Origin of the sequence: Pantoea sp. B9002, from assembly GCF_013385945.1 — a bacterium.
Lineage (GTDB): Bacteria > Pseudomonadota > Gammaproteobacteria > Enterobacterales > Enterobacteriaceae > Pantoea.
Window position 1 is genome coordinate 1 of sequence record NZ_JACAPA010000004.1, and the last position, 56904, is coordinate 56904.

Genomic DNA, 56904 nt, shown 5'->3' on the forward strand with positions numbered 1-56904 from the left:
ATTACAGCCAGCTCAGACCTCATCAATATAATGGTGGTTTGACGCCGAATGAATCAGAACGATTGTTCTGGAAAAACTCTAAAGCTGTGGCCAGTTTTTGTTGACCGCTACACACCGACATATATGCATTAATTGGCAAAGAAGCGCACAACTAATCGTTTTGGTTATATCGGAGAATGCGGTTTACTGTCAGCCTCAATCATTTGTGGAGAAGCTGACAATGAAACACCTCTTGCAGCAGTGGTTTAACCAACTGATCAATGGCGCGACTGGACCCGCAGAAGAGCGCGAATTCGATCTCAGTAATCATATCGACCTGCTGATTCCCATCAGCCAGCTGTACGGTGTTGAGTTCCATCCTTCGGTGTATCGCTACTATGAGAGATGAGTGCCTGCACCATGTGATCCGCTACAGCTACTGGAATGAGCTGTGCGCTGTTGAATAAAGAACCCGCTCTAGGCCAGCGGGTTTTTTTATGCCTGAAATTTGACCCTTCGTTCAAAAAAACTCATCAGATTTTCCCACTCTCTATCAATTGTCTTGATTCCGTAATTTTCTCGTAAAGAAATGTATTCCTAACTCGCGGCGTGCGTGTAAGATAGAAAAGTAAATGATAACCATTGGCGTTATCATTTAGGTGTCACGTCAGCTCAACCCCTTGCCGCCAGAAGGCTTCTGCGCCAGGCCATCCGCTGATGTGACGTGTGCGTCAATAATTACAAGAAACTCACTCCCTTAAAAAATGGATAAAAATCGCAACCTGCCGTTTGGCAGCTTCAATTCGTTGACCCTGTTCACCGGGCTTTGCATTGGTATTTCTCCTGCTGCCGCATTAGCTGCAGATAATTCCAACAAAAAATCTGATGATACCTTAGTGGTTGAAGCGCATACGCCATCGCTGTATGCCCCCAACGCATCTGCCGATCCGAAATTCAATCGTCCGCTGGTGGATACCACCCGCACCATGACGGTGATTCCGGATCAGGTGATTAAAGATCAAGGCGTGACCAATCTTACCGACGCGCTGAAAAACGTGCCGGGCGTGGGCGCGTTCTATGCGGGGGAAAACGGCAGTTCTTCAACCGGTGATGCGGTGTATATGCGCGGCATCGACACCTCCAACAGCATTTACGTTGATGGTATTCGCGATATTGGCAGCGTGACGCGCGATACCTTCAACACTCAGCAGGTTGAAGTGATTAAAGGGCCATCGGGCACCGATTACGGTCGCAGCGCGCCGTCGGGTTCGATCAATATGATCAGCAAACAACCGCGCCTCGATACCGGGCTCGACGCGTCAGTCAGCGTTGGCAGCGCGTGGATGCGTCGCGGTACGCTGGATTACAACCAGGCGATCAACGATAACGCCGCGTTCCGCCTCAATCTGATGGGCGAGAAAACTCACGATGCGGCGCGTGATAACGTGCAAAACGAGCGTTATGGCGTAGCGCCATCGCTGGCGTTGGGTCTGGATACTTCAACGCGCTTGTACCTCAACTATCTGCATGTGCATCAAAACAATACGCCCGATGGCGGCATTCCAACCATTGGCCTGCCGGGCTATTCGGCGCCAAATGCGGCGACGTCGGCACTGAATAATTCTGGCAAAGTCGCGACCAGTAATTATTACGGCACCGATTCTGACTTTGATAAATCGACCACCGACAGCGCCACCATTCGCTTCGAGCACGATATCAATGACAGCACCACCATCCGCAACACCACGCGTTGGTCACGCGTGAAGCAGGAATATCTGCTGACGGCGGTGATGGGCGGCGCCAGCAATATCACTACGCCAAACCCGAACGATGTGAATAGCTGGAGCTGGTCGCGCCTGGCCAACACCAAAGACACCAGCAACCGCATTCTCTCCAACCAGACCAACATCACCTCGAAGTTTTACACCGGTTCGGTTGGGCACGATGTCAGCGCGGGCGTGGAGTTTACGCGCGAAAATCAAACCAACTACGGCGTCAACGCGATCACGCCGCCTTCGGTCAATATCTACCATCCTATCAGCAGCATTTCGGTGGGTGGATTGGACAGGAATGGCGCCAATGCTAACGGACAAACCGATACCGCAGGCATTTACGCCTTTGATACGCTCGCGATTACCAAAAGTTTTGAGCTGAACGGCGGCATTCGTCTCGATAACTATCACACCGAGTATGACAGCGCGACCGCCTGTGGCGGCACCGGACGCGGTGCGTTGACGTGCCCAGCGGGCGTGCCACGCAATACGCCGGTTACCACCGTGGATACCGCGAAATCGGGTAATCTGGTCAACTGGAAAGCCGGTGCACTGTATCGTCTGACCGAGCAGGGCAATGTGTATGTTAACTATGCCATTTCTCAGCAACCGCCGGGCGGCAGCAGCTTTGCACTGGCCGCGGGCGGCACCGGTAACAGCGCCAACCGCACTGACTTTAAACCGCAGAAAGCCAAGTCCAGCGAAGTGGGCACCAAATGGCAGGTGCTGGATAAACGTCTGTTACTGAATGCAGCGCTGTTCCGTACCGATATTGAAAATGAAGTCACCGCTAACGACGACGGCACTTATTCGCAGGCCGGTAAAAAACGTGTGGAAGGTTATGAGCTCTCAGCCACTGGCAACATCACGCCAGATTGGGAAGTGATCGCCGGCTATACCATGCAGCATGCGTCAGTGACCGAAGGCGATAGCGTATCGCAGGATGGATCTTCTGCGCTGGCTTATACGCCTAAGCACGCCTTTACGTTGTGGACCAACTATCAGGCAACCGATGCGATTTCTGTCGGTGCCGGTGCGCGTTATGTGGGAAGTCTGCGTCGCGGCAGCGATGGTGCGGTTGGTACGCCGGATCACACCGAAGGTTATTGGGTGGCCGATGCCAAGTTGGGCTACAAGGTGAACAACAACCTCGATCTGCAGCTCAACGTGTACAACCTGTTCGATACCAACTATGTTGCCTCAATCAACAAGAGCGGTTATCGCTACCATCCGGGCGAACCACGTACTTTCCTGCTGACGGCAAACGTGCACTTCTAAGTTAACGTCGTGGGGCGTGCGCGCCCCACAATTTTTGAGAGAACAACGCGATGATGTATCACATTCCTGCTGTACTGACGCCGGAAGAGGTAGCGAGTTTTAGCACGCTGCTGCAACAGGCCGCATGGATCGACGGAAGGGCGACGGTCGGCAGCCAGGGCGCGACGGTGAAAAACAATCAGCAGATCGATACCCGCACGCCGCTGTACGATCAGCTGCAAACCGCGGTGATGCAGGCGCTGAACAACAACCCGCTGTTCTTTTCCGCTGCGTTGCCACGATCGATTTCCACGCCGCTGTTTAACCGTTATGAGCAGGGCGAAACCTACGGTTTTCATGTCGATGGCGCGGTGCGCCATAACGGCGCGGCGGGCTGGATGCGAACCGATCTCTCCGCCACGCTGTTTCTCAGCGAACCTGAAAGCTACGAAGGTGGCGAGTTGGTGATTGAAGACACGTATGGTCAGCACAAGGTGAAGCTGCCTGCGGGTCATCTGGTGCTGTATCCGTCGAGCAGCCTGCACTGCGTCACGCCGGTCACGCAGGGCGCACGCGTCGCGTCATTCCTGTGGATTCAATCGATGGTGCGCGACGATAAACAGCGCGCCATGCTGTTTGAGCTGGATCGCAACATCCAAAGCCTGAAAGCGCGTCACGGTGATAGCCCAGAGCTGTTGTCGCTGCTGAACATGTATCACAACCTGCTGCGCGGCTGGACGGAAGTGTAAAAGCAAAAAGCCCGCTTAGTTTCCTAAGCGGGCTTCTCTAAATATGGCTCCTCTGACTGGACTCGAACCAGTGACATACGGATTAACAGTCCGCCGTTCTACCGACTGAACTACAGAGGAATCGTTTGAACGAGGCGAATATTAATGGCGCCCCTTTCAGGTGTCAACAGCTTAAAACACATTTGTATTCAACTGGCTAGCATTAGTACAAAGCGATCGTGATTTAAGCAGGTTCTGCTGTCAGCATCGCCAGTCGCGCCAGTGGATCCTGACGATAAAACTGCTGCAGATGGCGATACATCACCGGGAAGCGGTTAGCCAGTAAATCCGGTGCGCTGAAGAAATACTCCGACAGCACCGCGAAACATTCTGCCGCATCGCTGGCAGCGTAAGGATCGATGGTCGCCGCCTGTTCGCCGACTAATTCGACCTCCGCTTCAATCTCCGCCATTGCCTGCAGCAGATCTTTCTCCCAGCTGGCGACATCGCGCAGCGCCATCACTGGAATGCCGCTGGTATAGCCGCTGCCGCGCGCATCGAGTTTATGCGCCACTTCGTGGATCACCAGGTTAAAGCCGGAGAGATCGAGCGAATCCTGAATATCCAGCGCATTCAGCACCACCGGACCTTGCGTCCAACTCTGTCCAGCGTGCACCGCCGGCGCGTGATGCACCAGGCCGTTGTCATCTTCCCAACGATCGTCGACGTTGAAAGGTTCGGGATAGATTAGCACTTCATGGAAGCCATCGAGCCATTCGAGGCCGAGCTTCAACACCGGTAAACAGAACAGCAGCGCCAGACGGGTCAGCAGCAGTTCGTCGAGTTGCAGGCCTTGCAGCGGCGAGATTTTTTTCTGCTGCAGGAAGCGTTGCGCCAGCGTAACCAGCGCGGTTTTTTCATCAGGATCGAGCAGTGAAAAGATCGGCTGCGCCAGCGCCTGTTGCCAGGGAAGCGCCAGCACTGAAGTCTCTATTTGCGCATGCCACGGCCATTTGAACATTGCGTCACTCACTCTTCAGACGAAAACAGTATCCTGGCGCGGCAAAGGAGAAATTACCAGCGCATAATCAAAGCCGGATATTCAACCAGTTAGTGGGGGATTTGTCTGTGATTGGCGTGGCAAAGCGGGAAAGTCATGATGAGGAAATAAAAAAGGTCGTCATGAATGACGACCCTACGTTTGCATGCTTCGCTGCGTTTATCTCTATCGTTCAACCCGCTGGAACGCGATCACCCAAACCCACGGGTTCACTTCCCAGCTGGTGGCGCCGTACTGTTTCTGCCACGCTTTGCGGTACGCTTCTTTTGGCGATTCAGAATTCATATTCATGGTGAAGAAGTTATTGAGGAAGTGCGAATCGGTCTGCACGCCTTCCGCCATTATGTCATCTTCACTGATGTCCTGAATCTTCTCGGCACGTACCGAGGTAATTTGCAGGTCGATGCGACTCGCCCAGCGCGGCATATGAATCGCGGTCTGCCAGCCAAACTGCTCGGCATTCTGCAAATTCTCATCCAGCTGTCCCAGCTCGTTGCTGTCAGCGCGGTATTGGCAATAAGCCGCATTGCGGAACGGCAGAGGATCGCGTTCGTAATCCGCCAGCATCGCTTCCGGCACAATTGGGCCGCGCCAGGTTTCACGTACCCACAAACCATCGCCCGCCTGACCAAATGGGCAGTGCGAACTGACATCGGTCATCGACATCAATTTATAGCCGTGCAGATGATTAGCGCTGACGTCAAATGCGTGTACGCCTTCATGATGATCCTGACCCGGACCAAAGGCTTGAGTTTTCATAATGCGCCGGGTCTGCGTTTGCTGGCCAACCAGCAGGGCGCGTACCCGCTGTTCGGAAAAAAGAATCGGCCGTTCTTTCATTGCATACCTCTTATTGTGTCACAAACCCGGAAACTGCGAAGAATCCCCCAACATCCGTAGATGTGAGAGCTAGCATAATGGGTTTGAATCAGTTTGCTTAATAATTTGTCGCCTTAGTATCAGGCTATTCTGGCAATTTTAGATTTAAAAAATGGTTCATAAGCAAAATGTGTGCTGAAAAGGACTTCGCAAGGGATCCGAAGCCAGAAATTTTCCAGATACAGTACGTTATAAAGGCCAGAATGGGAACCTTTTCAGATTATACCCTGTTGATCTGCCCGTCAGAAGCCGCATAAATCAGCACATATAACTGGAATTTACGCCCAAAGCGAAATTTGCTGATGACGCTAATATATTAATCCCGTTGAACAGAGTTATTTAACTAAAACGCGCTAAGGAAATACCGAAATCGTAATGGCTGCTGTGCAAGCAGCGTTAACAGCGCTATAACAAGATCGGGATCTCATTTTTACGCTTTGCACATCCTGGACGGATGTAAAAAAAGTGTCATGACCAGGCCGCTATGATGTCCGCAGGAACTTAGATAACAGCAATAACAGGAGAAGCACGATGTCACTTACTCACTGGCAACAACGCTACGAGAACTGGCTGCAGCTCAACTGGCTGCACGACGACAAAGCCCACGATATCGCGCACCTGCGCCGCGTCTGGATGAGTGCCAAGCGCATCATGCAGCACAGCGACGCCGATCCTATGGTCGTGATGACCGCCTGCTATTTTCACGATGTGGTCAACCTGCCGAAAAACCATCCCGAACGTCATTTAGCCTCTACTTATGCCGCGGAAGAGACGCGCCGCATACTGCAGCAGGATTTTCCTGACTTCCCGTTCGAACTGCTGGATGCCGTCGCGCACGCGGTGCAGGCTCACAGCTTTAGTGCGCGTATCGCGCCGCAAACGCTGGAAGCGAAAATCGTGCAGGACGCCGATCGTCTCGAATCATTAGGCGCTATCGGCTTGGCGCGCGTTTTCTACACGGCGGGTGCGTTAGGTCGTCCGCTGTTTGATAGCGAAGATCCGTTAGGAAAGGATCGCGAACTGGATGACGTGAAGTGGACGTTGGATCACTTCCAGAAAAAGCTGCTGGGCTTACCGCAAACCATGCAAACCGAAGCTGGACGCCTGCTGGCGGAACATAACGCCGATTTCCTCGTGCACTATATGGGCAAACTTTGCGCCGAGCTGCAGGGCAATCTGACCTCTATCGATGAATCGGTGTTAAGGGATTTCAGCCCTATACACTCGTAATATTAAATTTTTATGACAGTCTGTTAACTTTCACCTGCTTCCGCTACGTTGTTGTAAATCAAAAGGGAGTATGAAAATGACCGAGACCGTTAACTTAACCATTAAAATTGACCCGGCACTGAAAGAGCACATCAAACAGTTAGCCGCAGATAACCAAATCTCTATGAGTCAGGAGATCGTTAATCGCCTGCAGGCCAGTTTAGATGCGGGTACGCAACCGGCCATTGATAGTCTGGACACGCAAGAAGCAGTGGAAGATCAGCTCTCTACCGCGGAGTTAAAGCAGATTCGTGCGCTGCTGAAGAAAAGTAAGAAGAAGAAATAAGCAGAAAACCCGTCAAGGACGGGTTTTTTTATGCCTGCAGATTAAATACGGAACTGCTGCGCGCGCTGCGCCAGGCGGTCAGATAACTCGCGCAATTGCACGGCCGATTGCACCTGATGGGCGTTCAGCGCTTCGTTTTGCTGCAGCTGTCCGCTCATCTCCACCACTTCCAGCGCAATCTTTTTCACCCGATGACTCTGCGCGGCACTGTTTTGCTGCAGCTCGTTCAGCTGCGTCACCACGCCAGACACCGCGCCGCTGATCTGCGCGAACAGCACTTCCAGCGCTTTCACCTTATCGAAGCCATCATGCACGTGCTGCTGCGTATGCTGAATCAATCCGTCGATCTGGCGCGTCGAGGCACCGCTTTGCTGCGAGAGCAAGCCCATCTCTTTGGCGACCACCGAGAAGCTGCGGCCGTAAGCGCCCGCATGTGCCGACTCAATCGCAGCGTTCAGCGATAACAAGCGCGTCTGCATCGACAAGTCATCCAGCATGCCTACAATGCCAGCAATATCATCGGATGCGGTGACAATTTGCTGCATCTGGGTTTCCATCTTATCGACTTCCAGCGCGCAGTTACGCATTAACGCATCGGCAGATTGCGCTTCCTGCGTCGCCTGCTGCGAGAACTGGGCACCGATCTCCACCTCTTCAGAGACGCGATCTAAGCGCTGCGACAGATGATGGAAGCTGGCATTTTGCTTCTGGTGTTGCTGCATCACTTTCTCATTATGCTGCTGCATATCTTCTGCGCCGGCGGCCACGCTGACCGCCACCGTTTTGATGTCGCGCACAATCTGCTGCAAGCCGCGCCGCATAGTCTCAATCGACTGGAACAGCTGACGCGTTTCCAGCGACTGACGACGCGGAGGGTTTTGCGCATCGACCAGATCACCGGTGGCGATCTGTTCCAGCTGCGCGTTCGCGCGACGCAGCGGCAACAACACGCCGCGCATTAGCAGGCTGGACGCCAGCACTAACAGCGCCATCAGCACCGCGCTGACAATCAGCGACATATTGCGGCTCTGCTTCAACGTGCTGAGCGTGTTCTGGTTCACGCTGCTGAGCTGATGATTGGCCTGCTCGATTTCACTGAACCAGGCATCATTAAACTGCTGCTGAAACGCCTGCATCGGTACCATAAAAAAGGCGTTGATGTCGTTGGCCGCTAATCCTTTCAGCTGCTCCTGCAAGCCTTCCGCCAGCATGGCAAAACCTTGCGCCAGCGGGCTATCCGCATTGGCGTGGTAGGCGGCGAACTGCTGCTGCGCCTGCTTTAACGAGTCATCCGCCGCCGCAGCCAGACTTTTCCAGCTATCCACCGAGCCACTTTGTTGATCCTGCATCAGATAAATACCGGCGCGATGGCTGTTATCACTGGCGGTGAGCAGTTCGATGCGCGCTTTATCCAGCAGAGCCAGACGTTCGCGCAGTTGATTCGCCTGCTGCAACGAGGTTTGCGTCTGGTTAACGTGGGTATTCAGCAGCAGCACGCCGGCAAACTGCAGCAAGCAGAACAGCACAATGAACAGCAAAAACTGGCTACGCAAACTGGTGAGCCACAGCGGAATACGCAGGGAGAACCGCGCGCGCAGCCGCAGCGGCAGGGAGATAACAGACAGGAGTGACATCACACGCCTCCAAAAAATAAAACAGGAGTATTGGCAGCACGCGTGACAGTTTGGTGACAGCGGGCGCGATTAGGCGGAAAACAGCATAAAGCGCGGCCCTAAATAAAATTGTGGTCCTGAATCGCTACGCCTTTTGCGCGGCGTACTGTTCAATCAGCGGCAATAACAGTTGCGCCACCGCAGCAAATACCGGCACCACCACCGAGTTGCCGAACTGCTTGTAGGCTTGCGTATCGGACACCGGAATGCGCAGCCTGGCTTCTCCCGGCGCTTCAAAACCCATCAGGCGGGCACATTCTCGCGGGGTTAAACGACGCGGACGGCGCGCCATATTTCCGGCTTGCTGGAAATCCGCTTCGCCTTGCGCATGATCCCAGCCGCGATCGATGAGGATTTCCGAACCATCTTTGTAATAGCGCGCCGATAAAGTGCGCACACAAATGTTCAGATTACGCGGATCGTTAAGGCCAAAGCCGAAGCCATTGCCTTTGGCTTTATGCTTTTTCGCGTATTGATACAGATAGTTCCACAGCGTTGGCGACAGCGTGTATTTCGCTTCCGGCTCGGGTTCCAGCAGGCTGTGAAGCGACGGCACTTTTTGTGGATAGAGCGCGGGCAGGGCGCGCAACGTAAAGCCATTGCTGAGCCCGCTATCACGGCGAATGCCCACCAGTACAATGCGCTCACGATGCTGCGGCAGGAAATGGCGCGCATCGATAATTTTCGCATCCGGCAAACCGCTGTCGTTGGCATCGGCCACGTCATAGCCGAGTTCATCCAGCGTGGCCATAATGATGGCAAAGGTGCGGCCTTTGTCATGGCTCTTGAGGTTTTTCACGTTCTCCAGCACGAAGAACGGCGGCTTCTTGGCGGCGAGAATGCGCGCGACATCGAAGAACAGCGTGCCTTGCGCTTCGCACTCAAAACCGTGCGCGCGGCCTAGCGCATTCTTCTTGCTCACGCCCGCCAGCGAGAACGGCTGACAAGGAAAACCGGCCAGCAGCACCTGATGATCGGGAATGGTGCGATCGATATGCTGATAAATTTCCTGCTCATCGCTGATGCCAGCAGGCTGCGTTACCAGACGAATATCACTGTTGAAGTGGTGCAACTGCGGATCGCTATACAGATTGGCTTTATAAGTGCGCACCGCTTCTTTATTCCATTCGCTGGTGAAAACGCACTGGCCGCCAATCTGCTCGAAGCCACGGCGAATGCCGCCGATACCGGCAAACAGATCGACAAACTGGAATTTGGCGTCGTCATAATGCGCCGGACGCTGCGGCAGCAAGGCCTGCAGGCTGGCCACTTCGCGGCTGGAGAGCGCCGGCGCGGAGCTTTTGCCGGCGCGAATGCGGTTCAAACGTGGCACGCTCCAGTCGCGGCCACCGGCTTCGGTTAAGGTGATAACCACATCACGTGCGGCATAGATATCGAGCACCTGCAGTAACAGCGACGTCGCGTCATCCTGATTGGCGGTTAACGGGGAGGGCGAGACGGGGTCGATAGCGAGCATGCGTTTTTCCTTAACAGTGAAGCGGCTATGCTAACACTCATCACGCAACGAGGAAATTGGCGTGCGGTGTGCTTTCGCTTTTGGCCTAAACCGCTAAAGTTGAAGAAGCGCTAATACAAGGAGACGCCATGGCAGACGTTCACTCGCAAGCCATTCGCAGCAAAAACATGCGCGCCATTCGCAATCAGGATACCGCGATTGAACAGCGTATTGCGTTGATTCTTAAGGATCGCGGCTTCACCTATCGCGTGCAGGACAAAGCGCTACCGGGCCGCCCGGATTTTGTTCTGCCCGCCGAGAAAGCGATTATCTTTGTTCACGGCTGCTTCTGGCATCGTCATCACTGCTACTTATTTAAGATGCCGGCCACGCGCACCGAATTCTGGAGTGGCAAAATTAACAGTAACGTTGAGCGCGACCGGCGTTACGTCGAGCAACTGCGCGAAGGAGGTTGGAAAGTACTGATTGTTTGGGAGTGCGCGCTGCGCGGCAAACTGCAGCTGGAGGACAGCGCGCTGATTGAACGTTTAGAAGAGTGGCTGCTGGCTGCAACCGACAGCAGCGAAATCGACCATCAGGGCTTGCATCACTATCGCGTTGAATAGTGCGAGATTGTTGCTTTTAGCCGCCATAACAGTTTAGATCTCCCTTTTCTCTGGGACGCGGAATTGAGCCATGAGCAGCATCAAACTTACCGTTAAGCGCCTGTATCAACTCCGCGATGAGCGGATGGTGACAACCCAAGCCACGGCGCGCATTTATCTTGGCGACCGGCTGGTGGCCACCGAAGAGATCAGCGGCATGACGGAAAGTCCGGTGAGCAAGTATTTGCACGCCGGGGATCTGACGGGGCCGTTACGCGTCGAATGGGACTGTGCGGGCATCGCCGATATGTCAGTGACGGCAATTGAGCGTTGTCCCTGTTGTCAGGATCACGAACCGGAATAATAAGGAATACCACTTTGGCAGGAACCAGTTTACTCACGCTTCTGGATGATATTGCAACACTGCTCGACGATATCTCGGTCATGGGCAAAGTTGCGGCAAAGAAGACCGCAGGCGTATTGGGTGACGATCTGTCGCTGAATGCGCAACAGGTTAGCGGTGTCAAAGCCAACCGTGAATTGCCCGTTGTATGGAGCGTTGCAAAAGGCTCCTTTCTCAATAAATTAATTCTGGTGCCGCTGGCGTTATTGATCTCGGCGTTTGCGCCCTGGTTGATTACGCCGCTGCTGATGATTGGCGGTGCCTATCTCTGCTACGAAGGTGTGGAGAAAGTGCTGCATAGCCTCAATCACGATAAGGCCGAGCAGAGTCCGGAGGCGCGTCAGCAGCGTCTCGACAAACTGGCGCAGCAGGATCCGCGCGCGTTTGAGAAGGACAAAGTGAAAGGCGCGGTGCGCACCGACTTTATCCTCTCGGCGGAGATTGTCGCCATCACGCTGGGCATCGTCTCAGAGGCGCCGCTGTTGAATCAGGTGCTGATTCTGGCGGGCGTGGCGATTGTGGTGACCATCGGCGTTTACGGCATCGTGGCGATGATTGTGAAGATTGACGATCTCGGCTTCTGGCTGAAGGACAAATCCTCAACCGTGGCGCAGGCGATTGGTGGCGTGCTGTTGGCGCTGGCGCCGTGGCTGATGAAAGCGCTGACGCTGATCGGTACCATCGCGATGTTTTTGGTCGGCGGCGGCATTGTGGTGCACGGCATTACGCCGTTACATCACGCCATCACCGAATACAGCGCCGGATTTAACGGTTTGGTCTCGGCACTGCTGAGCAACGGCGCCAATCTGGTGATCGGCTTTATCATTGGGTCGATCGTGCTGTTGGGCGTAAATCTGATTGCTAAGCTGCGCGGCTAGCAGTTATAAAGCGCTGTAAATTTCTAATCACGGTCAGGAGAACGATGATGAACGACGATATGTTTGAATTTGATATCGATGCACAGCTGGAACAGGCTGAAGCCAAAGCGGCAGAAAAAGCCAACGAAGTCCCGGCAGATATCAGCGACGAAGCGGATTGCGAAGGCTGCAAAATCTAATTTTCCTGTCCAGGAAGTGCTATCAAAGCCGACAATAAAACTTGTCGGCTTTTTTTATTTACAGAGTTTTTAACTGCTTATTCTGATTTAGTAGAAGTAATAGATTTATCGTATAGGAAAAAATCGGTCACAGCTGCTATACCTAAATTCGGTCATTTAACGATGAAAGAGGGAGGTGCGGTATGATCTTTGCAATCAGTGACGAAGTTCAGCACAAACAGGGCGGACCCACCATGGTGGTCACCGACTATGCCAGCGGAATGGTAGAGTGTCGTTGGTATGATGGTTACAGCGTGCGACGTAAGGCGTTCCGCAGTGACGAACTCAGTCACTTATCGAGCGCGCAACAGCTGGCCAGTTAAACACATTCGGGACGATGCCAGTCGTCCCGAATGTGGTTCAACCCTGCATTAAACCTTGCCGTCGTTATCCTCTTCTACCGCCTGATAAATACGCTGTAGAATATCCGGGAAAGCGGATTGCACGCGGCTCCAGCTGGGAATAAAGGGTTTCTCATTCGGACGTTCAATAAAGGCTTGTCCGGCATCGAGAATCGCTTGAGTGAACATCTCCACCGCCGCTTCTTCGATATGCTGATCAAACTTGAGGCCGTTCATGGTGGCTTCATGGTTGTAGATCTCCATCATATCCAGCGCATTGCGATAGTAAGTGGCTTTCAACACGCGGAACGAATCGCTGGTGAGCGGCACGCCCATGGTCGCCAGTTTACGCAGCAGCGACTGTACGATGTCATTACTCATGCGCTTCAGACCACCGGTGCCATCATCTTCCGCCAGCGGCTGATGTTTGTGGTCGTAGTTATCGGCGATCTCAACCTGGCAGGTTTGACGCGTGGTGTAGTTACGATAAATCTCCGACAGCACGCCAATCTCTAATCCCCAATCGCCAGGAATCTTGATGCCGTTGAGCACATGCGTGCGCATGGCAAACTCGCCAGAGAGCGGATAGCGGAAGCTGGTGAGGTAATCGAGATATTCCGAATGACCGTAGACTTTCTGCAAGGAGCGCAGCAGCGGACCGACAAGCAAACGCCCGACGCGGCCATTCAATTTGCCATCGGCGACGCGCGCGTAAAAGCCTTTGCAGAACTCATACTGAAACGACGGATTGGCCAGCGGATAGAGCAAACGCGCCAGCATGCCGCGCTCATAGGTGACGATATCGCAGTCGTGCAGCGCCACGCATTGGGTGCGATCCGAAGCCAGCGTGTAGCCGGTACAGAACCATACGTTGCGCCCTTTACCGGGTTGGCTCGGCGACAAACCCTCTTTATCCAGTTCGGCGTCCAGCGCTTTCAGGCGCGGCCCATCATTCCACAAAATGCGATGGCGCTGCGGCAGACGAGAGAAGAACTCACGCGCAAACAGAAACTGGTCACGGTCGGCGCGGTCGAGGCCAATCACAATCTCATCCAGATAGGGCACCTTCGCCAGTTCGTTAACAATATTATCCAGCGCCGGGCCTTCCAGTTCCGAAAACAGCGACGGCAAAATTAGCCCCATTTTGCGTTTGCGTGAGAAGCGCACCATCTCTTTTTCCAGCGATTCGACGCTGCGGTGGGTGAGATTATGGAAATTAGTAATGACACCATTCTGGTAAAAATCACTCATCGTCTCATCCTTCTGGTTAAAGGCCGTTACTCGTTCGGCGCAAGAAAATAGTCCAGACCTTCACGCCAGCCCTGCGGACCGACGTGCGCGGTGTGGTAAACGTTCTCGGTATCGGTGCGTTGCAGCTCGACCGGCGTTTTACTGAAGCCTTTTATTACCACGGCATAATCAACGCGCTCCAGCATCGGCACATCGTTGGGACCATCGCCCAGGCCGAGTGTGGTGCGCGATTTTCCTTCCTGCGCGGCAAGGTGCTGCTGAATGTCCGCCAGCGCGATACCTTTGCCGGTGCCGGCGGGCATCACATGCCAGAAACGCCCGCCCTGGGTTAACGCCAGATTGTGTTCGGCCAGCGCCGCGCGGAATTCCGCTAAACGCTGTTCATCATCACGCCACAGCACCACTTCCGACGCTTCGCGCAGGCGGCTTTGGCTGGCTTCAGCGAGGGTTAATCCGGTAAAGCGTGCCACTTCGGCATCGCTAAATTCATGAAAACCGTTGAAGCGGAACCGTGCCTGCATCGCGTGCAGCGTCTGGCACAGCGCGTGATAGCTGGCGCTGGTTTCGGTCGGCGGCGTCTGTTCACCGCCCAGCACCACGCGCGCACCGTTTTCAGCAATAAAAGGTGCGCCGACAATGCCCAGCTTCTTTTGCAGCGGAATGATCTCGGCCGCCGTTTTGCTGGAACAAATCACCAGCGGGATCTGATGTTGTTTCAGACGCGCCAGCCATTCACTGGCCGCATCCCAGTTGTAGTCATGATGATCCAGCAATGAGCCATCAAGATCGGTAATGATCATCAGGGAAGAGTTAAGACTCAGCATCATCACACTCCTTACGCCAGTGGCATCCGTAAAGCGAAGAGTAATCAGTATAATAGCGCAATCGCGATCACACTTTTTCCCGCCACCCGGCCAGCGATATCCAGGATAATTCTTAAATGGCAGACGTGACGGGATGCGCGATGCACATTTCGTGCACAGCTGAAACCAGCAGTGACGCGGTGCCTACGGCGATTCGCATGAATGGTTATACAAAATTGTTCGATTTACATGCAGGGATAAGACTTGTCTTAAGCATGCTAAGGCGTAATCTGACCTTGTGTTAAGAATTCCCTGGTGTAACGAATTTACTGATTTACTTTACCCGGCCATCCCGCCGGGTATTTTTTTGAAATCGATTTCAGCGGTTCACTTCGCTGCTGGCGAAGTCGCGAATGTCGAGTTCAAAGGCTTCCGCTAACTCGGTGTAAGAGTCGTAGGCTGCGCCGTTTACCTTGACGCGATGCTCGGCTTCCATAAACTCTTTGACCTCGCCCGACGTTCTCTTCTGAATCGCTTCCAGCAACGCATCAACATCGACATTCACTTCGTGCTGAACATTCTCGCTGTACTCTTTTGCAGTGGTCATGGCGGCCTCCCGGAGGCAATCGGATCTTTACCAGTATAGACGGTGGTGAAAAGAGGGCGCGGAGGGCAAATGGCAGGCAAAAAAAAGCCCGCGCTGCGCGGGCAAAAATCCTTGTTACTTTTAGGTTGACTGCGCCTTTGGGGTTGGTGCAGTACCGAGAAGTGTACGAGCAGCCCGCGTCAAAAGTCTCTCTGCGAAACGTTAAGAAAGCGAAAAAGCGCATCTTGACAGAGTTTTACCTGCCTTTAAGTGCACAGTGCGTAACAGCGACTATGCTTAGCGATTGATTGTTAAGTGATATCAGGGAGTGAATATGGACTTTTTACGTATTGTCATCGCTATTTTGGTTCCACCGCTGGGCGTATTCTTGCAGGTCGGTTTTGCTGGGGCTTTCTGGCTCAACATCTTACTGACGCTGTGCGGCTACATTCCGGGCATCATACATGCGGTGTGGGTTATCGCCCGACGCTGATCGCGATCAGGCAGTGTTGATTATCTTCCGTTAAACTGTGTCGCAGGACAATTTGTGGAGAGTAATCAATGAAGGTGAACGATCGCGTTACGGTTAAAACCGACGGCGGCCCGCGCCGTGTGGGTACGGTGCTGGCAGTGGAAGCATTCAATGAAGGCATCATGTATCTGGTGGCGTTAGAAGATTACCCGCTGGGGATTTGGTTCTTTAATGAAAGCGATCATGCGGAAGGGGTTTTTGTGGAGCCGTATGAAGGGGCTTGATGCCAGGTGCGCATAAATGCGCACCCTACAACGTAGGGTCGCCATTCATGGCGACCTCTGCAAATTCAACGCTTAAAACGTCTCCCAGTTATCATTCCCCGACGTCGCTAATGCAGGACGCGGCGCCAGATTTGGCGTACGCAACGCCGACTGCGCCGCTTTAGCCACTTGCGCCACCGGCGCGTCATTCAGTCGGAACACCGCCACCGCCTGCGTCAATCTGCCGGCCTGATCTTCCAGCGAAGCTGCTGCCGAAGAGGCTTCCTCAACCAGCGAGGCGTTCTGCTGCGTCACGTTATCCATCTCGGTCACCGCCAGGCTCACCTGCTGAATACCACGGCTCTGCTCATCCGACGCGGCGGCAATCTCCGCCATAATGTCCGTTACGCGCCGCACCGCTTCAACAATCTCGCCCATGGTATTACCGGCTTCACCGACCTGGCGTGAACCGTTGGTGATCAAACCCACCGATTCAGCAATCAGCGTTTCAATCTCTTTCGCCGCCTGCGCGCTGCGTTGCGCCAGGTTACGCACTTCGCTGGCCACCACAGCAAAGCCACGGCCTTGCTCACCGGCACGCGCCGCTTCAACCGCGGCATTCAGCGCCAGAATATTGGTCTGGAAGGCAATGCTGTTGATGACGTTAGTGATCTCGGCAATCTTCTTCGAGCTGCCAGAAATGTTGTTCATGGTTTGCACCACGCCGCTCACCAGATCGCCACCGCTGCGCGCTTTGCCAGAAGCATCGGCGGCCAGTTGGCTGGCGTGGTGGGCGTTCTCGGCGTTCTGTTTCACCGTGGCGGTGAGCTGCTCCATGCTGGCGGCGGTTTGCTCCAGCGCTGAGGCCTGCTCTTCAGTACGCGATGAAAGATCGGTGTTACCGGCGGAAATCTCGCTGGAACCCTGATAAATCGCCACCGCGCCTTCACGCACCGTACCAACGGTACGCACCAGCGACGCCTGCATCAGCTGCAGGTTATGCAGCAAGCTACCAATCTCGCTGCGGCCATAGGCTTGTTCCGGCGCGGTGAGGTCGCCCTGCGCGATACGCTCGATGCGATCGACAGACTGACGCAGCGGGGTAATCACCACGCGACGCAGGAACACGAAGGTCAGCAGCACCAGCAGCAATGCGGCAGCAAACGCCACCGCCATGGCAATAAAGCCAATGCGTGATTGATGCGCGGCTTCGGCATTAATCGCTTCGGCGCGGTCGGTACGGATTTTAATCGCCTTCAGCAGCACGGCGTTATAGGCATCATCCAGTTTGCGCGTGACGTCAGTTTCCTGCGCCACAATGCCTTCGAAGCTGCCCTGTTTAGCCGATTCGATCATCGGCTTCAGACCTTTATCGATATAGGCATTGAAGCTGGCGGTCAGCGGTTCATCGAGGGCAATATCCGCCGGCGTTTTCGCCTTGCGATCCATATAGAGTTTAAAACCTTCGCGCGCTTGTTTAATACGCGTCTCGGTGCGCGCTAAATCGGCACGATAACCATCCATCTCGCCAATACGCGCGGCGGCACCGGATTGCAGCACATTGAGGCGCGCAGTACGCAGATGGTTAGAACTGTTGGAAATGCCCATACGAATTTGAATTTCTTCGGTGGCATCATTAAGGGAGTTATTACTCTGAATCAAAAAGTAGCTGGCGAGTCCAATGCACAGGGCAAAAAGCAGCAGAATGCCACCAAAGATCATACTGAACAAAGGCATCAGGCGCAGGTTCTGCCAGATGCTGAGCTTATATTGCTCATCAATCGATGCTGTTTTCATATCCTTGCTCTCATGTAGGTAGGTGTTATGAGAATAAGCATCGGCAGGCAGCGAGAAAGGATTAGGCAGGAAAGTGGGATCAAACTCTCAAAACGTGAAAAGGCCAATCCGCGGATTGGCCTTTATATTCACTGAGGGAAATTATCGCACGTTAACATAAATCCCAGAGGTGACATTATCAGTCAAACGGACAACATGATAAATAACCTGCTTATTATGGGTTTTAATTTTACGTTTAATATTACCTTTATGTGACGATACGGTTTTGGCTTTAATTTGCATATTTTCAGATATCTGAATGGTGTCATGACCTGACATCCACATTTTCAGCATATTTGATTCAGTCTGACTTAATGTCAGTGGATGCACGTCGAGCCCAGCAGAAATACGCGGCGAAGCGTTGAGTTTCTTTTGCAGGTAGGTTCCTAATAAGGAATCCAACGTCGAAGTTTTTATCGATTTTGATGTAATAATCAGGTTCTTACGAACGTAGAGGTATTCCTCAAAATGGATATTCGAGATCGCCATGAAAATAAAGAATAAGGTGTCAGGATGCTGCATGATAATAGCACGAATACGATCGCTGGAATCAGATTCGTGAATAAAGCACTCTTCGTTGATAAACACAACGCCCGGCTTAATTTGCTCACATCTTTGTTGCAATTGGTCGATATCCGAGACAGGAGTAATATTTTTCTTTTTAACTCCTTTCGCAGACATATAGTCAGACAAACCCAGGCGTGTGTAATTACATGAATCCATAATAATCGTTGGCATTATAGCGACCCTCACCAATTTGTTATCCGTTTAAATCAACGATGAATACGCGTTTGCGGTACGAGAGAAATTTCCAAAGACACTTTTTTATTCTGCTCGGCAGATTGGCGATAGTTGTCCATGCGCCATCATGACTCTTCCCTGAACCGTGCTGCGAAGTTATTTTTTATAGTACATCCACGTCACTCTCATCTCAGCCATAGTGGGAATGGCTAAGGATTTGCATTAAGTGTTTAATTCGCTCTGTTTTGAGAGCCCTGTCACTATCGCGCAGATCACAGACAAATCTGATAGGACAAATCTTAAAAACATTTGTGTAGCGAAAGTATGACGCTTCAGCGAGCGTTGACAATGCCGGAAAAAAGGGATTTAGACAAGAAAAATCGCTTTGAAATTTTTTTTGTTTAAAAACAGCCCTTTGAGCATTTCATCAACCAATTCAGAAGGTTTAGCCCCTTAGGAATCGTCTGACTAAAATACGCGAAGCGCGGTTTAATAAGAATAATTTTCACCTAAAATGCGCACTTATCAGAATTTCCTCAGTTGATTTCTGGAAAATATGGTTCGAAAAATGCACAGACTGATTTTGAATGCTTAACTATTACTTAAGGACGCCTACAGAATAGTTAATCAACGGGCGCGGGAAAGTTCTGACACAAACTGGGCGAGTAAATCAAAGACTTCGCTAAACAGATGTTCGCAGAAGGGAGCAAGCAGCGGCATCATCAACCCTACGCTGAGGATGCCCACCGTTAAGGTAATCGGGAAGCCAACCGCGAAAATCGATAGCTGTGGTGAAACACGGTTTAACAAACCTAGTGCCATGTTTAGCGTGAGTAGCAGAACTATTAAGGGCAGCGCTAACATCATGCCATTAAGGAAAATTAATCCGGCGGATTTCACCAACGCCATAAAGGCATTGGCGTTGAGCGGCTGATCGCTGATCGGCAAGGTGTGAAAACTGTCCACCAATAGCGAAATCAGCCACAGATGTCCGTTGAAGGTAAGAAACAGCAGCATGGCCAGCATATCGAGAAAACGTGCCAGCACCGGCATGTTCAGGCGGCTGCCTGGATCAAAGAAGGTGGCGAAGGACAAACCCATCTGCAAACCAATCACTTCACCCGCCATGCGCACCGCCGCAAAGGCGAACTGCATGGTCAGGCCGATGCTCACGCCAATCAGCAACTGTTGCAGCAGCAACCAAAATCCCGCGGGCGTAAAAAGGGTCGCCTCCACCGGCGGCAGCACCGGCAGGATGATCCAGGTGGTCAATACCGCGAGGCCAATCTTGACGCGTTTGGGAATCGATTTTTCGCTCAGCACCGGCGCGCTGGCAAACAGCGCCAGCAAACGCACCATCGGCCAGAAGAATTGTGCGACCCAATGGATCAGCTGGCTGCTGTCGAGGTTAATCATTAGCCAATGATGTACGGCAGATTGCTAAACAGCGTGCGAATGTAATCCAGCATCAGATTAAGCATCCACGGACCAGCAATTACCGCCGTAGCGGCGACGGCCAGAATCTTGGGAATAAAGGAGAGCGTTTGTTCGTTAATCTGGGTCGCGGCTTGCAGCACGCTGATGATCAACCCGCTGATCAACGCCACCAGCAACATCGGCGCGGCCATCAGCAGGGCGACGCGCATTGCTTCCTGGCCCATAACCATCACTGATTCAGGTGTCATGCTGCACTCCTCGAGAAAGAAAGGTGAGGGCGAACGCCACTCAAGAGTAGAAACTTTGCGCCAGTGAACCCACCAGCAGCTGCCAGCCATCCACCAAGACGAACAGCATCAGCTTGAACGGCAGGGAAATGGTAGCCGGCGGCACCATCATCATCCCCAGCGCCATCAGTACGCTGGCGACTACCAGATCGATGATCAGGAACGGGATGAACACGGTAAAACCAATCTGGAAGGCGGTTTTCAGTTCGCTGGTGACATACGCCGGCAGCAGAATACGCATCGGAACCGCTTCCGGACCCTGAATCGGTGCGGTGTTAGCCAGTCGGGCAAACAGCGCTAAATCGGCCTCGCGCGTTTGACGCAGCATAAATTCACGCAGCGGCTGAGCACCTTTATCAATCGCGTCGGCCATGCTGATTTTGTCCTGGCTGAACGGCAGATAGGCGTCGGAGTAAATCTTGTCGAAGGTCGGCGCCATAATAAAGAAGGTGAGAAACAGCGCCAGGCCGAGCAGCACCTGGTTTGGCGGCGCCGACGGCGTGCCGAGGGCGTTACGCAGCAAACCAAACACAATAATGATGCGCGTGAAGCTGGTCATCATCAGCAGCACGGCCGGAATAAAGGTCAGCGAAGTGATGAACACCAGCGTCTGCACCGGCAGCGACCAGCTCTGGCCACCGTTCGCCAGCGGCTGGCTGATTAAACCTGGCAGCTGCGCATGGGCAACCGGTGCCAGCAACAGCAGCGGCAGAAGAGGAAGTAATCGACGCATCATTGTGGTTTTCCGGGACGTTTAACCAGGTTCTGGAACAGCTGACGAAAATCCTGTGGGGCAGCGCTGTGATTCGCCAGTTCTTCCGGCGGCAACGGCGGTAACGAGTGCAGATGGGTGATCTGCTGGGCGGTAACGCCCAACACCAGGCGCGCATCAGCGGTATCAACAATCACCACACGCTCACGCTGACCAACCTGTACCGTCGCGCTGACTTTCAGCGCCTGGCCGGTTACCGTTTTCGGTGCAAAACCGAGGCGTTTAGCCAGCCAGCCGCAGCCGAGAATCAGCAGAACAATCACCGCCAGCACGCTGCTGACCTGGCCAATCACCGAACCGGTCGAGACGACCGGCTGGCTTGGTACCGGTTGTTCCGCTTGCGTGTGCTTTAACATGCTTAACGGCTCAGGCGACGCATACGTTCAGACGGGGTAATGATGTCGGTGATGCGCACGCCATATTTGTCGTTCACCACCACAACTTCACCCTGCGCGATCAGATAACCGTTGATCAGAATATCCAGCGGTTCACCGGCCAGACCATCCAGCGCCACTACCGAACCCTGCGTCAGACGCAGCAGCTCTTTGATGGTCATCTTGGTGCGACCCAGTTCCACGGTCAGTTTGACCGGGATATCCATAATCAGATCGATATCCTGCAGCGAACCGCTGATGCCAGGATTCTCCAGCGATTTGAACACATTTTCAGTTGGATCTGGCGCGCTGGTGGTGGTTTGTTCGTTCATAGCTGCAGCCCACAGATCGTCCGCGGAGATGTCGTCGTCGGACGGTTTCTTGCTGTCACTCATCGGGCTGTTCCTCGTTCAGCGAATTCAAAATCGGGTTAATCAAATGTTCTACACGCAGGGCGTACTGGCCATTGATGGTGCCGTATTGGCTGGTCAGCACCGGCACGCCATCGACGTGAGCAATGATGCGGTCCGGCTTCTCAATGGGCAGGACGTCACCGGGTTTCAGCTGCAAAATACGTGACAGGCGCAGCGATGTTTCGGCGAAGTGGGCAATCAGCTCCAGCTCCGAGTGCTGCACCTGTTTCACCAGATTGTCGCGCCAGTGATTATCTTCCCGGCGTGAGTTTTCCAGTGGTGGATTGACCAGCAGCTCGCGCAGCGGCTCAATCATTGAAAACGGAATACAGATATTGAATTCACCGACCAGGTTACCAATCTCCACCTGGAACGGCGTGTTCACCACGATGTCGTTCGGTGACGTAGTGATGTTGGTGAACTTCACCTGCATCTCGGAACGCACATACTCGACTTCCAGCGGATAAATCGCTTTCCATGCGTCGCTGTAGCCATCCAGCGCCAGCTTCAGCATGCGACGAATCACGCGCTGTTCGGTATGGGTAAATTCACGTCCTTCAACTTTGGTCGGGAAACGACCGTCGCCGCCAAACAGGTTATCGACAGCAATAAAGACCAGGCTCGGTGAAAACACCACCAGCGCCGTGCCGCGCAGCGGCTTCAGGTGGATCAGGTTCAGGTTGGTTGGCACCGGCAGGTTGCGGGCGAACTCGTGGTACGGCTGAATCTTGATCGCACCCACACTAATATCTGGGCTACGGCGCAGCAGGTTAAACAGCGCCATACGGAAATGACGGGCAAAGCGCTCGTTGATGATCTCCAGCGCCTGCAGACGCTCACGGACTACGCGGCGCTGAGTATTGGGATCATAGGGACGGATATCGCCATCGGTCCCTTTGGAACTGTTCTCTACTTCCGCACTGTCACTGTCGCCATTAAGCAGCGCGTCAATCTCAGCCTGGGAGAGAATGCTATCGCCCATTAAATCACCTCAAAATGAAGGCGGTAAACAGCACGTCATTGACAACCTGAGCCGGTTGACCTTTTACCAGCGGCGGCGCCAGCGCCTGTTTGATCTGCTCAACCAGGGCCTGCTTGCCTTGCTCTGTTGCCAGTGCCGTCGCGCTTTGACGCGAAAGCAGTAACAGCAGACGGCTGCGCACTTCCGGCAGGTAATCGTTCAACCGACGACGGGTATCCTCATCGGGCAGACGCAGGGTGAAACCCACGTACAGCACACGGTCGGGATCGTTGTCAGGATTGACCAGGTTTACTGTAAACGTATCCATTGCAAAAAATACGGGAGCAGCCGGTGGCTCGACTTTCGCCGCGTCCGGTTGGCTGCCTTCGTGTTTATTCATCATTCGCCAGACTGCATAGCCTGCCACGCTGCAAGCGGCCAGCGTTACAATCAGTAACACCGGTAGTAGTAGTGAACGTTTGCGGCCTTTAGCTTTCGCGTTATCAGACATCTTGCAGTTACTTCCTGTGAATTATGGGCAAGCCTCTCGGCTTACCTGGACAGATTATCCCGCGTCTTAAGTCAAACAATGGGAAGAAAAGACGCGGGTTTTACGCTTACCTTCAGCGTTTAGCGGCTGTCAGGCAAAGATATCGACAGCGCCGTTACCGGCCGCGCGCGCTTGAAGGGCTGCCGGGACGGCAATAGGCGTTATCTCGTTGTCACTGTCCTGGGAGAGGGTAAAGCTGCCGTGCTGTCCGTCACGACGTCCTTCCTGCTGGCCCTGATAACTCTGGCCCTGTGCGAAGGCGTCGCTGCTGACGTTACTCTGTCCCAGGTTTATTCCGCTCTCCGCCAGCGCTGTACGCAGCTGAGGGAGAGCCGCTTCCAGCGCGGCCCTCACTTGGCTGTGGCTGGAAACCATACTTAACTGTGCCTGATCCTTATCGAGGGTCAGGCTGATCTGGATAGCGCCCAGATCCTGCGGATGTAAACGCAACTCGGCGTTCTGCTGCCCGTTGCGGCTAAACATCACAATCTGCTGACTCAGCGCCTGCTGCCACTCGCTGCTGCCGAGCTGCGCATTCAGCATTGGCGTCGACGGCGTGGTGCTGGTCGAAGCGGTGCTGCTCACCAGCGAACTGGTGGCGCTGAGCGGTGCGCTGGTTAACGGCGTCACCGGGTCATCACTGATCTGCGCGGCGCTGCGCTCTTCCGGCTTACTCAGCGCATTCAGCACCTGCTTAAAACTCTCATCCAGCGTCAATCCGCTGCTGTTACTGGCGGTGGTGCTGACGCTGCTGCTCTGCGTGCTGCTCGCCGTTTGCGTTAAGAGCGTTACAGCATCGCTGGATTTCTTCTGAGCACCATCCGGCTGCGCTTGCTCTTCTTTTACTGCACCTGCCAGCGAACCACTTAACAGTGCGGTATTAAGCGAAGCGCGAGTGTCGGTTTTCCCTTCGCCTGTGCTGCTACTTACGGTCGTTGGGCTGGTGCGGTTCTCTACCGCCACCGGCAACATGGCGAATAACGCCTGCACATTCTGTAAGTCGCTGGCAGTTAACGAACTTGCCTCACTCTTGTCTTTATCATCGGCTGATTTCAGCGTGGCTTTAGTGTTTTCCGGCTGTAAAAGTGCGTTTAACGCATCTGGTTTCTCCAGCGCCTGCAATAACGCGCTCAAAGAGGCCTTACTGACGTCTTTTTCATCAACTTCTGCTGTCAGATCAGTCGATTGCGTGTTAACAGCTTGTTGCTTTACCAGCGTCAGCAAGCGGTTGCCGAGTTCAGTAATAAATCCCTGCGGCAGCGCATCCGCGCCCTGCAAAAGATCTGATGAAACTGAACTGTCAGCGTCTCCCAAAACCGAGGTTTGCGTAGCAACTGTTGGCAGCGTAATCATTCGCCTTTCCTCAATGCGGCCCGTTGGGCAAATTCATCCATCCGTTTCTGATCGAGACGGTTTTCTTGTCGTAATGCGTTTTCCTCAGCGCGCGTAATCAGCGTTTGATAAGCATTGAGTCGCTTATGCTTTTCACGCCAGTTGCTCAGCGCGGTGTCGAGGCGCTGATTCCACTGGGAAAGCTGTTGGCGATGCTGTTCGATGGCTTTTTCCAGCGTCTGAATAAACTGGTGATAATTGGTCCAGCGCGTGCTGGCGATGCCGCCGGACATATCCTGATTGAGCTTATTGCGATACTCATCCTGATAATCCAGCAGCATGCTGAGTTGTTCGTCGGCCTGTTGCACACCACGGCGCATATCGCCGAGGTGAATCACCGCACTCTCCAGTTCCTGCTCCGCCATATCGCGCAGCTTGTTGATCGCACTGGCCGTTTTCATGACTTAACCTCGTTTGGCGTTAACCGAACATCGCCTGCAGATGCAAACAGGCATCGTCGTAGTCGCTGCGTTCGAAAATGCCCTGATGCAGGAAGGCTTCCATCTCCGGATAGAGCTTGATGGCTCGGTCCAGCATCGGATCGCTGCCTGCGGCATACGCACCCACACTCACCAGATCGCGGTTACGCTGGAAGCTGGAGAGCAACTGTTTGAACTGGCGCACGCGCGCATAGTGCGTCTCATCAATTAATGAGGTCATGGCGCGGCTGATCGACGCTTCAATATCAATCGCCGGATAGTGACCGGCTTCGGCCAGACGACGCGACAGCACAATGTGGCCGTCGAGAATGGCTCGCGCCGAGTCGGCAATCGGGTCTTGCTGATCGTCACCTTCGGTCAACACGGTATAAAAGGCGGTGATTGAACCGCCGCCGTGCGTGCCGTTACCGGCGCGTTCTACCAACGCGGGCAGTTTGGCGAACACCGAAGGCGGATAACCTTTGGTCGCCGGCGGCTCACCGATGGCCAGCGCGATTTCACGCTGCGCCATGGCGTAGCGGGTGAGGGAATCCATAATCAGCAGCACGTGCTGGCCGCGATCGCGGAAATCTTCGGCGATACGCGTGGCGTAGGCAGCGCCCTGCATGCGCAGCAGCGGCGAGACATCCGCCGGCGCGGCGATCACCACCGAACGCGCGCGGCCTTCAGCACCGAGAATGTTTTCAATGAACTCTTTAACTTCACGACCACGTTCACCAATCAAACCCACCACGATCACGTCGGCTTTGGTGTAGCGCGCCATCATGCCAAGCAGCACGCTTTTACCGACGCCGGAACCAGCGAACAGTCCCATACGTTGACCGCGACCGACGGTAAGAAGGGCGTTGATGGCGCGCACGCCGGTATCCAGCACATCTTCAATCGGCGTACGTTGCAGCGGGTTAAACGGGGCGGTGATCAGCGGGGCGCGATAGCCGGTTTCCGGCGCGGGCAAACCATCCAGCGGTTTGCCGCTGCCGTCCAGCACGCGACCCAGCAGTTCCGGACCCAGCAGCATCTGTTTGCCGCTGTGCCCGCTGTCGCCACTGACGCGCGCATACACGCGTGCGCCTGGCAAAATGCCGTCGACTTCTTCCAGCGGCATCATTAACAGTTTCTGGCCGTTGAAGCCGACCACTTCACTTTCAACTTCAGTGATCTTGCTGCCATCGGTACGTTCAATAATGCAGGTCGCACCGAGCGGCAGTTGCAGGCCGGTGGCTTCCAGCACTAAGCCGGTGGCGCGCGTCAGGCGACCGTAACGACGCACGGTTTGCACCTGCGAAATGCGATCTTCGAAGGCATCGAGCGCGCCGAGCCAGCGTGAAAGGCGTGAGGAGGTCATTACAGTGTCCCCGGAGCGGCCAGGCGGCACAGCTCCTGCCAGCGCGTTGCCACGCTCGCATCAAGGTCGCCATCTTCGGCGCTGAGCTTACAGCCGCCGGGATGCAGCGTGCTGTCGGCCAGCAAGCGCCAGCCGTGCAGATCAAGCGTTGGGCCGAGCGTCTGCTCGATGCGCTGCAAATCGTCCGGATGAACGCGCAGTTGCGGCTTGCCGCTGAACATCGGTTCCTGCTGAATCAGCTGCTGGATCTGACGCAGCAGGGCGGTGCCATCCACCTGCGTGGCCTGGCCAATCACCGTGCGCGCGGCTTCCAGCGCCAACTGCATCAGACGCGAAGCGATCACGCTGTCGAGCGCTTCGAGCGTGTGATGGAACTCGGTCACCAGCTGCTGCATACGTGCCTGCAGCGGCGCTTGCTGCTGCTGCGCATCGGCTAAGCCTTGCTGGAAACCGGCGTCATAACCGTTCTGTTGCGCTTCGGCGAAACCTTTCTGATAGCCTTCGCTGTAGCCCTGGGTCTGCGCCTCTTTGCGCATCTGCTGCTGCATGCGTTCCAGCTGTTGTTGCTGTTCCGCTTCGGCGCTCAGTTCGACATCAATCTCCGGCTCCTCAAGCTGAGGCTCCGGTTCGGCACCAAACGGGCTGCCTAAATCATCAGGCTGCCAGCGCTGCCAGGCGCGGGCGGAAAAGGCATCAGACATAGGTTTCCTCGCCACCACCAATCACCATCTCGCCGGATTCTGCTAAGCGGCGCACCACCAGAAGAATGGCCTTCTGTTCGTTCTCCACCGCCGACATACGTACCGGACCACGGTTGGCCAGATCGTCGCGCAGGATATCGGCCGCACGGGCGGACATGTTCTTGAGGAACTTCTCGCGCAGCGGCTGCTCGGCACCTTTCAATGCCACCAGCAACTGCTCGGATTCCACTTCCTGCAACAGGCGCTGGATGCTGCGGTCGTCGACTTCCACCAGGTTTTCGAACAGGAACATCTCGTCGATGATCTTCTGTGCCAGCTCGCCATCGAAGTCGCGTACTGCTTCGATAACCGCTTCTTCCTGCTGGGTTTTCATCAGGTTGATAATTTCTGCTGCGGTTCTCACGCCGCCCATCTTCGCGCGCTTGAGGTTGGTACCGTCGAGCAGGTTGTTCAGCACTTCGGTCAGTTCCGCCAGCGCCGCCGGCTGGACACCGCCGAAGGTGGCGATACGCAGCATCACATCGTGACGCAGACGTTCGTCGAACAGCGCCAGAATATCCGCCGCCTGACCACGTTTGAGGTGGACAAGGATGGTGGCGATAATCTGCGGATGCTCGTCGCGAATAAGGTCGGCGGCCGCCTGTGGCTCCATGAAGTTGAGCGTTTCCATACCGCTGGTGGTCTCGTTTTTCTCGAGAATATCTTCCAGCAGGCTTGAGGCGCGCTCCTCGCCCAGCGCTTTGATCAGCACCGAACGCAGGTAATCGTTGGAGTTGAGGCTCAGCGCCGCAAACTGTTCAGCATCGATTTCGAACTCACGCAGCACTTCGGTCAGCTGTTTGTGTGAAACCTGGCGCATGTTGGCCATGGCGCCACTCAGGTGCTGAACTTCACGCTGGTTGAGGTGTTTGAACACCTCCGCCGCGCGCTCTTCGCCGATGGTCATCATCAGAATGGCGCTTTTTTCTGTACCGGTCAGACTCATAGTTCTTTACTCATCCATTCGCGGATAACCAGCGCAACGACGCGCGGATCGTTTTCAGACATGTCGCGGATACGCTGGCTCATCACCTCGGCGCTCATGCGGTTAGTAGATTTACGCTCCTGATCCAGCTCGTCTTTGCTGAGCTGAACGTTAAAGGCTTCTTCTTCTTCCATTGCCGCAGAGCGTGCCGCCAGCGCTTCAGCCGCTGCCTTCTCCTGCTCTTTCTTACGCATCAGCTGTGGACGTACCAGCTTGCGATAGAGGATGAAGCCAACCAACGCCACCAGCAGCCAGCGACCGGCAGTCATCAACTGGTCGAAGAACGATTGCTGCTGCCAGAATGGCAGGTCGCCACCGGCTGGCTCGGTCATGTTGAACTGCGAGTTCACCACGTTGACGCTGTCGCCACGGGTTTGCGAATAGCCCATCGCTTCACGGGTTAAATCTTCAATCTGCTTAATCTGCTGCTCGTTGAGCGCCACCGCTTTGCCTTTGCCGTCGTCGCGGTAGTTCACCACTACGGCAACCGACAGGCGCTGCACATCGCCGACGTTCAGCTTGGTATGACGAATGGTGCGATCCAGCTCGTAGTTCACCGTGTCGTTGCGCGTTGAGCTGCTCGGGCCAGAAGGTTGTGCGGTGCTGGTGGTGCTGCCGTTATTCTGCGCATTGGCGGTTTGCGCGTTAGCGTTCTGACCATTGGCATTATTGTTGTTATTGGTTGGCGGATTGGTCACCGGCGCGGTATTGGCTGGCGCAGGCTGATTCGACAATGCACCCGGCACGCCGCCTGGATACGGGCTGCCATTCTGTTCGGAGTTGCTGGTCTGGCGCGAACGCACCGCGCTGTTGTTAGGATTGGCGTTCGGCTGGTATTTCTCGTCGGTCTGCTCGCTGCGGTCGAAGTTGATCTGCGCCGTCACCTGCGCATGCACATTGCCCTGACCGACAATTGGATTCAGGATCGCTTCGATGCGCTGCTGGAAGCGCGCTTCCACTTCAGACGCATATTTCAGTTGCGCATCGTTCAGGTCGCGACCTTCGCTATCGGAGCGGGTCAACAGACGACCGGCCTGATCGACAACGGTAACGTTGCCCGGCGGCAAACCGGCTACGCTGCTGGAGACCATATGCTGAATGGCCTGAATCTGGCCTTCATCTAATGCGCGGCCTGGCTGCAGGTTCAGCGTCACCGAGGCGGAAGGGGCTTTCTGCTCACGCACGAACAAGGTCGGTTTCGGCATCGCCAGATGCACGCGCACGCTCTTCACCGGACCGAGCGTTTCGATGGTGCGCGACAGTTCACCTTCCAGCGCACGCTGATAGTTGATCTGCTCGCTGAACTGGCTGATACCGAACTTCTCTTTGTCCATCAGCTCGAAGCCAACGTTACCGCCTTTCGGCAAACCTTGTTGGGCCAGACGCAGACGCAGCTCATGCACTTTATCGGCGGGCACCATCAGTGCTCCACCGTTATCAGCGAACTGGTAAGGAATGTTCATTTGCGTCAGCTGAGTGACAATCGCGCCGCCATCCTCATCGGAGAGGTTGTTATAAAGGACGCGATAGTCCGGCGCTTTCGCCCAGAGCACCAACGCAAACACCACTGCGATAACCGCAGCAGCAGCGATAATTAAGGGAATACGCGGATTGGCGCGCAGGCGGGCGAGAAGGTCACTGAAGCCTTTCTTTGCTGAATCCTGTGTAGCGGCTGCACTCGCATTCATGACCGATTCCTGCCTGACATTATTGACCGGGTGTGGTGTTGTGGTGACAAAACGTACTCCCTGAATACTTCTCCCCTAAAATCGGGAGAGGAGAAAAATTAAATTCCACTTAATGGCAGGCATTATTTGTTGAAACCGGTCACATCGATGGGTGGATAAGCCGGGTTTTTTGCGGTCATTTAGCGCCTTTGTCCTATTGACAGTGTGTTAACTTTCTCATCGTGAAAATTTAATCACTTCTTCAATAGGGGTCAGGCAATGTCAATTCAGGCGATTGAGGGTGTGCTGCAGCAGCTGCAGATGACGTCTCTGCAGGCCAGCGGTAAGCAAGCGGAATCCACTAATCAGGTCGATTTCAGTGCCACCATGAAAGCAGCACTCGACAAGATCAGTGAAACCCAGACCACGGCCCGCGCGCAGGCGCAGGATTTTGAGATGGGTAAACCGGGCATCCAGTTAAATGATGTGATGGTCGATCTGCAAAAATCCTCTATTTCCATGCAGATGGGCGTGCAGGTGCGTAACAAACTGGTGTCGGCGTATACCGATATTATGAGCATGCAGGTTTAGTTTCTTTCGGGTATTTCTTTCGGGTATAGTCCAGCGCGGTGATGGTTTTATCTCAGGCGGGAAGGTTGCTGCATCACAGTGAGTACACCGCCAAACGCGCTGCCTTATTTTGAGAAGAGGATTCTCACGTGAAGAAAACCCTGCTGTTTTTACTCGCCATCGTCCTGCTCTCGGGATGTGACAAGGATGACGCGACTTTCTACCCGCAAATGAAAAACTTTGCCTATCTGTATCAATTTGAAGCGCTGCCCGGCAACGTCAAAACGACCCATCAAACGCTGTTTACCGCCGACGGTCAGCAACTCTTCGAAGTGAATGTTGATTTCGACCGCAACGGCTGTCCAACGCACGTTAAATCAGTGCGCAAAGACGGCGAAGTGATTGAAGTGACGCGCGACGGCGACCAATTAAAAGGCAGTGAAAACGGTCAGGACGTGGTGGTGACGCTGGATAATAACTGCGCCATGGTGAAGAAAGTCACGCCGACCATGGCCGTGGATATTGCCTATAACAAACAGGGTTTGGTGGAGCAGATCTCATCGCCCGCCTCCGATGCAGCGTTTCACCTCGCTTATAACAGCGCCGGTGAAATGGCGGTCTTGAGTATTACCCAGGCCGGAACGGAAGTATCACGCGCTACTGCGGTGCGATCAGAAGATAAGAAAAAGATCTCTGACGTGGTTACCACGGTGAAGCGTAATGACCAAATTAAAACCGTCAGCAATGTCTGCAAATATAAAAACGACATTCCCTATTATTGCGACATTATTACCGCTGACGCGGCAGGCAACGTGATTGATAAGCAGTATGGCAATATCGAAGTGACGTATTACTAATTTGTAGGGTCGCCATTGATGGCGACCGCCACACTATTTAATCTCAGGCCACGCCACCGCCGGGAATCCATTCAGCAGCGGATGAGCAAACAGGAAACCCTGGAACTGGCTAATGCCCGCGGCTTCCAGCCACATCCACTCTTCCGCTTGCTCGACACCTTCGGCAATCACCGCAATCTCCAGCGAGGCGCAGCACTTGATGATGGCGTGCATGATCGCCTGCTTCGGACCGCTTTTGTGCACATCGCGGATAAGCTCGCGATCGATTTTGATTTTGTCCGGCTGGAATTTCGATAACAGCGACAAGCCAGCAAAACCGGCACCAAAATCGTCCAGCGCCAGGCTGATACCCGCCGCTTTCAACTTTCTCACTTCGGCAGCAAATTCATCCGAGCGCGAAATGATCTCATTTTCGGTCACTTCGACAATCACCTGCTGCGGCACCAGCCCGCTGGCGTTGATCTCGCTAAGCAGAAAATCCACCGCATTTGGCACCGTCACCAGCGACATCGGCAGCAGGTTGATCGACAGACGATGCTCGCCAATCCCCAGTTTGCTCGCCACGCTAAAGGCCAGGCGTTTCGATTTGATATCCGCGTGATAAATCGCTTCGCCGCCAAATGCGGAGAAATACTCGTCCGGTGAGCCACCGTTCGGCGTGCGAATCAGTGCTTCAAACGAAGTGATGCGGCGCGCGAAGGGATCGATGATAGGCTGAAAGGCGAAACGGCAATCCTGCAGGCTTTGATCGATACCCTCCAGATCGTTCTGCCATTCATTATCGGGAATAAATTCCCAGGTATTGGCTGGCGGGATCTCGAAGTAGTTCTCTTTGTCGCGCGCCACTACGAAGGTGCGCAAAAACTGCAGCGCGCGATCTTTGTAGGTGAGCTGATAACGCGACGTGCCTTTATCCAGCACCGCTTGCAGTACAGTGTCTTTGTCATGCTCGCGCAGATCGAACAACTCCATGCCAACTTTGCCAAAGCGGCGTTCGGGCGCAAAGTCGTGCATTAACTCCACCAGATTATGGTGGCGTGCGTCCTGACAAATACGCTTGTAAATGCCCTGAACGGCCTCGCGCGGGCCTTCCAGCAGCTGGAAGAAGTGCAGGCCGTCGAACAGCAGAATGCCGGTGACGTCGAAGTTTTTATTTTTGCTATTGGCTTTAGCAACCATATCTTCGAGCGTTTTAATTGGCACGTGATCGTGCAGATGGCTGCGGTAGATAATTGTGGTGAGCATCGAGATTGTCCGGATAATTTATTATTTTGCGGCTAGATTAGCAGTCTTACCGCGGGGTCTGTCCATAGCTTCCCGCGCTCAGGCTAAACTTTTTTTAAAATAACAGGTTAAGCGAAGCGGCTAGCCGCTTCGGTAACGTCGCAACTCCATCAGCGTGCCGATGATTTGCAGCGCAGATTCCGCCGAATGCAGCTGCGGAAAGTCATCATTCAGCGCGCGCAATGTGAAGATTTGTTCATCCTGTTGTTGCGTTTGCAGGCGATAAATCCGCACCCGCGCCACGCCATCCACCAGCGCCAGCACCACATCGCCCGGCTGCGGCTGAACGTCCGGATCAAAGATCACTTTGTCACCGGGCCGGTAATCGGGCTGCATCGCGTGATCTTCTACCGTGACTGCCAGCGCGCCATCGCCCAACTGACTTTCGCTGTAGAGAAAGCGCGTGGCCTGCTGCTTGAGCAACAATCGCTGCTCGCCCAACCACGTCGACGCTTGCGCCAGGCTAATCAATGGCACCGCCGCAACCGGTGCGGCTTTGGCGTGGGTGGCAAACACTTCGCCGTCCCCGTCAATAATCCACGCCGCTGTGCATTGCAGCCACTCCGCGAGCCGCAGCAAATTCTCGCCACGCGGTACGGTTTCTTCTTTTTCCCATTGCGATACAGCTACATGCGATACACCGATGCTCTTTGCCAGTGCCTGCTGCGTCAACTGTAGTGCTTTACGTCGTGCCCGGATGCGCTCACCGGAAGATTCTTTTTTCATCATCTTGACATCTCCTGAAGGAACGACTTAAGTATACTTAAATTCATAAGTTAAAGTAAACTTAAATTCAGGCGTTGACCGCGAAGCTGGCAAGGGTGGTCAGCGTGCTTATGGGGCACAACCCTTGCCAGGGGTGAGAGGTGAAGCATGGAAAGTAGTTTAGTCACCAGCGTAGGTGCGTTGCTTCTCGGCGGCGGCGCAGCAGCTGTGTTCTGGAAACCGTTAATGGCGGGTATCGCCGCTATCGTCACCAGTAATCGTGCCGGCGGGGAGATCATCACCAGCTACAAAGAACAGGTGATGCTGCTCAAAGAAGGTCACGCCTTGATGCGCCAGGAAAACGATGAATTGCGCATCCGACATGACAAAAACCTGCGGCGTATCTCTTCGCTGGAAACCGATCTGCGGCTGATTAAAAACGCCTTGAGCATTTTGCTGGCGACCACCGAAGCCGAGCACAGCGATAAGTTTCGCAGTCAGGTTAACCAACTGATTACCACTCTGGAGGAGAGTCGTGATGATGCAGATAAACAGTGAGTACGTAGTGAAAAACCATCGGCGCCAACTGTTCTTCGGCGGCTTTCTGCTGATGTTGTCGCTGATGTGCGTGGCGATGACGGTGCTGTTTTTGTTCGTCAGTAACAGCGCCAATCAGCGTGTTGAAGAGATTCGACAGCAATATCGAACCATATCGGAACGGCGTGAAGCGCGCGTGGCAGAGCTCACCAGCCAGCTGGTGGCGCTGCAGAACAAACTCGATGGGACATTGAAGCACCCGGTCAGCAATCCGGCTGACAAAGGGAAACCGGCAGAAGGAGATAAGTCGCCACCTCAACCCAAGCGTTAAGGAGGGCATTATGCGAATTACCCCGTGGATTGCAGCCACTCTTGCCCGACTGCGATCTTTATTTAGTAAGAAGGAGAGCATTATGAGCGATCAAACTGTCATCAATCCAACCAGCACCATCGCATCGTCACCGGCGGAAGATTTCGCCAACGAAGTCGCTACGCCCGTTGCTGCACCTGAGACCGCTGCAGCGCCTGAAGCGGCGCCCGCTGTCGTCGCAGAAGCCGCACCTGAAGTTGCGCCCGCAGCGGCACCGGCTGAGGTTACACCGGCTGCGGCACCAGAGGCGATAACCGCTGCACCCGCGGAGGCGGCGGCCACTGCAGCGCCGGAGGCAGTAACGCCTGCGCCAGCCGACGTTGCGGCACCCAGCGTACCGGACGTCGCTGCTCCCGCTGCAGCCGACGCGCCGCCAGCCGCCGCAACGGCGGAGAGTCACGACGGAACTCAGGCGTTCTCAGAAGGCGTGAAGGATTTCGTCAGAGCGTTTAGCTTTGTCGAGCAGGGCGTGATCAAACTGGGCGATGCAGCGAAGGATGAGCTGATTGATCTGGCGAGGAAGTATCTGTAATGCCTGACGACTCAGCATCGGGGACCGGGATGTCCCCTGTTTACTAACAGGTTTTAGTCACTTCCGATTATTCCTAAGGCAGCTTCGATATTTTGCACTACCTTTAATCATTCAAGCGTTATTTAAATCGTCTTATTAAGCGAAAAGGAAGATAGCATGAGTGATACAGAAACTGTAAAAACCAAAACTGACTACCTGCGTGATGTCACCTCCCAGCTTAAAGAGATGCGCCACTACGCGCAGACCAACACTGAGACGCTGTCTGCCCACTGGCTGGCGTTTGATGCGGGTGAGTACAAAGACACAGAATATGCGGGACGCTTCGATACCTTGCTGAACAAACAGGGCAAGCTGCTGGATGACATTGATGAGGCGATTCAGGATCTGGAAATCGCCATCAACCATGCTGAGCAGGAAAGCTAAGCGCTTATCGCACTGGTGGCCTAATCGGCCACCAGCCACATTTCTGCCTCATCGAACATCTCTTCAACAATCCGCGCAATCGTCGCTTTATCGTTCTTACTCATATCGGTATCTATTGCGTTACGCTCCATTGGTTTGACGCGCACCTCAATATCGGGAAAGACGCGCTGTACACGCTTTTCCAACTCCTGCAAAATCATCTCGCGTGCACCCGGTAATCCGGCCACGTTACGCTTATCGTAAATCAACTCCACAAACATCAGGGTCGTTCCATTCATTGGATCGGGTGCGATATAGTACTGTAAATAAAAACAGGGGTAAATATGCGCCAACTGGTTATCGATATCTTATTGAAAATGGCAAAAATGGATGTGGAAGCAAAAGAGCTGGTGGCGCAGGTTGAGGCGCAGTCGTTATTGATTGCGGCGCTGCTGATTCAGGCGAAAGAGAATAACTCGTTGACCATTTCCGATACGGTGCAAGAGGCGATTGTGACTGCTTCACGCGCCTCGCAGGAGTTTTTACAGTCCGATGTTGATCTGCTGCTGACCCACGTGAATCGTCTACTGGCGGTGGCAAGTTATATCGAAGTGAAAGGGATCGAGCGGGAAGGGTAGAAAAAATATTACCTCTGGAAGTGGAAATCCAGCAACACTTCCAGAGGCGGTGCAACAGCACCATTCGTTCAAGGACAATCTACGACTGACGTCGTGATGAGTAAGTTATACAAGTTCGAACGACTTGTACAACTTTTTCCTGAACAATTTGTGTGGTTGGAGATGTATCTTTGATGCATTTTCAGTGCGTTGCAGATTACAGCTCGTTCTTAATGCAGAACTCTTCCCACGTCATGCCTAACGCTTCCGCGTGAGATTTCAGATACTTTTCAATGGCATCCGCGGCGACGGCTTTATCGGGTTCCGCCAGCTGAATGGAAAACAGCATGCCGTCCAGCTTCTTCTGACGCAAAAACGCGGCATAAATACGTTCTGCATGCCAGTCGCGTAACTGCGCTAATGACAGGTTAGCCTGACGGGCATCGCTTTCGGTGAGTTCATCCAGTGCAGACTGGAAATCGGGGTGAGCGGCGAAAAACATCGTGCGCGCCTGAGCGTAATACTCTTCTGGGGTTTTCATTCGGTGTTCCTGCGTATCAACTTGCGCGCTAGTGTAACGCGCGCATGTGGCCTTGTCAGTTTCAGATCTTACAGAACACGGGCATCGTAGCGGCGCAATTTATTGCGCGATAAATCGCGCCGCTACGGTATGTGTAACTTTTGATCACAGCATATCAATGCAACTGCTGATAAATCCGCATCACGTCCTGCTGATTTTTCGTCAGCGCCTCATCCAGCGTCAGTTTGCCGCTCAGCATATCCGCCAGATTCTGCCCGACGGCGTTACCCATCTGATCAAATCCGGGAATACTCACGTACTGCACGCCCTGATAAGGCACCGGATTGAGCGTCGGCTGTTCGACGGTGGCGGAATCAATCGCCGCACGCACCTGCGCTGCATACGGCGCCAGACGCTGATAGCTCGCCTGCTGATACGTCGAATTGCGGCTGCCCGGCGGCACCGCGCCCCAGCCAACGGTATCGGCCACTTGCTGGATATACTGTTTTGACGTCGCCCAGCTAATAAAGGCAATCGCCGCCTCGCGATTCGGCGTATTCGCCGGTACCGCCAGCGCCCACGACCACAACCAATTGGAGCCGTTGCGCGTAATACCGCCCGGCGCAGGCGCAAAGGCCAGCTTATCGGCGACTAATGAAATCTGCGGATTCACCAGCAAACCGGCCGCCACCGTGCTGTCGATCCACATGGCGCATTTGCCTTGCGCGGTCAGGCGCAGAATCTGGCCAAAACTGTTTTTCACCGTATCCGGCGGTCCATCCTGCTTCACCACCTGCAAATAATCACCCAGCGCCTCGCGCCACTCTGGCGAGTTAAGCGTCGGCTGCCAGTTTTCATCGAACCATTGCGCGCCATAAGCATTCGCCATGGTGGTCATGAACGCCACGTTATCGCCCCAGCCTGGCTGGCCACGCAGGCACAGACCGTAAATGCCTTTTTGCGGGTCAGTCAGTTTGGCGGCGAAGTTTTTGATATCGGTCCAGTCGGGATTATCGGGCATGGTTAACCCTTTCTGCGCAAACAGATCTTTGCGGTAGTAGGTCATGCTGCTTTCGCCGTAGAACGGCAGGGCGTAGAGCGTTTGCTGGAACGACAGCGCTTTGCGCACCGGTGCGATGAGATCATCGCTGTCGTAATCCGCAGGCAGCTTATTCAGCGGTGCCAGCCAGCCTTTTTCACCCCAAAGCGGCGCTTCATAGGTGCCGACGGTGATGACATCGAACTGCGCCTGGCCGCTGTTCATCGCCGACAGCACCGCCTGACGCAGCGCGCCATCGTCCATCACATGCCATTGCAGTTTGACGTCAGGATGTTCCTGCTCATAGCGCGTGGCGAGCTGCTGCATGATGGTCATATCGCCGTTGGCGATGGTGGCGATATTCAGCGTGGTCGCCGCCTGAGTTAGCAGCGGCATGGCCAGCAACATCGCGAGAAGTTTACGCATCATCTCGCTCCTTAGCGCTGTTGCAGGCGGAAGAAGGCCATCTTCTCCACCAGCAATCCGGCATGTTCGCTGACGGTCTGGCTGGCGGCGCTGGCTTCCTGCACCAGCGAGGCATTTTGCTGCGTCGCGCCATCCATCTGAATCACCGCGGTGTTGACCTGCTCAATGCCGCTGGATTGCTGGCGGCTGGCTACGGCAATTTCCCCGACAATATCCACCACGCGCGCCACGCCCAGATTGATGTCATTGAGCATCGCGCCGGAACGCTGCACCAGCGCGCTGCCGGCTTCCACTTTACCCACGCTGGCATCAATCAACGCTTTGATCTCGTGGGCGGCTCCGGCGGATCGCTGCGCCAGCTGACGCACTTCGGACGCCACCACGGCAAAGCCGCGCCCCTGTTCGCCCGCGCGCGCTGCTTCGACAGCCGCGTTGAGCGCCAGCAGGTTGGTCTGGAAGGCGATCTCATCGATCACCCGGTTGATATCGGCGATGCGCTTGCTGGAAGATTCGATCTCCTCCATCGCGCTGACCGCATCACGCAGCACGCTGCTGCCACGTTCGGCCTGATGACGCACGTCGGTTGCCAGCTCGTTGGCCTGCGCCGCGTTATCGGCGTTGTGTTTCACCGTGGCGGTCATCTGCTCCATGCTGGCAGCGGTCTGTTCCAGCGAGCTGGCCTGCGAATGGGTGCGTTCAGAAAGATCGTCGTTGCCGTCGGCCATCTGACGCGCCGCATCACTCAGCGCGCTGGCGCTTTCGCCCACTTCGCGCACGATCTCCGCCAGACGCACATCCATGCGCAGCAGCGACTGCATCAGTTCGCCCATCTCATCGCGCGAAACGCTGCCGATATCATGGTTCAGTTCACCGGCCGCAATTGATTCGGCCAACTCGCGCGCCTGGCCAATCGAACGGTTGATCGAGCGGATCAGCAGCCAGCCGAACACCAGCGCCACGCTCAGCCCGACCAGCAAAATGATAATCAGGCTATTACGCGCTAACTGGTAATCGCTGTTGCTCTGCTGATAGGTGAGTTCCGCATGCTGACGCATCAACGCATCGAGCTGGTCGATGTCCTGTTGCAGCAGCTGACTGCCGCTGCGCAGGCGGGTTTCAATCACCACCAGCGCGCCGGACGGATTGCCACCTTTCAGCAGTTCACCGGCATCCTTCAATGCGGTTTGCCAGCCGTCGAGATGGGTGATGAATTGCTGGCTGAGCGGTTTGGTTTGCGCATCAAACGACAGCTGCTGCCAGGTTTGGCGGTCTTTGGCTATCTGCTCGCCATAGTGCGTGATGCGCGCCAGACGTTTATCCACTTCGCTGCTGTCGGTCCAGTAGCGCAGGGCATCGAACAGGGTCGAGGATTGTTCCTGCACCATGCGGTACAGGCGGGAGGAATATTGCAGCGGTAACAGCTCATTCTGGTAGGCGTTTTGCGCCCGTTGGTCGGCGGCGCGCAGGCCGATGATTCCCCAGATGGCGGCAACAATCAGTAAAATGCACAGCAGGCCAACAATTGATGTCAGACGCGCGCGAAGAGTCAATCGCATAACGGTGTTCTCCGTAACGAAGGTGAGTGTGTAGTCGGTAATTATTGTTTTTGCAGGTACTTTTAACTCCAGAAGAGTTATCGGCGTAGAAGTGAACAGCTTGAGGAAAAACGTGCGGCGCGCAGCAGATACCTTGCGCAACGGGCGGGAAAAATTATAACGTAGCCGCCATTGATGCGAGTGTAGGGACCGAGAATGAAAAAGTGGATGATAGTGGCCGCGCTGGCGCTGAGTGGCTGTGCGCAGATCAGCAATTATGACCAAGCGGTGAAAACCCCGGCGCCGCTGGAGCTCAAAGGCAACTGGCAAACCGTGGGCCCGCAGAGCAAGCTGATCAGCAAGCAAGCGATGGGCAGCCTGATTATCGGTGCCGAAGGCGACACGCTGGATTGCCGCCAGTGGCAGCGCGTGATTGCCAAGCCGGGCAAATTAACCCGTCTGGGCGATGACTGGGTCAACGTGACGCGCCAGGTGCGCGTGATGCCGCTGGTGCTGGAGAACGGCGAGCTGCGTTACGATGGGTTGAGACTGCGTAAAGTGGATCGCCCAACCGTTGAATGTCAGCAGGCGCTGGAAGAAGTGGCGAAGCGTCCGAACGACGCGGTGATTCAGAATATCGAGCCAGAGATTATGCGCCCGGTTTCAACGGCGACGCAGAAGTAGTTTTCCCTCACCCTAACCCTCTCCCACAGGGAGAGGGAACCGATCGAGCCCCATCTGACATATTGCAGCGTCTTCCTCTCCCCGTGGGAGAGGGCCGGGGTGAGGGCACCAGCGCGCAGAATCCGAATCAACTCTGCGGCAAATACACACTACCTTGCTTACTATACGCACTCATCACCGATTTCTGCATCGATGACTGGCCCACCAGCTGCGTCAATTCATCCATACGCAACTGCAGCAGACGTTTCACTTCGCTCTCATTATCGAGAATATGGCGTAACACCGGACGCAGTTGCTCTTGCAGCTGGCGCGACGGTGCGGCGGCTTCGGTTGTTTGCGCCAGTCTTTGCACCGCACTGACATAGTCCACTTCCTTGGTAATCAAATCATCCCATTCGCCGTCTGCTGCCAAACGCAGCATTCCGTGGCTGAGGTCGAGTAACTGTTGGTAAACGGTGACAAGTGACGGTGCAATATTCATTAAACGGCGTCCTGAAGGTGTTGAGGTTGTACGACTTCTTTCCAGGCATCAGCGATATTGCGCAGAAGACCTTCAACTTCTTCGAGGGCTTCGACATCATTACGCAGATTAGCCTGAACCAGACGACGAACCATGTAGGAATAGAGCCCTAACAGGTTGTCGGTAAGGTCATCGCCTGATTGCTCATCGAGGCCCTGCTTGAGTCCGCCCTCGATGATGTTAATGGCCTTGGAAATCGAGTTACCTTTTCCCTGGATATTGTTGTCCTGCATAAACAGGCGGGCGCGGACCAGTGCGCTGATCGCACCGTCAAACAGCAAGGTAATCAACTGCTGTTGATTGGCGCTCATCACTGAGCTCTCCACCCCGATTTTTGCGTAGGCTTGTGTGCCGTTTGCGCTGTACATAGTCATTCCCTATTAGGATGAGCTGCTAGAGCTTGAACTGCTTGATGACTCGAACTGCTGCGTCAGATAGCTGCTGGTCTGGTTCAACGAACTCATCAGAACATCAAGCTGAGTAAATTGAGTTTTATAACGCGCCACCATGTTGTCGATACGCGTACTCATGGTGTTGTACTGATCGGTCAGGTCGTTCAGCGTTTTACTCACGCCATCAGTCGCGGCCTGCACGATACCGGTGCTGGAGAGCCAACCGGTCAGATTGGTGGCGATGGTGGTGGTGATGCCGGTGGTTTTACCGTCACCGACAATCATCTCTTTCACGCCATCGGCATCGCTGCTCAGCGCGGTTTCCAGCTTATCGGAATCCAGCTCCAGCGAACCGGTGGTTGGGTCGGTGGTGATACCGATTTGCGCCAGCGATTTATAAGTAGAAGAACTCTGCGCATTGGTCAGCATGCTTTTCAGCTGCGTCTGGATGGTGCGCAGGGTGCTGTCACCTAACAGCGCGCCGTTGCTGGTGTCTTGCGCATCTGCGCCGACATCCACAGCGGTGTATTTGGTCAACGAGCTGAACTGGTCCAGCAAGGTGTTGTAGGCATCTACCCAATTTGAAATGGCGCTATTAGCTTTAGTTGTGTCTTTTGCAATAGTCAGCGTCTGGTTACTACTGGTGGTGTCATTGAGATTGAGAGTGATCCCTTCCAGGGCATCACTTATCACATTGCTACTGTTTTCAATCTCGACATTGTTCACCGTCAGTTTGGCATTTTGCGCTGCTACGCTTTGTGTCATTGGATTGGTACTGGCGGTAGAGTCATAGCCGACTATCGCCTGCAACGTATCATCGCCTGTCACAGCAATCTTGCTAACTGCGTTATCGCTACCCGTCTCGCTTGAGGTGAGTGACAGTCGATAGCTCCCATCACCGACTTTGATAATGCTGGCAGTAACGCCAGCATCCGCTCCATTGATGGCATCACGCATCCCGGTTAAGGATGTCTGATCAGAGGTAAGAGTAATGCTCTTACTTGTTCCGTCTTTCAGCGTAATGGCCAGGCTGCGACTACTGACAGAGCTGTCGCCCAATGCGTTGGTATTGCTGGTTTGCACTGCGGACGTCAAAGTTTGTGCCTGAGCCAATTGAGTCACGCTAATCGTGTATTTACCAGCAGCAACGCTTCCCGTTGTGGTGGCACTGAAAGCACTGGAGCTGCTGGTTGCAGATGTCGCTGTAAAAAGGTCAGCGTCATTCAGCTTAGTATTAGCGGTCTGAAAGGTAGAGAGCGAACTTTTAAGCGTGGCATACGCGCTCAATTTAGCGGTATAGGCCGTCTGCTGATTAGAGATGGGCGTTAATGACGCTTTCTCAGCAGTAGTCAGGTTATCAAGGATGGTACTTAAGTCGAGGCCAGAACCGATACCCAGCGTAGAGATACTTGCCATGTTGTTTCCTTTAAGTGGTCGACACGGAGTTTGAATACCCGGGTTATCGGCTTGGAATGGGCAAAGTTTAAAATTAATTATCCAGGAGTGATGAAGTGAATAGCGTATATAGAGAAGGGTATTTCTGGCGCTAGAAAAAATGATTAAAAGGCTAAAGAAGTGTGCAGAGAGGGCGATAAAGATAAGCGTGACAGGTTGAAGGGAAAAATTTTCACCTGGTCCTAAAAAAAATCTAAAGGTTGTTTAAGGGCAGACGATAACAACATTGACGGCGCTGAAGCCGGCGGGTTGAAGCCCACACCTTAACCGAAAGACTTGATTAACAGGAAAATTATCATGGCCCAAGTCATTAATACCAACAGCCTCTCGCTGATCACTCAGAACAACATCAACAAGAACCAGTCTGCTCTGTCTACCTCTATCGAGCGTCTGTCTTCTGGTCTTCGTATTAACAGCGCTAAAGATGACGCAGCGGGCCAGGCAATTGCCAACCGCTTCACTTCTAACATCAACGGCCTGACTCAGGCAGCGCGTAACGCAAACGACGGTATCTCTGCAGCGCAGACTACTGAAGGCGCACTGTCAGAAATCAACAACAACTTACAGCGTATCCGTGAACTGACTGTACAGTCTCAGAACGGTACTAACTCAGATTCTGACCTGTCTTCAATCCAGGACGAAATCAAATCACGTCTGGACGAAATTGACCGCGTATCAGGTCAGACTGCATTTAACGGCGTGAACGTGCTGTCCAAGAATGGCTCCATGAGCATTCAGGTTGGCGCAAATGATGGTCAAACCATCAACATCAACCTGGAGCAAATCGACTCTTCAACTCTGGGCCTGAGCGGTTTCTCAGTATCTAAAAACGCACTGAGCGTTGGCGCAGCGGTTACACAGGTTGCTGGCGACAGCGGCGTACTGACTAACGTTGACCTGTCTGATGCTGCGAAAACTCTGGGCGTTGATGCAAGCACCCTTTCTTTGCACCAAATTACTGGTTCAAGCGGTTATGTCGTTCAGTCTGGTAGCGACTACTACTCAGTGTCAGTAGACAACGCGGGTACTGACGCTGGTAAAGTTGAATTGAACACTACTGACGTTTCTTATGGTGATTCAGCCAACGGTATTGGTGCTAACGCTGCAACTCAGAGCGGTAAATTGGTTCAGGTTGGTGCTGACTCTACCGGTAAAGCAGTTGCATTCGTTAGTGTACAGGGCAAAAACTATTCAGTGTCTTCTGGTCTGCTGGCCGATAGCCAGGATGCAACGGCTGTTACTTCTGGCACGACTAGCGGTATCGAATTAAGCGGTTCTGGCGCAACTACTGAGTTTGCAGGCGCAGCGACTAAAGATCCTCTGGCGATGCTGGATAAAGCAATCGCTAAAGTTGATACCTATCGTTCAAGCCTTGGTGCGGTTCAAAACCGTCTGGATTCAGCTATCACCAACCTGAATAACACAACGACGAACCTGTCCGAAGCACAGTCTCGTATTCAGGATGCTGACTACGCAACAGAAGTTTCCAATATGTCTAAAGCACAGATCATCCAGCAGGCGGGTAACTCAGTGTTGGCTAAAGCTAACCAGGTTCCTCAGCAGGTTCTGTCTCTGCTGCAGGGCTAATAATCCTTCGGCCCAAGTGATATTCTGATTTTTTAGCACCAGACTAACGAGTGCTGACGATTGGGCTGAAAGCATAGCCAGCAACGGGGAATGTTTAATGACATTCCCCGTTTTTTTTATCTCTATAAACATCATCAGTGGCAGGGAATGAACTGGAAGGGTTTGAGTTTTTTAAGTCGCTACAGGGAGAAAAAAGTCAGAAATAGCCACGATTCTCTGTGTTACTTGCAGGATTAAAAGTCACTTTGATCATTAACATTATCCCAATTATCTGCCTTTTCTGATGCCGCTGCGGCGCAGGTTGGCGCTTTGGGAGACTTTGTGAGATGAACCAACCACCGCTTGTCAGTATCATCATTACCGCACAAATTCCGATCTGGCTAAATGAGGCGCTGCAAAGCGCATTGGCGCAAGATTATACAAATTGTGAAATTATTATTATTGATCACAGCAATGAAAAATTTGTTGCCAAATGCGTACAGCCTTATCTAAAACAAGCCGGGCATAAGATTAATTTCCTGACCACAGGCGCTGGATATTACAAAGCAGCTGAACAGGCTATTAGAACCTCACGTGGCGCATATGTGAAATTCATGAGTGATGCTGAAGTGCTTGCGCCAGATTGTGTTAATAAAATGCTATGCGCACTTGTTAAACATCCGCAAGCTGTTCTGGCTGTGGCCAAACGTAAGTTAATTAGCCCGCTGGGTACTCCTCTTCCTGACAATATATCCACTGCAGCATTACTGTCAGAAATGAGCTTAATGGATGGCAAAGATGTTCTGCGCTATCAAACCAGCCTTAATTACAATCTATTGGGTGAGTTAGGGGCCACGCTGATACCTCGTGCTCAACTCGTCTCATTAATGCCTAAAAGAGAGGCCTTATTCAGCATTAATGGAAAGGTTCATTCCGATGTTTCAGCATTGGCGCTCTACTGCAAGTTGCTGCCAAAAGGCGATATAATTTGGCTGCCTGAATCACTCTGTGCCATACGCGAATCAGATGTATATTCGCAACCTCATCAACGTGATTCCAAAGAGCATGTAGTTGAGCAACGTAAGCGAATCAACGATTTCATTTGTACGTCTGCCTGGTTTAAGCAGATGAGCTCGCCGCGTGAGCAAATAAGCGTTTGTTTAGCTTCACAACCTCAGCAGCGAGCACAAAAAGACTTACGTACTTCCCAGCAACACCATCTTAGTCTAAATACATTGTCCCAATGGCTGAGTACGCGTACGCTTGAGCCATTTCAACAGCAATATCTCAATCAGATTGGACAGCAGCTTTCAACGCCTGTTTCTCTGGCAATCATTATTAATGCGGCAGAGAGTACGGCAGCACAACTTGAAAGCACTCTGGTCTCGGTAAAAAAATTCGATTCTGCATTGCTAACATTAGAAACAGTCGTTATTGGCCTGAGCGATGAAGAAAATCAGAGCGCTCAAAACATCCTATCAAATGAAAATTATATTATTTCAGTTAATAAGTTTATTAGTGATAGCCAAGCTGAGTGGTTTATTTTTGTTGATGCAGGAACGATATTCCATCTCTCTGGGCTGATTGCCTTATCTACGCATTTATTATCGACAAAAGGGATGCTGGCCGTTTATGCAGACGAATTTTTCTTTATTCAAGGGGAGCCAGCGGGAATAGCATTCCGCCCTGACTTTAATTTGGATATGTTGCTCAGTTCACCGAAAACCATGTCGCAGCATTGGCTTTTTCAACGAGAACTATTGCTTGCAGCAGAAGGGCTGGATCCCACCGCTGGTCAGTCAGCTGAATTAGATTTGATTCTTAAGCTCATTGTTTCGCAAGGTTTAAATTGTATAGGGCATGTTGCAGAACCTCTGCTGACTGCACAACTAAAAAAACGTGATATCGCGTTAGATGCACAGCTTATTCAGCGTCATCTTCATCATCGTGGTTATAGTGACGCAGAAATAGACCTTGACCAATTCCACAATTATCGGCTGCGTTATAACCATTCGCTCACACCTAAGGTCTCAATCATTATTTTGGCCAGCGCCAGTTTGCCAGTATTAATTACCTGTGTGACATCATTAATGGAAAAAACACGCTATCAGCCCTACGAGTTACTCATTGTTGCAGATAATGAATGCTCAGCTGAACGTGATGCATGGCTAGACGCGATATCTACCGTTGATCCGCAATTGATTCGTGTACTTCACTACGGTCATGCCTTTAATCATGGTGCAATGGCTAATTTAGCGGCAAGTCAAGCCAGCGGCGATTATCTCCTTTTCCTGCACAGTGAGCTCGCCATTACTGACGGTGAATGGCTAAAGCTGTTGATGAATCATGGTCAACGTCCGGAAGTTGGAATTGTAGGCGGCAAGCAATTGTCGGCGGATAACAAAATTCGTCATGCTGGCTATATTCTAGGCGCAAATGGTGCTGCAGGAGATGTTTTCCGAGGCTATGACGATAGCCAATCTTCAGCTATGGCACGCCTGCATATTGATCAAAATTACAGTGCCGTATCAGGGGACTTTATGCTGGTGCGTCAGACGGTTTTCAATGATTTAGGTGGATTTGATAGTCAAAACCTATTATTTGATGATGTTGACTTATGCTTGCGCGCGCGTGAAATCGGCTATTTAGTGGTTTGGACACCTTATGCCCGTATTTTACGCAGCGCTGGCAGGAAAAGCCGTTTTAACGGCGAGTCACCCCATGCGTCGGCAAAAATGAAACAGCTGGAAGAAGACAAGCTATTCAAACGTTGGATGCCACTCATAGCCAACGATCCGGCTTATAACGCGAATCTCTCCTTACGTAGTCGAAATTTTGATCTGGGAGCAGATAGCCGGCTAAGTTGGCAACCAACACGACGTGACGAGGTACCACAAATCTTTGTTAATCATGCGGATACGGCGGGTTGTGGTCATTACCGCATGCTTAAACCCTTTGCCGCAATGGAAGAAGCTGGAATTGCACAAGGTAAGAATGGATTAACGTTACTAAATATCAGTGAATTGGCACAGTTTCAGCCCGATAGCCTTATTATCCAGCGTCGTTACTCACCCGCCTTTCATAACTGGATCGAACGAGTTGGTAATTTAAGCAATGTATTTAAGGTGTTTGAGCTGGATGACTACATTATAGAGCTACCGGAAAAGCATAATAATCGGAAAAATTTCAATGCCGATGTAAAAGAGCAATTACGCAAAAGCCTCAGTTTCTTTGATCGGTTCGTGGTCTCTACAGAACCTTTAGCGGAGGCCCTAAGCGAATTCCATCCAGATATTCGGGTGGTAAAAAATTGTTTACCTGTCGATTGGTGGGGGAATCTACACAGTCTTCGCCAGCAAGGGCGTAAACCTCGGGTAGGATGGGCCGGTGGATCCAGCCATCAGGGCGATTTAGAAATGATTGCTGATGTTGTCAAAGCCCTGGCCAACGAAGTCGAATGGGTATTTATGGGTATGTGCCCTGATAAACTTCGTCCTTATGTGCATGAGTTCCATACTGGTGTGGATATTTCGCTTTATCCAGCAAAATTGGCCTCCCTTGATCTGGATCTTGCTCTGGCACCCGTTGAAGACAACATATTCAATATTTGCAAAAGTCACTTACGGTTAATGGAATATGGTGCTTGTGCTATTCCGGTCATATGCAGTGATGTGGAGTGTTATCGAAATACCGACCTGCCGGTAACACGTGTACAAAACCGTTTATCCGATTGGATAGAGGCGATACGCATGCATCTTGCAGATCGTGATGAAAGTGAGCGAGTCGGTCTGGAATTGCAATCCCGATTGCGTCAGGAATGGATGCTCAATCGCAAGAATGTAACCAACTGGCTGGCAGCATGGCGGCCCTGAAAAACAGAAAAGGACATTCTCTCTCTTAGGAGGTTGAGGTACCGCTGGCAACTGTCATGCGGCCAGCGTTTATGACAAAAAAAGAGGGTAAAAAATGGCGGTATTCGAAGCCTGATTTCAGCCTTTGCCGTGTCAGAGTATTTCTATTAAGCCTTTTCGGGACTGACGCGTTCCGCTAAGCGAGACTACTCAAGGAATACATACGCAATGCAGGGTCCGGAATCTTATCCTTATTACATTATGACGCCGAACTATACGTCCTCGTCGCTCGGCATACAGGTGATGCACTATTTGTGTCACCTGCTTAATGAAAAAGGGCACAAGGCATGGCTCGTGAATGCCAAACCCAATCCTGCCTGGAATACCCCTGTATTGTCGGATGCGCAGTTCAATCAACACAATGCTCAGGGTATCCCCATTATTGCCATCTATCCTGAGATCGTTAGCGGTAATCCACTTAAAGCACCCGTCGTAGTGCGCTACATGCTGAACCGTGAAGGCGTGATGAATGGAAATCTAATTGAATCATCGCGAGACGACTTATTTTTTTGGTATCGGCAGGAGTTTGCTGGGAAATATGCTGACCCGTTGTTAAGGCTTGAACTTTATGATCTGGAACTGTTTTGTAACGATAATCCTAATAAAGATCTGACTCTTTTATATTTAAACCGTATTCCAGAAAGCCGTGTGGATTTTACGAAGCTTCCCGCAGATATAGAAATACTCTCTATGCGCAATCCACTTTCTTTAGAAGATCTTGCGGTCAAGCTGAAGCGTGCTCGGGTCCTGTATAGTTTCGAATCGTCAGGAACAAATGCGCTAGCCATTTTATGCGGTTGCCCAGTGGTTGCATTGTCAATCAAGGGATTGGAAAAATATGCGGTCACCGCTTCCACGCTGAAAGATACCGGGGCTGCAGGCTATGCTTGGGATGATCATCCTGACTCCCTCAAGGGCGTTCGGGAATCGATGGGTACGTTGCGCGAGAAGATGCTGGACAGACGATCACTGGCTAACGAACAGTTAGTCTTCTTCATTGCTCAAACGCAGCGTCAGGCGATTTTGAAGGAGAGTGAACGTAAAAAGGCGACCCTGCAAGGTTGGTTAACATCGAGAACAGTGCCACCTCATCATCCCATTTTTCAACTGGACAGAGCCGAGTTTCCTAGGTTCCTTATTGCCGTACATGTCAATAAAGGAGAGGAGGAAAAACTTCGTCAGACACTTGCGTCTATTGCGTTGCAAACCCAACAAGTCACGGTTTTAGTGGTGGGAGAGGTGGAGCCTCAGTTGAAAATGGCTGAGGGTCAATTTGTCTTAAAAGGTAACTATCTCATCACTCTCGCTGCGCAGGTTGAGCAAAACACGTTTGACTGGTTACACAATATTCCTGCTGGTGCAACGTATGTCGCTGGGGCATTTGCAACCTTACTTACCTTTATCCGTGATACCTCGGCGCTGGCACTTTGCGCCGATGAAGTCTGGCATCAACAAGGGAATGATGATATCGCAGCATTTAGGGCTGCGATTGATTGGGATCTCTATTGCCATGCACCACACTTATATTTGAAGCGTAGCGTCATTTCTCGCAAGGGAATTGCAGCGTTAGGTAAGCAAGCACTGCGTTATGACGAGTCTTACGAATTTGACTTGCTGTGTCAGCTTAATGGGGCAAGTGGCGCTGATACAATTGTGATCTATCCAGATGTATTAATCCAGTTAGATGAGCCTCAATGCTCTCAAGCAGAGGCGATTGAGAATGAACAGGTTTTCGAAGCCTATCAGCAACTGAAGAGTCATCGCCAGTCAACCAATGACGTTATAGAAAGCCTTAATCCGATTGAAGGTACAACCGACAATCGAGGGCCGATGGTTTCAGTCATATTACTTGCTGGAAACGAACTCTCGCTGATTGAGCGAGCGATTACAGGATTCTTACAAAACAACAGCTGGCCCAACGTTGAAATCATTATTGTTAACCATGCTCATAAGAATGAAGCTCTGAATGAGTGGATAGCAGGGTTAGCTACTATTGACCCAGAGACAATCCGTGTTCTTCAGCTGCCGATAGCCTGGAATCCAGTAGCATTGCATAATGCCGCAATAGAAAAAGCAAGAGGGCAGTTTTTCCTTTTTCTGGATAACCAGATTTTATTCGTAATGAAAAATTGGTTGCCGGGATTGATGAGTATGGCGATCCAACCAAATGTTGCCTGCGTAGGACCGAAAATCATCGGCACAAATGAGCGGATTATATCTGCTGGAGTCTTTATTGGCCCTCATGGAAATGCAGGACATATTGGTGCAGGAGAACACTGGCAATCATCAGCATTAGCAGGGCGACTACTTGCAGTACGTCAACAGCGCTTTATGGATGGTCATTGTTTGCTTGTATCTCGTGAAAGTTGGGTTGAGGCAAAGGGGCTAGACGATCACTTTATGGATTTAGCCTCAGCTGAAATTGATATGATGTTTAAAATGCAACAGGCGGGTTTTATTTCCTTATGGACACCCAATAGCATCGTTGCATTGGATGGAAAAGCACGTAGTTATGTTTCTCTCTATGAGTCAGTAAACACAAAAAAATTAGCTCTAATAAAGCTATGCCATGCTGACATCGGCTACAGTGCAAGGCACTCGGTTGAAAAACAGAATTTTACCTCAGAAGAGCACCTGTATTCACATTGGTTGGCAGACAAGCAAGCAGGTTTACAGGTAGTGGTGTTTATTAATGTGGATAATGCTGATCTTTATAGTCAGCGACTGAGTTATCTCCTGAACAAACTCCACTTACAAAGGAAAATTTCGTTTTTATATTTCCAGGAAATGCCCTCGCTCATAACAATAGCGAAACTGAAACCAAAAATAATGATCCTTTCAGGTGATGTCTCGATGCCTGATGCTGAGGAAGTTGAGTACTTTAAGAAAATGACTGAGTGCCAACTCTACTATTTCATCAGTGATGAACTGAAAAGTGCCCGACTATCACGTTGGGTAAATTATAAATTATTAGATGGTTGGCTGGTGTCTCATTGTAAACAGCAACGTTGGCTAGAAACAAAAAAACAAAAAAATATCGAGTTGTTACCGATGTTTTTTTTACAGTCATCAGTAACCGAACTCTCAGCCGCACTACCTGAACGTCCAAGGGTTGTTTGTGACGCACGAGATTTAAGCTCTTCTGACCGTAAATTATTGACCGAAATTCTTGCTATCACAGCCGATTGTATTTCATGGGTAATCTTAGGTGACATTAACCCTGAATGGAATCAATGGATTGATGAGGCCCACAGGATGAAGTCGGGTCTTTTGGCAATTGAAGATATTGAACCATTGCACATCGATTTAGCTGTCATTATACGAACAAATAATGAGGAAAATCGGTTTAAGGATGCTTTTCTTCAACGTTTTTATTTATCCTGCGGCCTACCCATTTTCTGTAGCAATGTTGAATCGTTTGATAATCACTGGCCAGCTGTGAGAGTAAAAAATCAAGTTGCTGAATGGCGTCGAATATTATCTTCCTCTGCCATTGTATGGAAAGACTATGAAAAGCGGCACACAGATGACATAAAGCTTTTTAATGAAGACACTGCATGCAGCGAGAGATATTTTGAGGCTCTTTGGCTTAGGTTGGGTGTTACGAACTAAGTCGATAATTACAAAAGCAACAGGCTTAAATGCTTTGCAACCAAATTCATGCTTCAACTGAGTGATACAAAAATGAAAAAAAACGTGATGAGTCCGCATTACAATCAGAGCAATATATTGGTTACAAGCCCTTTATTGCCACCGCTGGAAGAGTTTATTCCCTATTTGGAAAGTATTTGGGAAAGCAAAAGGCTGACTAATGGTGGGCCCTTTCATGTTCAATTAGAAAATGAACTTTCTAGCTATCTTGGTGTGAAGCATATAAGTCTGTTTGCCAACGGAACACTTGCACTAATGACAGCACTTCAGGCATTACGCATCACAGGTGAAGTTATTACCACACCTTATTCATTTGTGGCGACTTCTCATGCTTTACTCTGGAACGATATTAAACCAGTTTTTGTGGATATCGATGCTTCAACATGCAACCTGGATCCACGTAAGATAGAGGCTGCGATTACACCGGCAACGACGGCGATTATGCCTGTACACTGTTATGGTATTCCCTGTAATATGCAAGAAATACAGGAGATTGCAGATAATTATGGCCTTAAAGTTATCTATGATGCCGCTCATGCATTTTCTGTGAAACAATATGGGGAAAGTATTCTTAATCATGGTGATCTGTCTGTTCTCAGCTTCCATGCTACAAAAGTTTTCAACACCTTTGAAGGTGGAGCAATCATTTGTCCCAATGAGAACGTTAAGCGTCGCATTGATTTCCTAAAGAATTTTGGCTTTGCCGATGAAACCACTGTGGTTGCACCTGGCATAAACGGAAAAATGAATGAGATTCAGGCTGCATTTGGCGTATTGCAGTTGAAGCATGTCGATGGCGCATTTGAGCGGCGGAAAACTATATATGAAAATTATCAGCGTGAATTATCAGGAATTAAAGGATTGCGGTTTGGTGTAATTCCTGAAGGCGTAGAGTGGAATTATTCTTATTGTCCAATTTTTATCGATGAGACACTTTTTCCAATGACGCGTGATGCGTTGTATGAAGATCTCAAAAGTGCAAGTGTTTACGCCCGTCGATATTTCTATCCATTAATCTCGGAATTCCCAATGTATAAGGGATATGATTCATCTCGGCCCGAGAATTTGTTACAGGCACTTACAGTTTCCAGGCAAGTTATGTGCTTACCTATTTATCCATCCCTGACAGATTCGCAGCAGCACGATATTATTCAAGCACTGCTAATTGCCAGCCATGCCAAGGTTGCATAATCATGCAAGGATCATTACGATATGTTATTTTTACGGGCGCTAATGAACGCGCGATAATCGCAACCTGTCGTTATTTTCGTAAGGAAGGTATCCAATTCTCCTTAATTGCCAGACCAGGCAAAGATAAGATCAAACTTACGCATTATAAATGTCACATCGATGCTGAAAGAAAGTTGGATACACTTGATCATAATGATATGAGCACTTGTGTCATAAGTATAAAAAATAAACATCCCAATGATATTCTACATTTTGTTCCAACTGCAGAGTCCATTAACAGAGTTATCTTGGCAAAGCGTGAAATTTTTAAGCAAGCTGGATTAAATGTCGCCTTATGCGATGATAAAATCTACGCTCAAGTGTCCGATAAAGAATCATTTATCCAGTTAACGGGGATGTTTGGTGTTAACTCACCTGAAAATATTCCTGGGCTCAACGAAAATAACATTCCTTTTGTTGCAAAGCCGCGCAAAGAATTTTCAGAATTAACAGGTGAAAAGATTTATCCTCATTTGATTTTGTCACTATCAGAATATGTCGATTTTACCCGTAAACATGCGCCTGAAGAGTATTTTTTTCAAAAGTATATTGACGGTGAGAGCTATTATTATTTGATGGACTTCAATGATCCAATTAATCCTATCATACGTTATCAACGCAACTTGCTTCAACAGAGCCAAGGTAAGTCAATTATAGCAGCAATCTGTTGCGAATGTCCGGATAAACTTTTCGAGCAGCAAGTTATTTTGGCATTACGATCGGTAAACTATCATGGCTTAATCATGGTTGAAATGATGAAAATAGATAATGAGAGTTGGCTCATTGAAGCTAACCCAAGATTATGGGGGCCGTTCCAGCTTGCTATTAAAGCAGGTATCAAACCGGTGTCAAACGAACCCGTTAATGCTGATAGTGAATCTCACACCTTCGCTCATTCTTATCTTTGGCTCGGTGGGCTTGTTGCAAATATTGCAAGTGGTGAAAAACCTCGGCGATATTTTAGGAAAGGAGAATCTCTTGCGTGGTTTATAATAAAAACCCTGCGGCATGATATTTATCTTAAAAAAGAAACGATTCACTTATTCTTTAAAGAGATTGCTTCTCCATTCATAGAGATTTGTAAAAATAAATCTCATAAAACTAACAAGTGGTAAAGAAAATGCGTACTGACCTTATTGAAGATTTAAAGTCGCAACTAAAAAATGAAGCTGATTCAGGCAAGCATGCATTGTATCAGACATTACCGATTATCCTGCAGGAAGTGTTAGGGAACGTTGATTATACACCAGGGTCTAGGTTTGAAGTGCAACGCCTTGACTTTATGAAAAAAATTGTTGACCTCTCACATTGCGATGTCATCGATATCGGCTGTAATCTTGGATTTTTCTCATTTTCAGCAATATCTGCAGAAGCGAGTCACGTAACCAGTATTGAAGGAAATTACGAGCACGCTAAATTTGTTGAAAAATCCATTGACGTTCTTTCTTTACAGGAGAAGATGGAGATAATAAATTGCTATTTCGACTTCAGATCTTTTTCTGATAAATATGATGTGGGATTTCTTTTAAACGTTCTTCATCATGTTGGCGACGATTACGGTGATAAAACTCTGAATTTGGGAAGTATCAAAGATAATATTCTTCGTGAACTCAATGGCATGGCGCCTTATTGCCATCGCCTTCTGTTCCAGTTGGGTTTCAATTGGCGAGGTAATAAGGGATTTCCTTTGTTTGAAAAGGGCAGCAAAAAGGAGATGATTGAGTTTATTGAGCAGGGCACTAATGGATACTGGAAGGTAAAAGAAATTGGTGTTGCCATCAGAAGTTATAAAAATGATGTGGTTTATGAAAAAGTGAATGCTGACAATGTTAAACGCGATGATTCGTTAGGTGAGTTTTTGAATCGTCCGATTTTTTTGCTTGAGAGTAAATGTTTTTAAGAATAATTAAAATGCCGTACTTAACTGAATTGTGCGGCAATTTATTCAGGCTGCTCATTTAATTAGAATGAGAGATTGCACTATTAGATTATATATAATAATTAAATGGGAGTATTATCTGCTGTGTTAGCTAAATCCTCGGCACCGACACCGACACCGACACCGACACCGACACCTACTTCGTCAGAGATACACAGGATGCTTACGCATCCTGTGTTACATTTCGTGCCAGAGAAGTAATCGGTCGCCATGAATGGCGACCCTACGACAAACTGCTATGTAGGGTCGCCATTTATGGTGACCTAAGGCCAATGCAGCCCAGTGATTCCTTCTGTATTAATCCAAATCACATCCCAACTAAAACAATGATTTTACCCAGTGCCACGCTTCCTCAGAAAAGTAACCTACATGTTACAGTCCGCCCCCTAATTGCCGACAACTCCCCCTCAGAACCATTCCAATTTTTTGAACCACATTTTTCCGTTTCTGGGGGCTATGCGCTTCAATTGTGACTTATTACCGGGTGAGTTACTGATCTTTGAATACATTGCGCTTCGCTATACGCAGCAGCATCGCGATGCGGAAGAATTCACTGCACGCGGGTTGCTGAGCCCTCGATCAGGCAGCTCTATACTTTGGCCGCAACGATTAAGCCTGCATAGAAGGGCACAACTAATTACGTGACCCACCGCCACCCAACCCCCTTGAAGCTTCCCCCGCTTATCGCTAAGGTAAGCGCGTTTTTTCACCGCCAGGAAACCTCATGACCACTATCGCGCTCATCGACGACCATATGATCGTCCGTTCGGGTTTTGCCCAATTGCTGGGGCTGGAACCGGATTTTCAGGTCGTTGCCGAATGCGGTTCCGGGCGGGAAGCGCTCAATCAGTTGCCGGGGCGTGGCGTGCAGGTGTGCATCTGCGATATCTCGATGCCGGATATTTCCGGGCTGGAGCTGTTAAGCCAACTGCCGAAAGGCATGGCGACCATCATGTTGTCAGTGCACGACAGTCCGGCGCTGGTGGAGCAGGCGCTCAATGCCGGCGCGCGTGGATTCCTCTCCAAACGGTGTAGCCCCGATGAATTGATCGCTGCGGTGCATACCGTGGCCAAAGGCGGCTGCTATCTAACGCCCGATATCGCCCTGAAGCTCGCCTCCGGACGTCAGGATCCGCTCACCAAACGCGAACGCCAGGTGGCGGAAAAACTGGCGCAAGGTTTAGCGGTGAAAGAGATCGCGGCCGAACTGGGCCTGTCGCCGAAAACCGTTCACGTTCATCGCGCCAATTTGCTGGAAAAGCTTAACGTCAGTAACGACGTTGAACTGGCGCGCCGCATGTTTGATGGCTGGTAATGCAGCCACTCTTTTCACGGCTGATTGCCGTTATCGCCAGTTTTTGCATCTTCTCTGCCGCGTGGTTTTGCCTGTGGAGCATCAGCCTGCATCTGGCGGATCGTCCTGAGCTGGCGGTGTTGCTGTTTCCCTTTGGCCTGCGCCTTGGACTGATGTTGCAGTGCCCGCGTGCCTACTGGCCGGTGCTGCTCGGTGCTGAGTGGTTGCTGCTTTATTGGCTGTCGCGCGAAGTGGCGCTGGCACATCTGCCGCTATTAATGCTGGGTAGCTTATTGACGCTGCTGCCGGTGGCGCTGATCTCCCGTTATCGTCATCAACGCGACTGGCACACCTTGCTGTGGCAGGGCGGTGCGATGGTGTGCGCGGCGCTGCTGCAGGCATTGCCGTGGATCTCTGAACCTGCCGCGCTGAATGCGGTGCTGCTCACGCTCACCGGCGCACTGACCGTAGCACCAACCTGTTTGGTGATTTGGCATTATCTCACCAGCACGCGCTGGCAGCCGCTCGGCCCGTCGCTGGTCGGTCAGCCGGTTAACTGGCGCGTGCGCCATCTGTTTGGTTATGTGCTGCTGTTTATCGTCAGTTTGTGGTTGCAGCTGGGGCTGCCCGCAGAGCTGTCGCGCTTCACACCGTTTTGTCTGGCGCTGCCGATCATTGCGCTGGCGTGGCATTACGGCTGGCAGGGTGCGCTGATCGCCACACTGATGAATGCCATCGCGCTGATCGCC

Annotated in this window: 59 protein-coding genes, 1 tRNA gene and 1 pseudogene (1 of these 61 only partly in view); 29 read left to right on the top strand and 32 right to left on the bottom strand. The window is 51.9% G+C overall.

Translation table 11 applies throughout. The features are described from left to right. The first annotated feature begins 220 nt into the window (after positions 1–220). The 3 genes from HX773_RS02820 to ybiX all read left to right on the top strand — a co-directional run bounded on the left by HX773_RS02820 (position 221) and on the right by ybiX (position 3757). Positions 221–388, top strand: coding sequence for a hypothetical protein (locus tag HX773_RS02820; RefSeq protein WP_176970344.1), 168 nt, complete (start codon positions 221–223; stop codon positions 386–388). 355 nt (positions 389–743) lie between these two features. Continuing rightward, positions 744–3029 (top strand): catecholate siderophore receptor Fiu, encoded by a 2286-nt coding sequence (locus HX773_RS02825; RefSeq protein WP_176970345.1) that lies wholly within the window; start codon positions 744–746, stop codon positions 3027–3029. Between the two features lie 50 nt (positions 3030–3079). After that, positions 3080–3757, top strand: a complete 678-nt coding sequence (gene ybiX, locus HX773_RS02830; RefSeq protein ID WP_176970346.1) for a PKHD-type hydroxylase YbiX — start codon at positions 3080–3082, stop codon at positions 3755–3757. A 44-nt stretch (positions 3758–3801) separates the two neighbouring features. On the opposite strand, the gene HX773_RS02835 is transcribed toward ybiX, so the two are convergent. The 3 genes from HX773_RS02835 to HX773_RS02845 all read right to left on the bottom strand — a co-directional run bounded on the left by HX773_RS02835 (position 3802) and on the right by HX773_RS02845 (position 5636). After that, positions 3802–3877, bottom strand: a tRNA-Asn gene (locus tag HX773_RS02835). A gap of 103 nt (positions 3878–3980) precedes the next feature. After that, the gene (mtfA, locus tag HX773_RS02840; protein ID WP_176970347.1) at positions 3981–4757 is read right to left on the bottom strand and encodes a DgsA anti-repressor MtfA; all 777 of its coding nucleotides are present in this window, start codon (positions 4755–4757) and stop codon (positions 3981–3983) included. Between the two features lie 204 nt (positions 4758–4961). Beyond that, positions 4962–5636, bottom strand: a complete 675-nt coding sequence (locus tag HX773_RS02845; protein ID WP_176970348.1) for a hypothetical protein — start codon at positions 5634–5636, stop codon at positions 4962–4964. Between the two features lie 570 nt (positions 5637–6206). On the opposite strand from HX773_RS02845, the gene HX773_RS02850 reads away from it, so the two are divergent. Together HX773_RS02850 and HX773_RS02855 are read left to right on the top strand one after the other, a co-directional pair. Next, the gene (locus HX773_RS02850; protein ID WP_101763939.1) at positions 6207–6905 is read left to right on the top strand and encodes a phosphohydrolase; all 699 of its coding nucleotides are present in this window, start codon (positions 6207–6209) and stop codon (positions 6903–6905) included. Between the two features lie 76 nt (positions 6906–6981). Then, positions 6982–7230, top strand: coding sequence for a hypothetical protein (locus HX773_RS02855; protein ID WP_176970349.1), 249 nt, complete (start codon positions 6982–6984; stop codon positions 7228–7230). A gap of 41 nt (positions 7231–7271) precedes the next feature. Here HX773_RS02855 and HX773_RS02860 read toward each other — a convergent pair whose 3' ends face one another. Both HX773_RS02860 and dcm read right to left on the bottom strand, forming a co-directional pair. Next, complete coding sequence (locus tag HX773_RS02860) at positions 7272–8864, bottom strand: methyl-accepting chemotaxis protein (RefSeq protein ID WP_176970350.1); 1593 nt, start codon at positions 8862–8864, stop codon at positions 7272–7274. 124 nt (positions 8865–8988) lie between these two features. Next, positions 8989–10380 carry a DNA (cytosine-5-)-methyltransferase gene (dcm, locus tag HX773_RS02865; protein ID WP_176970351.1) on the bottom strand — a complete coding sequence of 464 codons (1392 nt, stop codon included), beginning with the start codon at positions 10378–10380 and terminating at the stop codon, positions 8989–8991. Between the two features lie 128 nt (positions 10381–10508). Between dcm and HX773_RS02870 the strand changes: the two genes are divergently transcribed. The 5 genes from HX773_RS02870 (at position 10509) to HX773_RS02885 (ending at position 12786) form a co-directional block, all read left to right on the top strand. After that, positions 10509–10985, top strand: a complete 477-nt coding sequence (locus tag HX773_RS02870) for a very short patch repair endonuclease (protein ID WP_008105435.1) — start codon at positions 10509–10511, stop codon at positions 10983–10985. A 70-nt stretch (positions 10986–11055) separates the two neighbouring features. After that, entirely contained in the window at positions 11056–11328 is a 273-nt protein-coding gene (locus tag HX773_RS02875; protein WP_008105433.1) for a hypothetical protein, read from the top strand. Between the two features lie 14 nt (positions 11329–11342). After that, on the top strand, positions 11343–12245 hold the full coding sequence (locus tag HX773_RS02880; protein WP_176970352.1) for a DUF808 domain-containing protein: 903 nt from the start codon (positions 11343–11345) through the stop codon (positions 12243–12245). Between the two features lie 44 nt (positions 12246–12289). Beyond that, positions 12290–12424 (top strand): hypothetical protein, encoded by a 135-nt coding sequence (locus tag HX773_RS25875; protein WP_255253243.1) that lies wholly within the window; start codon positions 12290–12292, stop codon positions 12422–12424. A gap of 182 nt (positions 12425–12606) precedes the next feature. Beyond that, positions 12607–12786: a YodC family protein gene (locus HX773_RS02885; RefSeq protein WP_176970353.1), complete on the top strand. Its 180-nt coding sequence runs from the start codon at positions 12607–12609 to the stop codon at positions 12784–12786. A 48-nt stretch (positions 12787–12834) separates the two neighbouring features. Here the strand turns inward: HX773_RS02885 and HX773_RS02890 are convergent, their stop codons facing one another. The 3 genes from HX773_RS02890 to yodD all read right to left on the bottom strand — a co-directional run bounded on the left by HX773_RS02890 (position 12835) and on the right by yodD (position 15465). Then, on the bottom strand, positions 12835–14055 hold the full coding sequence (locus HX773_RS02890) for a glycosyl transferase (RefSeq protein ID WP_008105424.1): 1221 nt from the start codon (positions 14053–14055) through the stop codon (positions 12835–12837). Between the two features lie 26 nt (positions 14056–14081). Continuing rightward, on the bottom strand, positions 14082–14879 hold the full coding sequence (locus HX773_RS02895; protein ID WP_176970394.1) for a mannosyl-3-phosphoglycerate phosphatase-related protein: 798 nt from the start codon (positions 14877–14879) through the stop codon (positions 14082–14084). Positions 14880–15237: 358 nt separating this feature from the next. Then, the gene (yodD, locus tag HX773_RS02900) at positions 15238–15465 is read right to left on the bottom strand and encodes a YodD family peroxide/acid resistance protein (protein ID WP_176970354.1); all 228 of its coding nucleotides are present in this window, start codon (positions 15463–15465) and stop codon (positions 15238–15240) included. 313 nt (positions 15466–15778) lie between these two features. On the opposite strand from yodD, the gene HX773_RS02905 reads away from it, so the two are divergent. Both HX773_RS02905 and dsrB read left to right on the top strand, forming a co-directional pair. Continuing rightward, entirely contained in the window at positions 15779–15937 is a 159-nt protein-coding gene (locus tag HX773_RS02905; protein WP_176970355.1) for a YqaE/Pmp3 family membrane protein, read from the top strand. Positions 15938–16005: 68 nt separating this feature from the next. Beyond that, complete coding sequence (gene dsrB, locus HX773_RS02910; protein WP_176970356.1) at positions 16006–16200, top strand: protein DsrB; 195 nt, start codon at positions 16006–16008, stop codon at positions 16198–16200. Positions 16201–16272: 72 nt separating this feature from the next. Here dsrB and HX773_RS02915 read toward each other — a convergent pair whose 3' ends face one another. The 15 genes from HX773_RS02915 to fliF form a co-directional block, all read right to left on the bottom strand. After that, the gene (locus HX773_RS02915) at positions 16273–17976 is read right to left on the bottom strand and encodes a methyl-accepting chemotaxis protein (protein WP_061717612.1); all 1704 of its coding nucleotides are present in this window, start codon (positions 17974–17976) and stop codon (positions 16273–16275) included. A gap of 141 nt (positions 17977–18117) precedes the next feature. After that, entirely contained in the window at positions 18118–18753 is a 636-nt protein-coding gene (gene rcsA, locus HX773_RS02920; RefSeq protein WP_008105413.1) for a transcriptional regulator RcsA, read from the bottom strand. A 630-nt stretch (positions 18754–19383) separates the two neighbouring features. Beyond that, positions 19384–20172 carry a flagellar biosynthetic protein FliR gene (gene fliR, locus HX773_RS02925; RefSeq protein WP_101763949.1) on the bottom strand — a complete coding sequence of 263 codons (789 nt, stop codon included), beginning with the start codon at positions 20170–20172 and terminating at the stop codon, positions 19384–19386. Then, the gene (fliQ, locus tag HX773_RS02930) at positions 20172–20441 is read right to left on the bottom strand and encodes a flagellar biosynthesis protein FliQ (RefSeq protein WP_008105408.1); all 270 of its coding nucleotides are present in this window, start codon (positions 20439–20441) and stop codon (positions 20172–20174) included. Before fliQ ends, fliR begins: the two co-directional genes overlap by 1 nt. Before the next feature lie 40 nt (positions 20442–20481). Next, positions 20482–21213 (bottom strand): flagellar type III secretion system pore protein FliP, encoded by a 732-nt coding sequence (gene fliP / locus HX773_RS02935; protein ID WP_061723562.1) that lies wholly within the window; start codon positions 21211–21213, stop codon positions 20482–20484. After that, positions 21213–21608 carry a flagellar biosynthetic protein FliO gene (gene fliO, locus HX773_RS02940; protein WP_176970357.1) on the bottom strand — a complete coding sequence of 132 codons (396 nt, stop codon included), beginning with the start codon at positions 21606–21608 and terminating at the stop codon, positions 21213–21215. Before fliO ends, fliP begins: the two co-directional genes overlap by 1 nt. A 2-nt stretch (positions 21609–21610) precedes the next feature. Next, positions 21611–22021 carry a flagellar motor switch protein FliN gene (gene fliN, locus HX773_RS02945; RefSeq protein WP_008105402.1) on the bottom strand — a complete coding sequence of 137 codons (411 nt, stop codon included), beginning with the start codon at positions 22019–22021 and terminating at the stop codon, positions 21611–21613. Then, on the bottom strand, positions 22014–23021 hold the full coding sequence (fliM, locus tag HX773_RS02950) for a flagellar motor switch protein FliM (protein WP_008105401.1): 1008 nt from the start codon (positions 23019–23021) through the stop codon (positions 22014–22016). The genes fliN and fliM overlap by 8 nt, the downstream gene beginning before the upstream one ends. A 4-nt stretch (positions 23022–23025) precedes the next feature. Then, entirely contained in the window at positions 23026–23511 is a 486-nt protein-coding gene (gene fliL / locus HX773_RS02955; protein WP_176970358.1) for a flagellar basal body-associated protein FliL, read from the bottom strand. Between the two features lie 129 nt (positions 23512–23640). Then, positions 23641–24903: a flagellar hook-length control protein FliK gene (locus tag HX773_RS02960; RefSeq protein WP_176970359.1), complete on the bottom strand. Its 1263-nt coding sequence runs from the start codon at positions 24901–24903 to the stop codon at positions 23641–23643. Beyond that, positions 24900–25343, bottom strand: coding sequence for a flagellar export protein FliJ (gene fliJ, locus HX773_RS02965; protein WP_008105396.1), 444 nt, complete (start codon positions 25341–25343; stop codon positions 24900–24902). The genes HX773_RS02960 and fliJ overlap by 4 nt, the downstream gene beginning before the upstream one ends. A 19-nt stretch (positions 25344–25362) precedes the next feature. After that, positions 25363–26727: a flagellar protein export ATPase FliI gene (gene fliI, locus HX773_RS02970; RefSeq protein ID WP_176970360.1), complete on the bottom strand. Its 1365-nt coding sequence runs from the start codon at positions 26725–26727 to the stop codon at positions 25363–25365. Next, entirely contained in the window at positions 26727–27428 is a 702-nt protein-coding gene (fliH, locus tag HX773_RS02975; RefSeq protein ID WP_176970361.1) for a flagellar assembly protein FliH, read from the bottom strand. The genes fliI and fliH overlap by 1 nt, the downstream gene beginning before the upstream one ends. Beyond that, positions 27421–28413, bottom strand: a complete 993-nt coding sequence (gene fliG, locus HX773_RS02980; protein ID WP_176970362.1) for a flagellar motor switch protein FliG — start codon at positions 28411–28413, stop codon at positions 27421–27423. The genes fliH and fliG overlap by 8 nt, the downstream gene beginning before the upstream one ends. Continuing rightward, positions 28410–30140 carry a flagellar basal-body MS-ring/collar protein FliF gene (fliF, locus tag HX773_RS02985; protein WP_176970363.1) on the bottom strand — a complete coding sequence of 577 codons (1731 nt, stop codon included), beginning with the start codon at positions 30138–30140 and terminating at the stop codon, positions 28410–28412. Before fliF ends, fliG begins: the two co-directional genes overlap by 4 nt. A 258-nt stretch (positions 30141–30398) precedes the next feature. Here fliF and fliE point away from each other — a divergent pair, with 258 nt between their 5' ends. Both fliE and HX773_RS02995 read left to right on the top strand, forming a co-directional pair. Beyond that, complete coding sequence (gene fliE / locus HX773_RS02990; RefSeq protein WP_008105389.1) at positions 30399–30710, top strand: flagellar hook-basal body complex protein FliE; 312 nt, start codon at positions 30399–30401, stop codon at positions 30708–30710. Between the two features lie 128 nt (positions 30711–30838). After that, on the top strand, positions 30839–31546 hold the full coding sequence (locus HX773_RS02995; protein WP_176970364.1) for a YnfC family lipoprotein: 708 nt from the start codon (positions 30839–30841) through the stop codon (positions 31544–31546). 33 nt (positions 31547–31579) lie between these two features. On the opposite strand, the gene HX773_RS03000 is transcribed toward HX773_RS02995, so the two are convergent. Further along, positions 31580–32791 (bottom strand): diguanylate phosphodiesterase, encoded by a 1212-nt coding sequence (locus tag HX773_RS03000; RefSeq protein ID WP_176970365.1) that lies wholly within the window; start codon positions 32789–32791, stop codon positions 31580–31582. Positions 32792–32911: 120 nt separating this feature from the next. Next, positions 32912–33559 carry a S24 family peptidase gene (locus tag HX773_RS03005; protein ID WP_176970366.1) on the bottom strand — a complete coding sequence of 216 codons (648 nt, stop codon included), beginning with the start codon at positions 33557–33559 and terminating at the stop codon, positions 32912–32914. Between the two features lie 144 nt (positions 33560–33703). Between HX773_RS03005 and HX773_RS03010 the strand changes: the two genes are divergently transcribed. From HX773_RS03010 to HX773_RS03025, 4 genes are all read left to right on the top strand, one after another. Then, the gene (locus HX773_RS03010; protein WP_007891426.1) at positions 33704–34093 is read left to right on the top strand and encodes a hypothetical protein; all 390 of its coding nucleotides are present in this window, start codon (positions 33704–33706) and stop codon (positions 34091–34093) included. Then, entirely contained in the window at positions 34074–34403 is a 330-nt protein-coding gene (locus HX773_RS03015; RefSeq protein WP_176970367.1) for a hypothetical protein, read from the top strand. Before HX773_RS03010 ends, HX773_RS03015 begins: the two co-directional genes overlap by 20 nt. A gap of 82 nt (positions 34404–34485) precedes the next feature. Then, positions 34486–34974: a hypothetical protein gene (locus HX773_RS03020; protein ID WP_176970368.1), complete on the top strand. Its 489-nt coding sequence runs from the start codon at positions 34486–34488 to the stop codon at positions 34972–34974. A 156-nt stretch (positions 34975–35130) separates the two neighbouring features. Next, complete coding sequence (locus HX773_RS03025; RefSeq protein ID WP_008105375.1) at positions 35131–35397, top strand: hypothetical protein; 267 nt, start codon at positions 35131–35133, stop codon at positions 35395–35397. A gap of 20 nt (positions 35398–35417) precedes the next feature. Here the strand turns inward: HX773_RS03025 and HX773_RS03030 are convergent, their stop codons facing one another. After that, positions 35418–35657, bottom strand: coding sequence for a DinI-like family protein (locus tag HX773_RS03030; RefSeq protein ID WP_007891408.1), 240 nt, complete (start codon positions 35655–35657; stop codon positions 35418–35420). 63 nt (positions 35658–35720) lie between these two features. On the opposite strand from HX773_RS03030, the gene iraP reads away from it, so the two are divergent. Next, the gene (gene iraP / locus HX773_RS03035) at positions 35721–36014 is read left to right on the top strand and encodes an anti-adapter protein IraP (RefSeq protein WP_061717593.1); all 294 of its coding nucleotides are present in this window, start codon (positions 35721–35723) and stop codon (positions 36012–36014) included. Between the two features lie 196 nt (positions 36015–36210). Here the strand turns inward: iraP and HX773_RS03040 are convergent, their stop codons facing one another. The 3 genes from HX773_RS03040 to HX773_RS03050 all read right to left on the bottom strand — a co-directional run bounded on the left by HX773_RS03040 (position 36211) and on the right by HX773_RS03050 (position 39534). Further along, positions 36211–36534 carry a DUF6388 family protein gene (locus HX773_RS03040; RefSeq protein ID WP_101764036.1) on the bottom strand — a complete coding sequence of 108 codons (324 nt, stop codon included), beginning with the start codon at positions 36532–36534 and terminating at the stop codon, positions 36211–36213. 154 nt (positions 36535–36688) lie between these two features. Next, positions 36689–37978 (bottom strand): sugar ABC transporter substrate-binding protein, encoded by a 1290-nt coding sequence (locus HX773_RS03045; protein ID WP_176970369.1) that lies wholly within the window; start codon positions 37976–37978, stop codon positions 36689–36691. A gap of 11 nt (positions 37979–37989) precedes the next feature. Further along, a complete protein-coding gene (locus HX773_RS03050) occupies positions 37990–39534 on the bottom strand; it encodes a methyl-accepting chemotaxis protein (RefSeq protein WP_176970370.1) in 1545 nt (514 codons plus the stop codon). A gap of 195 nt (positions 39535–39729) precedes the next feature. Between HX773_RS03050 and yedD the strand changes: the two genes are divergently transcribed. Further along, complete coding sequence (gene yedD / locus HX773_RS03055; protein WP_176970371.1) at positions 39730–40197, top strand: lipoprotein YedD; 468 nt, start codon at positions 39730–39732, stop codon at positions 40195–40197. Between the two features lie 127 nt (positions 40198–40324). Here the strand turns inward: yedD and fliT are convergent, their stop codons facing one another. The 3 genes from fliT to fliD are packed head-to-tail and all read right to left on the bottom strand — an operon-like array spanning position 40325 to position 42525. Next, complete coding sequence (fliT, locus tag HX773_RS03060; protein ID WP_176970372.1) at positions 40325–40678, bottom strand: flagella biosynthesis regulatory protein FliT; 354 nt, start codon at positions 40676–40678, stop codon at positions 40325–40327. Beyond that, positions 40678–41085: a flagellar export chaperone FliS gene (gene fliS / locus HX773_RS03065; protein ID WP_176970373.1), complete on the bottom strand. Its 408-nt coding sequence runs from the start codon at positions 41083–41085 to the stop codon at positions 40678–40680. Before fliS ends, fliT begins: the two co-directional genes overlap by 1 nt. Before the next feature lie 12 nt (positions 41086–41097). Next, positions 41098–42525: a flagellar filament capping protein FliD gene (fliD, locus tag HX773_RS03070; protein ID WP_176970374.1), complete on the bottom strand. Its 1428-nt coding sequence runs from the start codon at positions 42523–42525 to the stop codon at positions 41098–41100. A gap of 336 nt (positions 42526–42861) precedes the next feature. Between fliD and HX773_RS03075 the strand changes: the two genes are divergently transcribed. The 9 genes and pseudogenes from HX773_RS03075 to uhpB form a co-directional block, all read left to right on the top strand. Then, positions 42862–44151 (top strand): FliC/FljB family flagellin, encoded by a 1290-nt coding sequence (locus HX773_RS03075; protein ID WP_176970375.1) that lies wholly within the window; start codon positions 42862–42864, stop codon positions 44149–44151. Between the two features lie 326 nt (positions 44152–44477). Further along, on the top strand, positions 44478–48002 hold the full coding sequence (locus tag HX773_RS03080) for a glycosyltransferase (RefSeq protein WP_176970376.1): 3525 nt from the start codon (positions 44478–44480) through the stop codon (positions 48000–48002). A 333-nt stretch (positions 48003–48335) separates the two neighbouring features. After that, complete coding sequence (locus HX773_RS26115; protein ID WP_176970377.1) at positions 48336–51653, top strand: glycosyltransferase; 3318 nt, start codon at positions 48336–48338, stop codon at positions 51651–51653. A gap of 72 nt (positions 51654–51725) precedes the next feature. Next, a complete protein-coding gene (locus HX773_RS03090) occupies positions 51726–52883 on the top strand; it encodes a DegT/DnrJ/EryC1/StrS aminotransferase family protein (protein WP_176970378.1) in 1158 nt (385 codons plus the stop codon). 2 nt (positions 52884–52885) lie between these two features. Further along, positions 52886–54037: a hypothetical protein gene (locus HX773_RS03095; RefSeq protein ID WP_176970379.1), complete on the top strand. Its 1152-nt coding sequence runs from the start codon at positions 52886–52888 to the stop codon at positions 54035–54037. Positions 54038–54042: 5 nt separating this feature from the next. Then, positions 54043–54822, top strand: a complete 780-nt coding sequence (locus tag HX773_RS03100; protein WP_176970380.1) for a class I SAM-dependent methyltransferase — start codon at positions 54043–54045, stop codon at positions 54820–54822. 495 nt (positions 54823–55317) lie between these two features. Continuing rightward, positions 55318–55437 (top strand): annotated as a pseudogene (locus HX773_RS25885) (HNH endonuclease); the annotation flags it as partial. A 148-nt stretch (positions 55438–55585) separates the two neighbouring features. Beyond that, positions 55586–56176 carry a transcriptional regulator UhpA gene (gene uhpA, locus HX773_RS03105; protein WP_061718464.1) on the top strand — a complete coding sequence of 197 codons (591 nt, stop codon included), beginning with the start codon at positions 55586–55588 and terminating at the stop codon, positions 56174–56176. After that, positions 56176–56904, top strand: the start of a protein-coding gene (gene uhpB, locus HX773_RS03110; protein WP_176970381.1) for a signal transduction histidine-protein kinase/phosphatase UhpB. Its footprint extends 768 nt past the window's final position; only the first 729 of its 1497 coding nucleotides appear in the window; it begins with the start codon at positions 56176–56178; its stop codon lies off the right edge, out of view. The genes uhpA and uhpB overlap by 1 nt, the downstream gene beginning before the upstream one ends.

Excerpts from the sequence above, each read along its gene's own strand:
- HX773_RS02820 (WP_176970344.1), top strand. The coding sequence starts at position 221 with ATGAAACACCTCTTGCAGCAGTGGTTTAACCAACTGATCAATGGCGCG.
- HX773_RS02825 (WP_176970345.1), top strand. The coding sequence starts at position 744 with ATGGATAAAAATCGCAACCTGCCGTTTGGCAGCTTCAATTCGTTGACC.
- ybiX (WP_176970346.1), top strand. The coding sequence starts at position 3,080 with ATGATGTATCACATTCCTGCTGTACTGACGCCGGAAGAGGTAGCGAGT.
- mtfA (WP_176970347.1), bottom strand. The coding sequence starts at position 4,757 with ATGTTCAAATGGCCGTGGCATGCGCAAATAGAGACTTCAGTGCTGGCG.
- HX773_RS02845 (WP_176970348.1), bottom strand. The coding sequence starts at position 5,636 with ATGAAAGAACGGCCGATTCTTTTTTCCGAACAGCGGGTACGCGCCCTG.
- HX773_RS02850 (WP_101763939.1), top strand. The coding sequence starts at position 6,207 with ATGTCACTTACTCACTGGCAACAACGCTACGAGAACTGGCTGCAGCTC.
- HX773_RS02855 (WP_176970349.1), top strand. The coding sequence starts at position 6,982 with ATGACCGAGACCGTTAACTTAACCATTAAAATTGACCCGGCACTGAAA.
- HX773_RS02860 (WP_176970350.1), bottom strand. The coding sequence starts at position 8,864 with ATGTCACTCCTGTCTGTTATCTCCCTGCCGCTGCGGCTGCGCGCGCGG.
- dcm (WP_176970351.1), bottom strand. The coding sequence starts at position 10,380 with ATGCTCGCTATCGACCCCGTCTCGCCCTCCCCGTTAACCGCCAATCAG.
- HX773_RS02870 (WP_008105435.1), top strand. The coding sequence starts at position 10,509 with ATGGCAGACGTTCACTCGCAAGCCATTCGCAGCAAAAACATGCGCGCC.
- HX773_RS02875 (WP_008105433.1), top strand. The coding sequence starts at position 11,056 with ATGAGCAGCATCAAACTTACCGTTAAGCGCCTGTATCAACTCCGCGAT.
- HX773_RS25875 (WP_255253243.1), top strand. The coding sequence starts at position 12,290 with ATGATGAACGACGATATGTTTGAATTTGATATCGATGCACAGCTGGAA.
- HX773_RS02885 (WP_176970353.1), top strand. The coding sequence starts at position 12,607 with ATGATCTTTGCAATCAGTGACGAAGTTCAGCACAAACAGGGCGGACCC.
- HX773_RS02890 (WP_008105424.1), bottom strand. The coding sequence starts at position 14,055 with ATGAGTGATTTTTACCAGAATGGTGTCATTACTAATTTCCATAATCTC.
- HX773_RS02895 (WP_176970394.1), bottom strand. The coding sequence starts at position 14,879 with ATGCTGAGTCTTAACTCTTCCCTGATGATCATTACCGATCTTGATGGC.
- yodD (WP_176970354.1), bottom strand. The coding sequence starts at position 15,465 with ATGACCACTGCAAAAGAGTACAGCGAGAATGTTCAGCACGAAGTGAAT.
- HX773_RS02905 (WP_176970355.1), top strand. The coding sequence starts at position 15,779 with ATGGACTTTTTACGTATTGTCATCGCTATTTTGGTTCCACCGCTGGGC.
- dsrB (WP_176970356.1), top strand. The coding sequence starts at position 16,006 with ATGAAGGTGAACGATCGCGTTACGGTTAAAACCGACGGCGGCCCGCGC.
- HX773_RS02915 (WP_061717612.1), bottom strand. The coding sequence starts at position 17,976 with ATGAAAACAGCATCGATTGATGAGCAATATAAGCTCAGCATCTGGCAG.
- rcsA (WP_008105413.1), bottom strand. The coding sequence starts at position 18,753 with ATGCCAACGATTATTATGGATTCATGTAATTACACACGCCTGGGTTTG.
- fliR (WP_101763949.1), bottom strand. The coding sequence starts at position 20,172 with ATGATTAACCTCGACAGCAGCCAGCTGATCCATTGGGTCGCACAATTC.
- fliQ (WP_008105408.1), bottom strand. The coding sequence starts at position 20,441 with ATGACACCTGAATCAGTGATGGTTATGGGCCAGGAAGCAATGCGCGTC.
- fliP (WP_061723562.1), bottom strand. The coding sequence starts at position 21,213 with ATGCGTCGATTACTTCCTCTTCTGCCGCTGCTGTTGCTGGCACCGGTT.
- fliO (WP_176970357.1), bottom strand. The coding sequence starts at position 21,608 with ATGTTAAAGCACACGCAAGCGGAACAACCGGTACCAAGCCAGCCGGTC.
- fliN (WP_008105402.1), bottom strand. The coding sequence starts at position 22,021 with ATGAGTGACAGCAAGAAACCGTCCGACGACGACATCTCCGCGGACGAT.
- fliM (WP_008105401.1), bottom strand. The coding sequence starts at position 23,021 with ATGGGCGATAGCATTCTCTCCCAGGCTGAGATTGACGCGCTGCTTAAT.
- fliL (WP_176970358.1), bottom strand. The coding sequence starts at position 23,511 with ATGTCTGATAACGCGAAAGCTAAAGGCCGCAAACGTTCACTACTACTA.
- HX773_RS02960 (WP_176970359.1), bottom strand. The coding sequence starts at position 24,903 with ATGATTACGCTGCCAACAGTTGCTACGCAAACCTCGGTTTTGGGAGAC.
- fliJ (WP_008105396.1), bottom strand. The coding sequence starts at position 25,343 with ATGAAAACGGCCAGTGCGATCAACAAGCTGCGCGATATGGCGGAGCAG.
- fliI (WP_176970360.1), bottom strand. The coding sequence starts at position 26,727 with ATGACCTCCTCACGCCTTTCACGCTGGCTCGGCGCGCTCGATGCCTTC.
- fliH (WP_176970361.1), bottom strand. The coding sequence starts at position 27,428 with ATGTCTGATGCCTTTTCCGCCCGCGCCTGGCAGCGCTGGCAGCCTGAT.
- fliG (WP_176970362.1), bottom strand. The coding sequence starts at position 28,413 with ATGAGTCTGACCGGTACAGAAAAAAGCGCCATTCTGATGATGACCATC.
- fliF (WP_176970363.1), bottom strand. The coding sequence starts at position 30,140 with ATGAATGCGAGTGCAGCCGCTACACAGGATTCAGCAAAGAAAGGCTTC.
- fliE (WP_008105389.1), top strand. The coding sequence starts at position 30,399 with ATGTCAATTCAGGCGATTGAGGGTGTGCTGCAGCAGCTGCAGATGACG.
- HX773_RS03000 (WP_176970365.1), bottom strand. The coding sequence starts at position 32,791 with ATGCTCACCACAATTATCTACCGCAGCCATCTGCACGATCACGTGCCA.
- HX773_RS03005 (WP_176970366.1), bottom strand. The coding sequence starts at position 33,559 with ATGATGAAAAAAGAATCTTCCGGTGAGCGCATCCGGGCACGACGTAAA.
- HX773_RS03010 (WP_007891426.1), top strand. The coding sequence starts at position 33,704 with ATGGAAAGTAGTTTAGTCACCAGCGTAGGTGCGTTGCTTCTCGGCGGC.
- HX773_RS03015 (WP_176970367.1), top strand. The coding sequence starts at position 34,074 with ATGATGCAGATAAACAGTGAGTACGTAGTGAAAAACCATCGGCGCCAA.
- HX773_RS03020 (WP_176970368.1), top strand. The coding sequence starts at position 34,486 with ATGAGCGATCAAACTGTCATCAATCCAACCAGCACCATCGCATCGTCA.
- HX773_RS03025 (WP_008105375.1), top strand. The coding sequence starts at position 35,131 with ATGAGTGATACAGAAACTGTAAAAACCAAAACTGACTACCTGCGTGAT.
- HX773_RS03030 (WP_007891408.1), bottom strand. The coding sequence starts at position 35,657 with ATGTTTGTGGAGTTGATTTACGATAAGCGTAACGTGGCCGGATTACCG.
- iraP (WP_061717593.1), top strand. The coding sequence starts at position 35,721 with ATGCGCCAACTGGTTATCGATATCTTATTGAAAATGGCAAAAATGGAT.
- HX773_RS03040 (WP_101764036.1), bottom strand. The coding sequence starts at position 36,534 with ATGAAAACCCCAGAAGAGTATTACGCTCAGGCGCGCACGATGTTTTTC.
- HX773_RS03045 (WP_176970369.1), bottom strand. The coding sequence starts at position 37,978 with ATGCGTAAACTTCTCGCGATGTTGCTGGCCATGCCGCTGCTAACTCAG.
- HX773_RS03050 (WP_176970370.1), bottom strand. The coding sequence starts at position 39,534 with ATGCGATTGACTCTTCGCGCGCGTCTGACATCAATTGTTGGCCTGCTG.
- yedD (WP_176970371.1), top strand. The coding sequence starts at position 39,730 with ATGAAAAAGTGGATGATAGTGGCCGCGCTGGCGCTGAGTGGCTGTGCG.
- fliT (WP_176970372.1), bottom strand. The coding sequence starts at position 40,678 with ATGAATATTGCACCGTCACTTGTCACCGTTTACCAACAGTTACTCGAC.
- fliS (WP_176970373.1), bottom strand. The coding sequence starts at position 41,085 with ATGTACAGCGCAAACGGCACACAAGCCTACGCAAAAATCGGGGTGGAG.
- fliD (WP_176970374.1), bottom strand. The coding sequence starts at position 42,525 with ATGGCAAGTATCTCTACGCTGGGTATCGGTTCTGGCCTCGACTTAAGT.
- HX773_RS03075 (WP_176970375.1), top strand. The coding sequence starts at position 42,862 with ATGGCCCAAGTCATTAATACCAACAGCCTCTCGCTGATCACTCAGAAC.
- HX773_RS03080 (WP_176970376.1), top strand. The coding sequence starts at position 44,478 with ATGAACCAACCACCGCTTGTCAGTATCATCATTACCGCACAAATTCCG.
- HX773_RS03090 (WP_176970378.1), top strand. The coding sequence starts at position 51,726 with ATGAAAAAAAACGTGATGAGTCCGCATTACAATCAGAGCAATATATTG.
- HX773_RS03095 (WP_176970379.1), top strand. The coding sequence starts at position 52,886 with ATGCAAGGATCATTACGATATGTTATTTTTACGGGCGCTAATGAACGC.
- HX773_RS03100 (WP_176970380.1), top strand. The coding sequence starts at position 54,043 with ATGCGTACTGACCTTATTGAAGATTTAAAGTCGCAACTAAAAAATGAA.
- uhpA (WP_061718464.1), top strand. The coding sequence starts at position 55,586 with ATGACCACTATCGCGCTCATCGACGACCATATGATCGTCCGTTCGGGT.